Raw genomic sequence first — 41,027 nt, 5'->3', positions numbered from 1 at the left:
AGGCGCAGGTCGGTGGTGACGATGGCTGGCAGGTTCAGCGATACGGTCTGCAGGCCGCCATCGATTTCACGGGTGACGTTCAGCTTGTCGCCAGCGACTTCGACCTTGGAGGCGAAGGTGCCCTGGGCGTAGCCGGTCAGCGCAGCCAGCATCTGGCCAGTCTGGTTGTTGTCGCTGTCGATGGCCTGCTTGCCAAGGATGACCAGCTGCGGCTGCTCTTTGTCGACAACGGCTTTCAGCGCCTTGGCCACGGCCAGCGAATTCAGCTCATCGGCGGCTTCGACCAGGATGGCACGGTCGGCACCCAGGGCCAGCGCAGTACGCAGCTGCTCCTGGGCGGTGGTCGGGCCGACGGAAACGACGACGATCTCGGTCGCAACGCCTTTTTCCTTCAGGCGTACGGCCTCTTCCACGGCGATTTCGCAGAAGGGGTTCATGGACATCTTGACGTTAGCAAGGTCGACGCCGGAGTTGTCCGCCTTGACGCGAACCTTGACGTTGTAGTCGACCACTCGTTTGACAGCTACAAGAACCTTCATGGATTCCTCGTTACTCTCCGGTGAATAGATAGTCGCCTGGGGCTGAGCCCGGCGATGCGCGTGGGTACAAGGGCACCTCTAAAAACGTACCGGAGCGAGCAAACTTCACAGTGACCGAACAGTCTTGTCCGGACTCCTGAGACAAATACTCACGGGTCATTTTCTGTCGTGGCGTGTAAACTCCACTACAAACCGGCCAAAGGCCGCAAAACCCTGCTCCACACCTGGTCTTTAGAGGTGTACCTGCGCCCGGCTGCAAGCCTACGGCGAACGTAAAACCGCTCGTATCTTGACCGTAACACCCCATCCGGTCAATACGGCAAATCGGTCACCCTCCAGCCGCGTTCCTGTGATTTTACTGGCCTGCGGCAAATTCAAACAAACGTTTGTATTGGACCTGCCAAGTGGTGTAGATATAATGCGCGGCCAAGACAAAACGGTGTAGTCCGTCATTTGCGCAGCTACAGTTCCGCTCCCGTGATGAGCCACTGCGCGCAAGCACCCAATAAGACAAAGCAACAGCACGAGCCTTGATGAGTAGGAGAGAACCAGTGGAACGCGAATACATGGAATTCGACGTGGTCATCGTCGGCGCCGGCCCGGCAGGCCTGTCCGCCGCCTGCCGCCTGAAGCAGAAGGCCGCCGAAGCCGGTAGCGAAATCAGCGTCTGCGTGGTGGAAAAAGGCTCTGAAGTCGGCGCCCACATCCTCTCTGGCGCGGTGTTCGAACCCCGCGCCCTGAACGAACTGTTCCCGGACTGGAAAGCACTCGGCGCACCGCTCAATACCGAAGTGAAGCGCGACGACATCTATGTGCTCAAGGATGCCGGCAGCGCCACCAAGGTGCCTGACCTGTTCGTGCCCAAAACCATGCACAACCATGGCAACTACATCATCTCGCTGGGCAACCTGTGCCGCTGGCTGGCCCAGCAGGCCGAGAACCTGGGCGTGGAAATCTACCCGGGCTTCGCCGCCCAGGAAGCGCTGTTCGACGACAACGGCGTAGTCCGCGGCATCGTCACCGGCGACCTGGGTGTCGACCGCGAAGGCAACCCGAAGGACGGCCTGTACACCCCGGGCATGGAACTGCGCGCCAAGTACACCCTGTTTGCCGAAGGCTGCCGCGGCCATATCGGCAAGCAGCTGATCAAGCGCTTCAACCTCGACAGCGAGTCCGACGTCCAGCACTACGGCATCGGCCTGAAGGAAATCTGGGAGATCGACCCGGCCAAACACGAGCAGGGCCTGGTGGTTCACACCGCCGGCTGGCCGCTGGATGTGGTCGCCAAGGACAACACCGGTGGATCGTTCCTCTATCACCTGGAAAACAACCAGGTGGTGGTTGGCCTGATCGTCGACCTGTCCTACGCCAACCCGTACCTGTCGCCATTCGACGAATTCCAGCGCCTCAAGCACCACCCGGTGATCAGCCAGTACCTCGAAGGCGGCAAGCGCATCAGCTACGGTGCCCGTGCCCTGGCCAAGGGCGGTATCAACTCGCTGCCGAAAATGGTCTTCAAGGGTGGCGCACTGATCGGTTGCGACCTGGGCACCATGAACGTGGCCAAGATCAAGGGCAGCCACACCGCCATGAAGTCCGGCATGCTCGCCGCCGAAGCGGTGGCCGACGCCCTGATCGCCGGCAGCGAAGGCGGTGACCAGCTGAACAGCTACGTCAGCGCCTTCAAGGCCAGCTGGCTGCACGAAGAACTGTTCGCCAGCCGCAACTTCGGCCCTGCCATGCACAAGTTCGGCCCGCTGCTGGGCGCCGCGTTCAACTATGTGGACCAGAACTGGTTCGGCGGCAAGCTGCCGTTCACCCTGCACGATACCAAGCCGGACTACGCCTGCCTCAAGCTGGCCGCCGACTCGAAAAAGATCGACTACCCGAAACCGGACGGCAAGCTCAGCTTCGACAAGCTCAGCTCGGTATTCCTCTCCAGCACCAACCACGAAGAGGAACAGCCCTGCCACCTGAAGCTGACCGACCCGAGCATCCCGATCGCCAGCAACCTGCCGCTGTACGACGAGCCGGCCCAGCGCTACTGCCCGGCGGGCGTGTACGAAGTGGTCACCCAGGAAGACGGCAACAAGCGCTTCCAGATCAACGCGCAGAACTGCGTGCACTGCAAGACCTGCGACATCAAGGACCCGGCCCAGAACATCACCTGGGTTACCCCTGAAGGCGCTGGCGGGCCGAACTACCCGAACATGTAAGGCCCTGCCCTTGCCGTAACAAAAAGCCCCCGGTTCTCATGAGCCGGGGGCTTTTTGTTACGTGCCAAAATCAGGCAGTACGCACTTCCTCGAAGAGTTCTGGATGGCGATCCAGCAGCTTGAGCAGTTTCACCAACGCCACGGGTGGTGTGGTCTTGCCGTTTTCATAACGGGAGAACGCGTTGACGCCACCCCCGAAAATTTCCCCCGCTTCACGCTGGTCGAGGTCGAACTTACGGCGGATTGAAGCAATGAAGGAAGGATCCACAACAGCTGCGTTGACTTGACGCTCGAATGCCGTCATCAGGTTACTGACACGCATGGCTTCATCGTGGCTAAGTACACATTCACCACAGGCGCAACAGTAATCGCCACTTACGTCAGGGATGACGGTCGCCTCTCCTTTATAGCTATAGGGCATCCCCTGAACATCAGGTGCAAGCTCCGCACCGCCGCATACTGGACATCTCATGGTTACAACTCCTTGAAAGACACGATGAGCACGTCGTCTACCACGGACACTTTCAGATAAACGTACCCAAATGCTGTAAGCGGACGATAGACGTCCTGCCAAACGCGGTGATCCATATGGCTGGTCATGCTCTTGTAGAAATCACTACGCTCCAAACAGGAGATCACTTCAAGCATGCCCGGATAATCCATTCCCAGGGCTCTGGCGCCTCTCAGTGCAGCGCCTGTAGGGCTGATGCGCCTGGCAGCAGCCAAGACTTTTACCCTTTCCAACGGACAGTGAGGCGTTCTCTTTTCCATGAGAAATTAACCTTCCAGGTTAAATTTGGCCAATAGGTTATTCCAATAACCCCCGCCCGGAAGGATGACTCAAGGCCCCACGCGCGTTACCCGATCATTTGTCACCACACATGATCGCCATCGGCTCTGCCGCAAACGCCAATGGCTCACGGCGCCCGAAATACAGGGCCGTCAGCAACCCAACCATACCCATGATCAGACAAAACCCGACACACACCCACGGGCTCCACGGCATCAGCGCGATCAGCGCCAGCGGCGTGGTACTGGCCCACAGTGCGTAGGCCACGTTGTAGGTGAAGGAAATGCCCGACACCCGGATCTCGGCCGGGAACAGCCCGACCATCACCGACGGCACCACCCCCACCACACCGCAACTCAAACCCGCCAACGCGTAGGCCAGCCAGGTCATGCCCCACTGCCCATTCAGGCTGGCGTACAACGTGCCAATGCCCAGCGGCAGCAGCACGCTGTAGAGCATCAGCGCACGCCAGGCGCCCACGCGGTCAACCAGCAAGCCGGCCAGCACGCAGCCGATATTGAGGAAGACAATCCCCACGCTGCTGAGGGCAAAGGTGTGCCCGGCGCTCATGCCGAAGCGCTGCTGCATCACCGTTGGGGTGATTACCACCAGCACCACCACGGCAGAAGTCAGCACACAGGTCAGCAACGCCGCCGGGATCAGCGCCCGGCGGTGTTCGCCCAGTACCCTTCGCAGCGGGAACTTCACCGGTTGCTCCTGGCGCGCGCGCAGGGCCAGGAACACCGGCGTTTCGCTGAGCCAGCGGCGCAGCCACACGCCAATCACACCAAACACCCCACCGAGCAGGAACGGGTAGCGCCAGGCGTAGTCGAGGATCTCCTGCGGTGTGAACACTTGCGCCAGCAAGGTCGCGGTCAGCGCCCCCAGCAGGTAGCCGAAGGTCAGCCCGGCCTGCAGGAAGCCCAAGGCGTAACCGCGCCGCCCGGTGGGCGCATGTTCGGCGACGAAGGTCCAGGCACTCGGCACTTCGCCCCCCACCGCCGCGCCCTGCAGGATGCGCAAGGCCAGCAGGATCAGCGGCGCGGCATAACCGATGTCGGCATAGGTCGGCATTACCCCGATCAACAGGCATGGCAAGGCCATCATCAGAATACTCAGGCTGAAGACCCGCTTGCGCCCCAGGTGGTCCGCGAAGTGCGCCATCAGGATGCCGCCCAGCGGCCGCGCCAGGTACCCGGTGACGAAGATGCCGAAGCTTTGCAGCAGGCGCAGCCACTCCGGCATTTCGGGCGGGAAGAACAACTGGCTGAGGGTAAGCGCAAAGAACACGAAAATGATGAAGTCGTAGATTTCCAGCGCGCCGCCCAACGCAGCCAGGCCCAAGGTCCGGTGATCGCCGCGGCTGAACCGGGGCGGGCGAGCGGTATCGATGGCAGTCATGGCAGGGTCCGCAAATCGGCAAAGGGCAAGAGGATAACAAATAGCGGCCCCGTTGCCCTGCCCGCTGCGCCGCTAGCGGTTGAACACCGTGTGCGCGAAGTTGGCCCGCGGCCGTGGCCGCACCGTAGCAGCCGGCATGCCACTCGGCAGCGGCAATTTGCCGACCAGCAGTGGCGCGTCGATGATCGCCATGAACGACTCCAGCGCCTCGTTATCTGGCACGTGCGGCAGGCTCAGGCTGACCGCCTGGCGTTCGGTCGCCGGTACTGAAGGCACCCTCAATTGACTGGAGTGGTAAAGCAGGGCGTGCTGGATTTGCGTGCTGACCCGGCAGAAGCGCTCAAGGTCAACCCCTGCATGGTTTGCCAGCTCGATATTGCCCAGCAACAGATGAAAGGGCTGCAAGGCGCAATGCACCAGACGCTGCAGCTCCTCGAAGCTCTCCACGGGGGCTATCCGGTAATAGCCCAGGCCATTGAGCAACCGTTCCAGCTGCAGCCGCTGGCATGGGTGGGCGTCGGCGATGAGGATGCGCAGGGTCTTGTTTGCCATGGTGGGACCTGGGCAGTTGGGTAATGGGTACGCTCCATGACCGTACTGCGCCAGTAACGGCTACTGCCAAGGTCACGCCTGGCAGCGGTCTTCTTTGATAGAAGTCGGTAAACCCGCATAAATCAAGTGATTGACTGACGGAATTTGCATTTGCCTTTAACCCGGCAAGCAGGATTACCACCCGTGCTCCCCCCGGCAAAGCGAGCGGCTAGCGCCCGCCCTAAACCCTGACGTCCGGGCTTCGTATAAAAAAGGCGCATGCCCCAAGGCATTGCCTCTTACATTTTCGGAGTACCCAGATGTTTCGCCCTGCCCTCGCCTTTTTCGCCCTGAGCCTTTCCAGCGTCGCATGGTCCGCCGAGCCCTGCTCCGTGGACATTCGCAGTACCGACCAGATGACCTACGACCTGAAGACGATCACCGTGCCGCAGTCCTGCCAACGCTTCACGGTGAACCTGCAGCACACCGGCACGATGCCCAGGAACATCATGGGCCACAACTGGGTGCTAGCCAAAAAGGAAGACATAAAAGGCGTGACCACCGATGGCGCTGCAGCCGGTGAAGCCGATGACTATATCCAGCCGGGCGACCAGCGCGTGCTCGCCCATACCCGGTTAATCGGTGGCGGCGAAAAGGATTCGGTCACCTTCGACACCCGCGTGCTGCAGGCCGGCCAGGCGTACGCGTTCTTCTGCTCCTACCCTTTCCATTCGACAATGATGAAGGGCGCCCTGACATTCGGTGCACCGTCAGGCAACTGATGCGAACGCAACCCGCGCCGCGCAGCCGCGCGTGCGCTCAGGCCTCGGCCCACTCGCGCATGCGCAGGCGGCAATGTTTCATGGCGTTGACGATGTGTTTTTCCACCGTGGCCCTGGACAAACCCAGCCGCGTGGCGATCTCGCCATGCGACAGGCCTTCGAGCTTGCGGAGCAAAAAGCACTGCCGGCAGGTTTCGCTCAATTCGGCCACCGCACGTTGCAGCAACGCCAGGCGCTCTTCCTGCCGACAGACACCGTGCACGGGCGCGACAAAGAACCGCTCGTCGGTCTCCAGTACTTCCAAAGGCTCGGCGCGGCGGACTTTGCTGCGCCGATGGCCATCGGTGACCAGGTTCAGGGCCGTGCGATAAAGGAAAGCGCGCGGATGGGAGATCTGCGTGTCGTCACACCGCTCGAGTATCCGCAGATAGGCTTCCTGAGCGATATCCTCGGCAGCATGGCGGCTGCCGAGACGCGAACGAAGGTACCCGACCAGTTCACGATAGTATTGCTCGAGCAGTACACCCGAAGACGGCATCGAAGCGCTTTCCCTGTTTTCCGATGATGATATGACTGCAGTGCAGGCCAAGTAATGGCATTGCCGGCGCTTAAACTATAATAATTCTCATCAAGTTTAAAGACGCTGTTACATTTCCCCTGCCCGCAACGGGCGCTTCCCGCTAAATCCGTCCTTGGCGCTTTCGTTTAATCGGCAGCCTCCCTAGCTGCTCCTTGGTGACAGCGGCCCTCTCATGGTCGGAATACTGCATGATCCCTCAACGCCTTACTCGTCGCGCCGTCACACTCGTGCTTTGCCTGATCCCGCTGGCCGCACTCGCAGCCTGGCAATTGTTGCCCGGCGAAGCCGATAAGCGGCCTTTCGTCAGCGTCAGCCGTGGCAACATCGAAGCCAGCGTCACCGCTCTGGGCACCTTGCAACCCCGCCAGTACGTCGATGTCGGCGCGCAGGCCTCCGGCCAGATCCGTACCTTGCATGTCGAGGTAGGAGACACCGTCAAGCAAGGGCAGTTGCTGGTGGAAATCGACCCCGCAACGCAACAGGCCCGGCTGGATGCCGAGCGCTATGCCATCGAAACCCTGAAAGCGCAGGTCAAGGAGCAACGCGCCGAGCATGTCCTGGCCGAGCAGCAGTTGCGGCGTCAGCAGCGGATGGCCAACGACGGCGCCACGCGCGAGGAAGATGTGCAAACCGCCCAGGCGAAAGTGCTGACAACCCAGGCGCGGATTGACATGTACCAGGCACAGATTCTCCAGGCACAGGCCACGTTACGCAGCGCAGAAGCCGAGCTTGGCTATACGCGCATCTATGCTCCAATTGGCGGCACGGTGGTGGCGGTCGATGCACGCGAGGGGCAGACCTTGAACGCACAGCAGCGCACCCCGCTGATCCTGCGGATCGCCAAACTGTCGCCGATGACGGTTTGGGCCGAAGTCTCGGAAGCCGATATCGGCCAGGTCAAGACCGGCATGCAGGCCTACTTCACCACCTTGGGCAGTGGCGGCAGGCGCTGGACCGGCACCGTCAGGCAAATTTTGCCAATCCCGCCCAAGCCGCTGGATCAGCTCAGTCAAGGCGGGGGCAGCCCGGTTGCCGCCAGCGGTACAAGTGCCAACGGGACCGGGCGCGTGGTGCTCTACACCGTGCTGCTGGACGTCGACAACGATGACAATGCGCTGATGGCCGACATGACCGCACAGGTGTTCTTCGTCGCCGGAGCCGCCAAGGACGTATTGACCGTGCCCATCGCCGCACTGCAGGGACGCGGCCAGCGCGAGGGGCTGCAGACTGCCCACGTGCTGACCGGCAAGGGCGAAGTCCAGACGCGCCAGGTACGCACCGGGCTCAGCGACCGCCTGCGCGTGCAGGTACTCGAGGGCCTTGATGAAGGTGACAAGTTGCTGATCGGCCCTGTCGGCAGCGAGGGTTGACATGAACACTCCGCTGATAGAACTGGTCGGCATCCGTAAATCCTACGGTGGCGGTGACAGCCCTCAGGTCGATGTGTTGCGCGGCATTGACCTGAAGATCCATGCCGGAGAATTCATCGCCATCGTCGGCACCTCGGGTTCCGGCAAGTCGACCCTGATGAACATCCTGGGTTGCCTCGATCGCCCGAGCGCCGGAAGCTATCGCTTCGCCGGCCAGGATGTTGCCGGGCTGAACAATGACGAGCTGGCCTGGTTGCGCCGCGAGGCGTTCGGGTTCGTGTTTCAGGGCTACCACCTGATCCCCTCCGCCTCGGCGCAAGAGAACGTGGAGATGCCGGCAATCTACGCCGGGACCACCGCTGCCACGCGCGCCGAAAGGGCCCGGGCCCTGCTGCAACGCCTGGGCCTGGGTGAGCGCACCGGCAATCGCCCGCGCCAGCTTTCAGGTGGCCAGCAACAACGGGTATCCATCGCCCGGGCATTGATGAACGGCGGCCACATCATCCTCGCGGACGAGCCCACCGGTGCGCTGGACAGCCACAGTGGCACCGAGGTCATGCGCCTGCTGGATGAGCTGGCCGAGCAGGGCCATGTGGTGATTCTGATCACCCATGACCGCGATGTGGCCGCTCGTGCGCAGCGCATCATAGAGATCCGCGACGGCGAAGTGATCAGCGACAGTGGCGCCGGTCAGGCGCCGCCACAGGATCGCCAGGGCGCACTGCAGGCAGATGATCTGGCCCATCGCCTGGCCCGGGCCGACACCCAGCGCAGCCCTTGGCTGGGCGAAACCCGCGACGCGCTGCAGGCCGCCTGGCGGGTCATGTGGAGCAACCGTACACGCACCGCGCTGACCCTGCTGGGGATCATCATCGGCGTCGCGTCAGTGGTCGTGATGCTGGCGGTGGGCGAAGGCAGCAAGCGCCAGGTCATGGCCCAGATGGGCGCGTTCGGCTCGAACATCATGTTCATGAACGGCGCCTCTCCCGCTCCGCGCGCCCCACCCGGCGACGTTCGCCTCAGCGACGTACAGGCGCTGGCCGAGCTGCCCCAGGTGAAATCCATCATGCCGGCCATGACGCTGGAAGCGCAGGTGCGCTTCGGCAACCGCGATCTCGAATCGACCATAGGCGGCTATACGCCGGTGTTCCCGACCCTGATGAGCTGGCCCGTCAGCGAGGGCAGTTTCTTTACCGACAACGACCTGGCTACGGCTGCCGCCGTGGCCGTGATCGGCTCAGAAGTGCGCAGAAAGCTGTTCGTGGACGGCCAAGACCCGATCGGCCAATACATCCTCATCGAGAACGTGCCTTTCCAGGTGATCGGCGTGCTGGCCAGCAAAGGCTCCAGCGGCGCCAATCAGCGAAACGACCTGCGCATCGCAGTGCCGTACTCAGCGACTGCCATACGGCTGTCCGGCACACAGCACCCGGAATACGTGATCATCGGCGCCGCCGACAGCACCCAGGTGCATGAAGCCGAACGGGCGATACGCCAGTTGATGCTGAGACTGCACAATGGCATCGAAGATTTTGAGATCGACAACAGCGCGGCGATGATCCAGGCCGAAGCCGCGACGCGCAACGGGTTGTCCCTGATGCTGGGGGCCATTGCCGCCATTTCGCTGCTGGTGGGCGGAATCGGCGTGATGAACGTGATGCTCATGACCGTGCGCGAACGCACCCGCGAGATCGGTATACGGATCGCCACCGGTGCCCGGCAGCGCGACATCCTGCGCCAGTTTCTGACCGAGGCCGTTGTGCTTTCGCTCACCGGTGGCCTTATCGGCGTGTGCCTGGCGCTGCTGATCGGTGTGGTACTCAGCCTGGCCCAGGTGGCCGTGGCGTTTTCCGCCCTGGCGATGGTGGGTGCTTTCGCCTGCTCGGTAGCCACCGGCGTCATCTTCGGCTTCATGCCCGCGCGCAAGGCTGCCGCCCTCGACCCTGTCGCCGCTCTGACCAGTGAATGACCATGACCAGAACCCCGCTTTTTCTGCTGCCGCTGCTGACCCTGCTTGGCGCTTGCAGCCACCCACCCGCCCCCTTGGACAGCGGTATTGTTGCGCCCGCCAGCTGGCAAGGTCCGACTGGGGTCACGGCTGCCTCGGCGCAGTGGTGGACAACCTTCAACAGCGCTCAATTGAGCCAGCTCATCGAGCAGGCGCGCCACGGCAGCCATGACCTGCGCGCCGCCATGGCCAGGGTCAGGCAGGCTCGGGCCGACCTTCGCATTGCCGGTGGCCCTCTGCTGCCGAGCCTGGACGCCAGCGCCGACGCCTATCAGCAGCGCCTGCTGCGAGGCCAAGGGTACAGCGAACAGGACACCTCGAGCAGCAAACGGACTTACCGCTACTTCGACACGGCCCTGACGGCCAGCTACGAGCTGGACTTCTGGGGCGCAAATGCCGCTGCACGGGACAGTGCCCGGCTTGGCCTGCAAGCCACTGCATTTGACCGTGACACCCTCGAGCTGAGCCTGACGAGCAGTGTTGCCGACACCTATCTGCGAGCCCTCGCCGCTCGCGAGCAGACCCACATCGCCACGCTCAACCTGGAAAACGCCGACAAGATCCTCAATGTGGTGCGCACGCGGTTTCAGGCTGGCTCGTCAACTGCCCTGGAGCTGGCCCAACAAGAGAGCCTGGTGGCCAATCAGCAACGACAGTTGCCGCTCTACCAGCAAGAAGCCCGCGATGCGCAGATCACCCTGGCAACCCTGCTCGGTGTGCCGGTGCAGGCACTTGAGCTTGCCGATCAGCCTTTCGATCAACTGCGCGGCCCGAGCATTGCCGCCGGCATTCCCAGCCAGCTGTTGACCCGTCGCCCGGACATTGCCAGCGCAGAGGCGCGCCTGGCAGCGGCTCAGGCGGATGTCAGCGTTGCACGGGCAGCCCTGTTCCCCACGGTAAGCCTGACGGCCAGCCTGGCCACCGGCGACAGAAAGGCCATCGACCTGCTGCACAACCCGGCGTTCAACCTCGGTGCCGGTCTGACGGCCCCCATTTTCAACAATGGCGCCTTGCGCGCTGCGCGTGATCGCGCCATCGCTCGCCAGGACGAGTTGCTCGATGCGTATCGCAGCGTACTGATAACCAGCTTCGGCGAAGTCGAGAAGGCACTGAACAGCGTGGACGGCCTGGACCGCCAGACTCGCTGGCAGAATGAGGCGCTTAGCCAGGCACAGCGCGCGTTCGACCTGGCCGAAAACCGCTATCGGGCCGGGGCCGAAGACCTGCTCAGCGTGCTGGAGGCGCAACGCAGCCTGTTTGCAGCACAGGCCGAGCGGGTACGCCTGCGTGAGGCGCGGCTGCAGGCCAGTGTTGCGCTTTACAAGGCATTGGGCGGGGGGTGGACAGGCACGGATGCGCTGATGACGGTGAGGTAGTTCGTCACGCTATCTTCAGTGCCTGTGAGCCCGCGCTCACAGGCACTGAAGATCCGATGCCGGGCACCCGCGCTACAACCCGTCACGCCGCGGGCCAGGTGCAAGATGGCGAGCATACCAGGGCCGCTGTGGCACCCTGCCAGACAGGCGATCGGCGTCTTCTTCCGGGCTGAAAATGACCTGCAAGGCCAGCTTCATGGTCTCGATGTCCAGTTTCCCGGTGCCGCCTCCATTGCCCAGCCCCCAGGCACCGCAACCGTCACGGGTGGGCCCTAGCCAAGGCTCGGCCACACGCACCCAGCGCCCCGGCGCAAACCACGGAACACCCTCGATCATTCGCGGCTTCACTTCCCCCGGGTGCGCCTGCTGGTGGGCCAGGTACCAGTCGTTCAGACGGTCGTCGATCCAGCCATGAAACGCCCAGAACACCGGGTTCACGTGGGATGAAAACGGATCGCCAAGGAAGTCGTTCTCGGCGCGAAACCAACGTTCGGAAAAATCATAGTTGCGACGCCCGTAGGGCATCGGGTAATCCGAGTTCGGATCGCGCCCCAGGGATGCCCAGCGCATGTGCAACCAATCGTGGACCCCCAACTCGATACGCGACCCCAACTCTCCCAGGCACAAGGTGCTGAGATATTCCGGGTCATGCAGCTGGGCTTCCCACAACTGGAAGTTGGCGTGCAGGCCCTGAGTGCTCTTCACGTAGTACAGCCACTGGCTGAAGGCATCATCGCCGGCCGCCTGCCAATTGGGCGGGACGCTGTAGCCGTCGCGGTTGTCGAGGTAATCGAAAAACGCCTGGGCGCCATGCCCGATCGAAGGACGTGCCGCGGGCAGGCTGGCCCAGGAACGCAGGTCCTGGACCTTACGTACCCCGTGCAGCATATGCCGATGCATGAACAGAAAATCCTCGCCGGAGCCGTTGCGATGGCGATCATGCCCGCGGGCGTTGCGCTCCTTGCCCAATGGGCCGACCTGCCAGCCCAGCGCACGCACCATCTGCCGTCGGGAATCATCGATGCGGTGCCAACGATCGCGGCTGGCATGCCACAGCTGATGATAGTAGCGGCGCTGCGGCGAAATCAGGTCCTCGTGCAGGGCCGCCACAAAAGGCAGCCGCTCACGCGCCAGCACAAACGGTCGACGGACCGCGACAAAACCCGCTTGCACACCGGAATGCCCCGCCTGCGTCCCTGCCAGACGCACTTGCCCACTCAGGGTGGCGCTGCCTCCGCCCTCGCTCCAGTCGCCCCATATCTCATCCAGCACGGCGTCGCAGTCATAGGCTTCGCCAGGGCCGGCAATTATCTTCAGGCGCACCGCTGGCAATCGGTCGGCAGCCAGCGGCCCGTAAACCTGCAAACCCCGGTCGCCATACGGCGCGGTACCCAGGTAGCCACGCAAGGCACGGGCACCCTGCCCGACGTCGAGCAACAGCTGCTGCGGCCCGGCCAGCACAGCCAGCGCCGGGTGATTGCCTGTCAGGCGCCAGTCCCAGATCCCGACCAGGCGTTCACCCAGCAGCGCATTGGGCAGGTCGTCGACCGGCACCGCAGGTTCGTCACTGCTCAGCTCCGCTTCCTGGGCCCGCTGCCATTCCTGCTGTGCGTAATAGCCGGCAGGCAGAGCTACACCGGCAGCCACCAGGCCTGCCAGGATCTTTCGACGTGACACTTTCATCCACTGTACTCATGACGTGACTACTGCTGCAAAAACGAATGGTTGAGGAAGCGATTTAGAGGGTTGCTAAATTCTCTTTGCCCCGGCTCGTTTCACCCAGCAAGTTCGAACGGCATGGGGCCGTCGTGCAGGCGATCGAGTACGCAATGAAGAAACCGGCTTTGTTTTCGCGCAGATGGCCATGGGCATTGGCACTTCTGCTCCTGCTCCTGATGGCCGCAGGCGCCTGGTGGTACTGGGTTTACCTTGCCAAGCACCCCTACAGCCGGGAAATCGAACAGCGAGCCAACGCCCTGCAGGCGCGCATCCCGGCCCTGGATGCGCACCTCGATGTGCCGCTGAGCTATGGCACCGATGGCGAGGAAGCAAACCGCGATGGCCCGACACAGTTCGATCTGGTGAAAGCCGCCAAAGGCCGCCTGAGCGGCGCTTCGATCGCGATCTGGTCATGGCCGGAATTCTGGAGTGGGCCCAACTGGCCACACCGCCCCACCCCAGGCTTCGAGGCCGCAATGGCCAACGAACTGGAAGTGCGCTACCGGATCATCACCAGCATCGCCAAGGATTTCCCTGCACAGGCCGGCATCGCCTACACCCCCGCTGACTTCCGCCGACTGGTCAGTGAAGGCAAGTTCGCCATCATCATCAGCATGCTCAATGCCGCGCCTTTGGGCGACGACATTGACAAACTGGACCACTGGGCCGCACGCGGCATGCGGGTATTCGGACCAGGCTACGTCGGTAACAACAGCTGGGTAGACTCGGCACGGCCCCTGCCTTTCCTGGGCGATTCGGTCGACCCGCTGGGCGGGCTTTCCGCGATTGGTCGGCGCGCCATCACCCGGCTCAACGACCTCGGCGTGGTCATCGACGTGTCGCAGATGTCCAGCCAGGCGCTGACCCAGGTCACCCAGCTTAGCCGAGCGCCGGTCATGGCCTCGCACACCGGCGTACAAGGCCTGATGGACATTCGCCGCAACCTCAGCGATGCCGACCTGGCACACATCAAGGCCACCGATGGGCTGGTCAATATCGTGGCCTACTCCCACTACCTCAAGCCGTTCTCGCGCCCGACCATCGAGAAGATGAACGCTTTGCGTGCCAGGCATGGCTTGCCCGACGTACAAAACCAGACCCAGATGGGCACCACCACCGACCCGGTGTTCTCGATCTGGTCAGAGAAGAAGTTCGGTGAATACCTCACACCGTTCTACGAAATCCTCGGCGCCGAGCCAGAGGCCACCCTGGCCGACTATGTCGACTCGATCGATTACGCGGTGAAGAAGATCGGTATCGACCATGTAGGCATCAGTTCCGATTTCAACGACGGCGGCGGTGTGGTCGGCTGGGAAAATGTCAGCCAGAGCCGCAATGTCACCGCCGAACTGATGCAGCGTGGCTATTCCGATGAAGACATCGCCAAGCTCTGGGGGGCCAACTTCCTGCGTGTTTGGGAAGCCGCCCAGAAAGCTGCCATGCCCACCCCACCTCCCATTGCCCACTACCCGCAAGGAACCCCATGAAACGGCTGACCTCACTGATTGCACTCGGTTGTCTCTCGCTGTCGCTCGATGCCCTCGCTGGCGCCCCGAGTGCACCGGGCAAGGTCTTCAAGGACTGCAAGGATTGCCCGGAAATGGTCGTGCTGCCCGCCGGCAGCTACGTGATGGGCACCCCCGATGACGAACTGGGCAAACAGGACGATGAAGGTCCGCTGCATACCGTAACATTCGCCAAGGCCTTCGCCATGAGTCGCTTCCACGTGACGGCCAGCCAATGGCAAGCCTATGCCAGGGACACCCACACCGTGCTGCCCGACGGCGACGATCGCCCGGGCCGTCTGTGCAAGAACGGCAAGCCCAGTTACCCGCAAGGGCCTACCCAGCCAGCGGTCTGCATGACCTGGGAGGAAGCGCGCGGCTATATTGGCTGGCTGGCGAAGAAAACCGGCAAGCCTTACCGCATGGTCAGCGAGGCCGAACGCGAATACGCAGGTCGCGCTGGCTCCACCGGTCCTTTCCCGTTCCCCTTCGATGAGGAAGGCGAGTATCAGATCAGCAAGCATGCCAACACTTACGGGCCACGGGATGGCTTCACCTACACGGCGCCGGTCGGCAGCTTCCCGGCCAACGCGTTCGGCATGTATGACATGCATGGCAACATCTACGAGTGGGTCGAAGACTGCTGGCACACCGATTATGTCGGTGCGCCCACCGATGGCAGCGCCTGGACCACAGGTGGCACCTGCACGCACCGGCAGATCCGCGGCAACGACTACCTGGAACCGCCCATCTTCTCCCGCTCGGGCAACCGCAACGAGCGCGAACCCGAAGTGCGCGGTGACTGGCTGGGCTTTCGGGTAGCCCGCGACCTCAAGGACGGCGAGCACAACTGACAACCTACAGGGAGAGTGACCATGTCCGCTTTGAGCAGACGCCGTTTCGTAGCGGCAGCCACCTTGACCGGCCTCGTACCCGCCATGCCCGCCTGGGCGGCGGGCGCAGCGGGCGATCCGACGGTGGACGATGACATCATCCGCCTGGACTACAACGAGAGCCCTTACGGCCCCTGCCCCTCGGCGCTCCAGGCAATGAGCCTGGGGATACGCCAGAGCGGGCATTACTTTCCGGAGCATGAATATCGCCTGATCGAGCTGTTCGCGCGGCAGCACAACGTGCCCGAAGACCATGTGGCAGTCTTCTGCGGCTCCCGCTCACCGTTGCAATATGCCCTGGCTCGCCACGCCGACAAGCGGGCCGTGGTCACCGCCGCGCCGACCTATGACTCCGTGGCCAATGGCGCCAGAGCCGTCGGCGCGACCGTGCATGAAGTGCCGCTCGATGCCCGCCACGCCCATGACGTGCGCGGCATGCTTGCCGCCAACCCCCAGCCCGGGGTGTTGTACCTGTGCAATCCGAACAACCCCACCGGCACGCTGACGCCACGCGCCGACATCGAGCACCTGGTCAGCCACAAGCCGGCAGGCAGCCTGGCCATCATCGATGAGGCGTACATCCACTTTTGCGACGCCCCTTCCTGCCTGGATCTGGCGGTCAGCCATGACGATGTCCTGGTGTTGAGGACATTCTCCAAGCTCTATGGCATGGCCGGTGCCCGCCTGGGGCTGGCGATCGGCAAACCGGCGTTGCTGCACGACCTGCAACGCCTGAACGGCTACAACTTCGTGCCGCTTGCCGCCGCCATGGGCGGTATCGCCAGCCTGCAACAAGGCGACCTGGTCAGCGAACGCAAACGCATCAATCGCCACATTCTTCTGACCACTACCGACGCCCTGCAAAAGGCCGGTTACCGCTGCACCGACGCACACGCCAACTGTTTCATGGTGGCCCTTGGCCGACCTGCCAAACCCGTGATCGAAGCACTTGCACAACGCCGGGTCCGGGTTGGACGGGTATTCGAGGCGTGGCCGCAGTGGATGCGCGTCAGTGTCGGCACGGCGGAGCAAATGCAAGCCTTTCTGAAGGCGTTCTTCGACGTCATGCAACGCTAGGCTGCGCTGCGCCTACCCGCATCTACCCTGAGCCACGAACCCCGGCGGGCGCCTGGCGCAGCATGCCTGCGGGGTTTTCGTGCGCCAGCGCGCAGCGTATGCCCCTCCTCGGATCACAACTTCTGCGTCTCTGCGAACACCTGCGTGGGGTGCATGCCCGGCTGGTCGTGACCGGCTAAATCCAGCCTCTGCGGCTTCGTTTAACACCTACTCACCGCTCACCAGCAACAGCAGGAGTCAACGACATGAGCGCCTCAACTCTCCACGACCTGATCGGCGTAGGCTTCGGCCCGTCCAACCTGGCCCTGGCCATCGCCCTGCAGGAGCTTTCCCAGAGCAATGGCAAGCCCATTGACGCCTTGTTCATGGACAAGCAGGAGCACTATCGCTGGCATGGGGATACCTTGTCCTCGCAGAGCGAACTGCAGATCTCGTTCCTCAAGGACCTGGTTTCGCTGCGCAACCCCACCAGCCCCTACAGCTTCGTCAACTACCTCAAGCAGCAGGGCCGCCTGGTCGACTTCGTCAACCTCGGCACCTTTTACCCGTGCCCGCTGGAGTACAACGACTATCTGGGCTGGGTCGCCGAGCAGTTCGCCGAGCAGGCACTGTATGGCGAAGATGTGTTGCGCATCGAGCCCGAACTCGATAATGGGGTCATTCATCACCTCAGGCTGATCTCGCGCAATGCACAAGGCATGCAGCGCACCCGCCGCACGCGTTCGGTGGTGATCAGTACCGGTGGCTCACCGAAGATTCCAGCCATGTTCGCCCCGCTGCGCAACAATGCCCGGGTTTTTCATCATTCCCGCTACCTCACCGGCATGCAGCACCTGGCCTGCAGCGAAGGCAAGCCGATGCGTATCGCGATCATCGGTTCCGGGCAGAGTGCCGCCGAAGCGTTCATCGACCTCAACGACAGCTTTCCTTCGGTGCGGGCTGAAATGATCCTGCGCAGCTCAGCCCTCAAGCCCGCCGACGACTCGCCTTTCGTCAACGAAATTTTCGCCCCTGCGTACACCGACCTGGTTTTCCAGCAAGCACCGCAAGACCGCGAAAAGTTGATCGGCGAATACCATAACACCAACTACTCGGTCGTCGACCTGGGGCTGATCGAGCGCATTTATGCCGTGCTGTACCGGCAGAAGATCACCCGTCAGCCCCGCCACGCGGTGCTCTGCCGTCAACACCTGGAAGCGGCAGTCGATGTCGAAGGGGGCATCGAACTGACCCTGCGCGACCTCGCCACCGGGCAACAGCAGACCCACCGCTACGATGCCGTGATACTGGCCACCGGCTACGAGCGCAACAGCCATCAGCACCTGCTCGAACCGCTTCTGCCTTACCTGCATGGCCTGGAAGTGGACCGTACCTATCGCGCCCTGGCCACCCCACAGCTCCAGGCGCCAGTCTTCCTGCAAGGCTTCTGCGAGGCCACCCACGGCTTGAGCGACACCTTGCTTTCAGTGCTGCCGATGCGCAGCGAAGAGATCGGAAAAGCGCTCTATGGCGCCCTGAACCTTTCCAGCAGCGCACACCAGGCGCAAACCAAACCCCTTGCCAGCGTCGGCTGATCAACTCAGGAGCCCATCATGTCCCAGTCCTCCCGCGGCGCCGTGCAGGATCTCTTCGCCCTGCTCAAGCCGTTCAAATATACCGTCGCGCTGTCCGTCATCCTGGGCATGGTCGGCGGCCTCAGCATCACCTTCCTGCTGGCCACCATCAACCGCGCCCTGCACGACGACAGCGGCCTGACCCAAGGCGTTGTCTGGGGTTTCGCCGGGCTTTGCCTGGTGGCCTTGGCCAGCTCGGTGTTTTCCGACATCGGTAGCAACCGGGTGGGCCAGAACATCATCGCCGCCTTGCGCAAGGAACTGGGCGAGAAGGTCCTGTCTGCCCCCATCGAACAGATCGAGCGCTATCGCAGCCATCGACTGATCCCCGTGCTGACGCACGACGTGGACACCATCAGCGATTTCGCTTTCGCTTTCGCGCCATTGGCGATCGCCCTGACCGTTACCTTGGGCTGCCTTGGCTATCTGGCATTGCTTTCCTGGCCGATGTTCCTGCTGATGCTGGCAGCGATCGCACTCGGTACCGTCGTGCAGTACATCGCCCGATCCAAGGGCATTCGAGGGTTTGTTGCGGCACGGGACGCCGAAGATGAACTGCAACGGCATTACAATGCGATCGCCGCCGGTGCCAAGGAGCTGCGCATCCACCGCGCGCGCCGCCAACGCATGTTCAGCCGCAATATCCAAGGCACAGCTGACCAGATACGCGATATCCAGATCCGCTCCATCAATACCTTCGTCATCGCCAAGACCTTCGGCTCGATGCTGTTCTTCGTGGTTATCGGCCTGGCCCTTGCCCTGCAATCCTTGTGGCCTAGCGGCGACAAGGCAGTAATGAGCGGCTTCGTGCTGGTACTGCTGTACATGAAAGGCCCGCTGGAATATCTGGTAGGCACGTTGCCCATCGTCAGCCGGGCTCAGATCGCCTTCCGCCGGATTGCCGAGTTGTCCGAACAGTTCTCCTCCCCCGAGCCGCACCTGCTGCTCGAAGACAAGGCCAGCCAGCTGCCCGTCTTGCGTACTCTCGAGTTGCATGACGTGCGTTTTGCCTTCCCTCCGGTCGACGGCAATGCGCCGTTTACCCTTGGGCCGGTGAACCTGCAGGTCAGCCAGGGCGATATCGTGTTCATCGTCGGTGAAAACGGCTGTGGCAAGACCACCCTGATCAAGCTGCTGCTAGGTCTGTATCCGCCGCAAAAAGGCGAGATACGCATCAACGACCAACCCATCACCGCGCTCAATCGCGACGATTACCGCCAGCTCTTCACCACTGTCTTTTCTGATTACTACCTGTTCGACGACCCCTTCCTGGGCGCGCAGCAGGTGCCGGAGAGCGCCGAGGTCTATCTCAAGCGGCTGGAAATTGCACACAAGGTCAGCATCCGCGACGGCAGTTTCACCACCACCGACCTCTCGACCGGGCAACGCAAGCGGCTGGCACTGATCAACGCCTGGCTCGAGGAGCGCCCGGTGCTGGTGTTCGACGAATGGGCAGCGGACCAGGACCCGACATTCCGGCGCATCTTCTATACCGAGCTGCTCCCCGAACTGAAGCGCCTGGGCAAGACCATCATCGTCATCAGCCATGATGACCGCTATTTCGATGTCGCCGACCAACTGGTGCGCATGGAGGCCGGTAGGGTGCTGGTCGAAACGTGCGTCGCCTGATGCAACAAAAGCGAAACATTTGCATTCCGGTTTGTCACCCATCGTGCGTCATACCCGTAGTCGACATAAAAACAGATCTGCCCAGCCTGCCCACTCAACATCTACAACGAGCACCGAAATGCCCACCCACCTTCGATTGAATCACTTGACCAGGGCGCTTGGCCTTCGACGCGCTTTCAATGCACAACTGCCAGCGCTGGCCCTCACCCTGGCGCTGCCCCTGGCGGCCCAGGCGCAAGATCAGCAACTGATTTTGAATATCCCGGCACAGCCACTGAGCTCGGCGCTGCAGAAGTTTGCAGAACTGACCGACGTGCAGGTGCTGTACGAGCCCGGTGCCGTGCAGAACCTTCGCTCGGGTGCGTTAAGCGGTCGTCACAGCCTGGATCAATCGGTGCGTATCTTGCTCGGGGAGAGTGGGCTGCGCTATCAGCTGCGCGACAACACATTGACCTTGCAGGCGAGCAACGAGGGTGACAGCGCAATGCTCCTCGATGCCACGAGCATCCAGTCCGCTGCCTTGGGTGCAACTACCGAAAACACAGGCTCATACACCACGGGTGTGACCAGCACGGCCACCAGGCTGGGGCTGTCACCCCGGGAGACGCCCCAATCGGTCAGCGTCGTCACCCGCCAACAGATGGACGACCAGAACATGCAGTCCCTGGAAGACGTGGCCATGGCCGCGACAGGGATCAATACCGTCAAGGGTTTCGGCACCGAGCGTCCACTGTATTACTCGCGAGGGTTCCAGGTGGACGACCTGCAGGTCGATGGCCTGCCGACCAGCGTGACTGAAAGCTTCTCGATGGACGTCATGTCGGTCAATAACATGGCCATGTATGATCGGGTCGAGATCGTGCGCGGCGCCAATGGCCTGCTGCAGGGGGCGGGCAGCCCGTCGGCAGCCATCAACATGGTGCGCAAGCGGCCTACCCGGAGCTATCAGCTCAAGGCCGAGATCGGCGCAGGTTCATGGGATAACTACCGCACCCAGCTGGATGTGGGCGGTCCGTTGAATGCCGAAGGGACACTGCGCGGTCGAACGGTACTGATGTACAACAACCGCAATAGCTACCAGGATTATGCCGGCAAGGAAAACCAGCTGTTCTATGCCATCGGCGAAGCTGACCTGAGTGACTCGACCACCTTGACCCTCGGTGGCTCGCTGCAGCAGGACAACAACAATGGTTACGACTGGGGTGGCCTGCCAACACACCAGGACGGCAGTTTCTACGACTTCTCCCGCTCGACCTCCCTGGCCGGCAAATGGGCCTATCTGGACAAGCTGAACCGCAACGTCTTCGCCGATATCAAGCATTCGTTCAACGAAGACTGGAACCTGACCGTCGCGACCAACCTCATCTGGTCCAATGCGGACTTTTTGGCACAGGTCGGTTATCACACCGGCGAGACCGACTCGTCGATGCAGTACTACCCCAACAGCGCCAGATACGATGACGAGCAGGTCAACCTGGATGCAGCGCTGAATGGCGCGTTCAACCTGATGGGCCAGAAGCATGAAGTGGTCGTGGGCACAAGCATGCGCCGCGATCGCCTGCAGTACGTGACCGGCTCGCCGAGCATCTACCCCAAGGTAGACGTCCTCGACTTCAATGCTTCGCAATTCCCCAAACCGGAAATAGTCGGCAACCTTACGCCAAGCCGCCACGTGCGCAAGGACAAAGGGATCTACGCGGCTACCCGTCTTAATCCTACCGACGACCTCCACGTAATCCTCGGCAGCCGCTTGAGCTGGGTCGATTACGATACCCAAGGACCTTGGGAAACCGATCGCTTCAAGGAAGACCGCAAGGTCATTCCGTATGGGGGCATCGTTTATGACATCACCGATCAGACCTCGGTCTACGCCAGTTACACTGAAATCTACAAACTGCAAAGCAACTACAGTGTCGACAACAAGCTGCTGGCCCCCACCACGGGCAGCAACTACGAGATCGGCCTCAAGAACGAGCTGTTCGACGGCAGGCTCAACACCTCTCTGGCACTGTTCCAGGTCGATCAGACTGGCCTGCCCCAGGTCGTGCCAGAAGCCGGTCGTGTGTGCGGACCGAACCGCGATGCACGTTGCTATACCGAAGGTGCCAAGGTGCGCAACCGCGGTTTCGATGCCGAAGTGTCAGGCGAGCTGATGCCTGGGTGGAATGCTTCGATGGGCTACACCTACAGCCATCCCAAGTACGTTGCCGGGGCCAACAAGGGCGACACCTACGGTACGGAAAACTCGCCCCAGCGACTGTTCAAGGCGGCTACCACCTACCAGCTGCCGGGTGCGCTGGACCAGTGGCGAGTGGGTACCAGCGTCTATCACCAGAGCAAGCTCTACCTGAACAACATCACCCAGAGCGCTTACAACCTGGTCGATCTCAATGCCAACTTTCGGGTCAACCAGAACGTTAGCGTGCAGTTGAACCTCAACAACGTGTTTGACGAGAAATACTACACTGCCATCTTCAGCGAAGACACCGGCAACTACTACGGCGCCCCACGCAATTTCGCGCTTACCCTGCGTTACGAAAACTGATCCCCCCCCTGCGCCAGCCACCGCCGAAGGTGGCTGGCGCCTTTCCCTCCTCTGTTCCTACACCACCTGTCTGCTTGATTCAGCAGGGCCCTGACGCGGGGCTCGCCAGGGCATTGCGCTCAGCGCGACCACAATGCCCTTGGGGCTGGAGGTCTATCGTGCCTTGGCGATAAGCGCAAGCAGACTGTCGACCAATCGCTTGTACACTGTCGAAACTTCTGCAGTCACTGACATCATGCGCAGCAGGTCGTGGGTCATGTCCTGCGCCAGGATGATTTCCACATCCACCCCGGATGCTTGCAATCGCTCAGCGTAGGCTTGCCCTTCATCCAGCAGCGGATCCAGGCCGGCCAGCAGGACGATGGCTGGAGCGACACCGCTCAGGCTTTCTGCGCGCAAGGGAGAGAAACGCCAGTCGTGACGATCCAGGTGTTCGCGTGCATAAAGGTCATAGAACCATTCGAGCGTTTCGTCTTCCAGCAGGTACCCCTCCCCAAACAGGGTGCGCGAGGCGTATTCGCCCCCCGCATCCGTGACCGGGTAACACAACAGTTGCCCGATCGGCCGTACCGCGGCCGCCAGGCCTTGCCTGGCGGCATGCAGGGCCAAGGTGGTGGCCAGGGTCGCGCCCACGCTGTCGCCCGCAAGGACGACGCGTTGCAGGTCCAGCCCCTGTGCCTGGGCGATGGAGGGCAGCGCTTCGAGCACATCCCAACCGTCCTCGAAAGCCGTTGGGAACCGGTGCTCAGGGGCCAGGCGATAGCCTACCGAAACCACCGCGCAGCCTGACCGTGCGCACAGCTCACGGCATACGCCATCATGTGAATCCAGGCTGCCGACGACAAAGCCACCGCCATGGTAATAAACCAGCACCGGCAGGGGCCGGCCATCGGCCTGCGCGGGTTTGTAAACACGCAACGGCAAAGCCGTACCATCGCGTGCGGTGCAGGTCAGCGAACCTAGCGCCAGGTCCTGCGGCGCTTGCCAGCGAAGACGCTGCGTGGCCAACTCGAAACGGGTGCGTGCCTGCACCGGACCCAGCCGATGCAAGGCCTGATCCTGTGGGTTCATTGCAACCATATCGAGAAACGCTTCCAGATCGTTATTCAACTTGATATTCCTTGAAAAAACCGCCTGGCGCTTGCACTCAGGCAGCGCCAGTCACGGAGAGGCAGTGATCAATCAGCAGTTCAAGTTCTTCGCGATAGCTTCCCATCAGGGCGTCGATGGTCTGCGCCCGATAACGACGTTTGCTGTAGACGCATCGCAATGAAAGCGAGCCGTCGTAGACCTGGCCGACGATCTCCAGCCAGTTGGCCAGGCGCGCCCTCGGGCTATAGCAATCGCCTGACCCTTCCGGCGCAGGCTCAAGCAAAGCGTGCTTGTCAAAGCTTTGGTCGAACTGACCGAAATAGTTGAACGTCACCCGCGGTTGAGCTACTGCCGCCAGGCGCTCGCGCATCCGAGGTTCGCCCAGGTAACGCAACACGCCATAACCGACCCCCTTGTCAGGTACCGCCGCCAATTGCCGTTGCGTGGCCAGGATCGACTCACCGACCGCCGCAGCCTCGCCAGGGGCGAGACGTACCGGGAACATGCTGGTAAACCAGCCCACTGTCCGGGACAGATCCACGCCTTCGTAAAGGTCTTCGCGACCATGGCCTTCCAGCTGGATCAATGCGGCATCTTCGCCACTCCAACGGCACAGCACACGTGCCAGCGCCGCCAGTAGGATGTCGTTCACCTGCGTGCGATAGGCGGCAGGCGCCTGTTTGAGCAACTGCGCAGTCTTTTCCCGTGTCAGGTACAGATGGGCGGCCGCCTGCTCGCTGACCTCATTGCGCCCGCGCGGGTTGTCGCAAGGAAACTCGTTCGACAGCGGTTCGAGTTGAGCAAGCCACCAGTCACCTTGCTGCGCGCCAATCGATGCAGCCTCTTTTCGCAGAAGCTCTGCCCAGGCCCTGTAGCTCGTGGTGCGAGCAGGCAATGCCGGCGTGTCACCCTGGGTACAGGCCTGGTAAGCCCGCTGCAGGTCTTCGAGCAGTACCCGCCATGACACACCGTCCATGACCAGGTGATGGATGACCAGCAACAGTCGCGCCTGCCCATCGGCAAGCTGTACGTGCACAGCTCGCCAGACAGGTCCATCGACAAGCCTCAGGCTACGTTGAGCCTGATTCGCCAGCGTCATCAGCGCCTGCTCGTCACAAGCCTGTTCCCGCTGCAGCAGCGGTTGCCTGGCCTCATCAGGTGTCAGGTAGCGTTGCAGCCAACGACCGTTCTCCTGAACGAAGCGCAGCCGCAGGGCGTCATGGTGCGCTTCGATGCAGGCAAGCGCTTGGTCGAGCGCATCCAGGTCCAGCGCGATGCGCGGTTTGAGCATCAGGGCCTGGTTGAAGTGCGCGGGGTCCGCAAGCGCCTCGGCGAACATCCACTCCTGGATGGGCAGCAGATTGAACAGGCCGTCGACCGCCCCGGTGTCGGCCACCTGCACGGGTGCATGGTCGGCCTGCTCCTGTTTGCCGACGATCGCCTCGATCGTCTGATAACGCAGCACATCACGGAGTTTGAGTTCCATGTCCAAGGTCGGGTGATTCCTCACCCGAGACACCACCTGCAGGCTGAGGATGGAGTCGCCGCCAAGCTCGAAGAAGTTGTCCGTAATGCCAATGGGATCGACCTGCAGTACCTCTTCCCAGATCTGCGCCAGCAATCGCTCCTGTTCATTGCGAGGAGCGACATGCCCTGACGACTCGAATACCGGATCCGGCAGGCGCTTGCGGTCTAGCTTGCCGTTCGGCGTGACCGGGAATGAAGGCAACACGATGATCTGCGACGGCACCATGTACTCCGGCAATTGGGCAGCCAGTACGGCTCTCAAAGCCTTCGCCATGCTCGTGTCTTCGCCTACCACATACCCGATCAGTTGCTTGCCCACCGACGTTTCGTGCACGACAACGACGGCGTCCCGCACCCCGTCCTGGGTACGCAGAGCGGCTTCGACTTCACCGAGCTCGATCCGGAACCCCCTGATCTTGACTTGGTTGTCGATACGGCCCACGTAGTCGACCACACCGTCATCCCGTCTACGTACCAGGTCACCGCTGCGGTACAGACGGGCACCCTCCTTACCCAATGGGTCAGGCACGAAGCGCTCCGCAGTCAGGGCCGGGCGGCCATGATAGCCGCGAGCGACGCCGTCGCCGCCGATCATCAATTCGCCCGCGAAGCCCGGAGGCAGCGGGTTGAGCTCGTCATCGAGTACACGAAGGGAGCGCCGACCGACCGCATGGCCGATAGGCGCATAGGCAGCCGCACAATGACCGTCTCCAGGCACCTTCCACAAAAGCGGCGTCACCACCGTTTCGGTAGGGCCGTAGCCATTGGTCATCCAGGTGGGCTTGAGGGTCTTCCTGACCTGCTCGAACGTCTGTTCGGGCACCGCATCGCCACCAAAGCAGTAGATCTGCACCGGTGGCGGCTGATCGCCGCTGGCCTGCACCGACTCTGCCAACTGCTTGAGGTAGGCCGGCGGGAAACAGGCGATGGTGATGCGCTGGCGCCACAAAGCCTGCAGGGTCTGCTCCACTGTCCACACGTCACCGTCGCGTATGACCAGCGTGCCACCGCAGAGCAGGGTACTCAGCCAGCGCTCCTGAGCACCATCGAAGGCGAACGACATGAAATGCAGTTCTCGCGTCGAGGGCCCCATTTCGTATCGCTCCACGATAGCCTGACAATGCCGGCTCAATGGGCCCTGGGCGACAGCTACGCCTTTTGGCTTGCCGGTCGAGCCCGAGGTGTAGATCAGGTAGGCCAGGTTGCCGTCTTCGATGGCCGCAGGAGGCAGCGTCGGCTGGGGGACCCGCTGATCAGCAACAGGCTCGATGACGTGTACACGTTCCAGTGACGGCAGGCGCTGCAGCAGCGAGTGGCGCGTCACCAGCAGCTGCATGCCCGAGTCCTCGATCATCCAGGCCAGGCGATCTGCCGGGTACTCGAGATCCAGAGGTACATAGGCAGCCCCCGTCTTCATGATCGCCAGCAACGTCACGACCAGCTCCAGCGACCGCTCCAGGGCCACGCCGACGATCACTTCGGGCGCGGCACCCTTGAGCCGCAGCACGGTGCACAGATGCTCGGCCTGCCGCTCCAGCTCCGCGTAGGTGAGGCTTCGCTCGGCACACACCAGCGCGACGGCATCCGGTTGGCGCTGAGCTTGCGCTGCAATCGACTGCGCCAGTGTCTGCGTACCATAGACCGTCGCAGGCTCGGCGCCCCATTGCGCTGCCTGCTCCAGTTGGGCAGGCAGCAAGCACTGCAGATTGCCAAGCCTCGCCCGAGGCTGGCTCAACATGGCGTCCAGTGTGGCTTCCATGGTCTGCCGGATGCCTTGTACCGCCGCTTCACTGAAGCTGTTGCGCAGGTACAGGTATTCAATCGACAAGGTGTCGTTGAGATGCACGGCCAAGTCCATGGGAACGTTGGTCACACCCACGCCACTGGATTCGCCAAAGCCCACTTCGGCATCGGACGACTCGCGCATGCTCTCGTCGATCGGGTAGTTCTCGAACACGATAATGCTGTCGAACAGCGTCTGACCTGGGGTACCGGACCACCTCTGGACATCGTTCAGTGGGGTATGTGACCAGTTGCGCAGCTCCAGGTTGTAAGCCTGCAGGTCACGGAGCCAGTCCCCCAGGCAGGCGGTCGGGTCAAGTTCCTGCGATACCGGCAATGTGTTGATGAACAGCCCCAAGGTGCTGTCCGCGCCCGGCAGCGACTCCGGCCGACCAGCGACGGTCGCCCCGAAGGTGACTGCAGATTTGGCCGTGTAGCGCTGCAGCAACAACAGCCAGGCGCCCTGGATTACGGTGTTGGGCGTGACTCTCAGGTTTCGGCAGTAATCCTGCAGGCGCGTCGTCCACGCTTTGTCCCAGCGTGAATAGAGTGCGTTGTGCCCGGTTTCGTTGGCGCTGTGTCGCGGGTGAATCGTCTGGGCCAACAAGGTAGGCTCGACACCTGCCAGACTTTCACGCCAGAAGGCCTCCTGCCGCCCCTTGTCCTGGGCCTGCAGCCACGCGATGAAATCACCATAACGACCGACACTGCCGGACACTGGTTTGCCGGCGTAGTGCTGCATGACCTCGGCAAACAGCCGGGAGGTGCTCCAGCCGTCCATCAAGATGTGGTGGCTGGTCCAGATCATGTGATAGGTGTTCGAGTCCAGCTTCACCAGCAATAGCCTATGCAGAGGTGCCTGGGTCAGGTCGAAACCGTTCAGCCACTCTTCATGGGCAAGCGCCTGCACGGTCGCGTCAGGCGCCTCGCTGCCCTGCAGATCGATTTCCCTTACGGGCATCTGCGCCTGTGTATGGACAACCTGCAGCGGTTCGGCCAGGCCGGCCCAGTGGAAACTGGTACGCAGCACCTCGTGACGCGCGGTCACCGCTGCCCATGCCTGAATGAAAGGTGCGGTCTTCAGGCCGGTCACCGGCAGGCTGACCTGATGGATATACAGCCCTTCACCCTTCTCCTCGATGGAATGGAACAGCATGCCCTGCTGCATCGGCGAGAGCGGGTAGACATCTTCGATGACGTCGGCGGACAGGGGCAACAACGCTCGCTGTTCTTCACTGACGGCGACTCGGGCAATGACTGGCGCTTCGGATACAGGCGCATGGCGCTCCAACGTCGCGGCGAGCTGAGCGATGGTCTGGTGCTCGAATACCCGTTTCGGAGAGACGTCGTAACCTGCAAGCCGCGCCTTGCTGGCGATGCGGATCGACACGATCGAGTCGCCACCAAGCTCGAAGAAGTTGTCGTGAATACCTACCTGTTCCCGCTGCAGGACTTCCTGCCAGATCAGCGCCAGGGCGCTTTCGACTTCGTTGCTCGGGGCGCTGTATTGCTGCACGTTGGCCTTGAGCTCGGGCATCGGCAGGCGCTTGCGGTCCAGCTTGCCGTTGGGTGACAGCGGCATGCTGTCGAGCAGAACGTAATGGTAAGGCACCATGTAATCAGGCAGCCGGCGCGCCAGTACGGCCTTTACATCGTTCAGGTGTTCTTCACGGTCGATGACGACAAACGCCACCAGTTGCTTGCCGGTCGCCAGGTCGATTGCCAGGACAGCGGCTTCCTTCACGGCCGGGTGCTCCAGCAGGCTCGCCTCGATCTCGCCAAGCTCGATACGCAGGCCACGGATCTTCACCTGGTGGTCGATCCGCCCAGCGTACTCGATCACCCCGTCTTCACGCTGGCGCGCCAGGTCACCTGTGCGGTAGAGACGCTCCCCGTCACCGAAGGGGCTGACACAGAAACGCTCGGCCGTCAGCATCGCGCGCTCATGGTAACCGCGGGCCAGGCCGATACCGCCCAGATACAGTTCGCCCGTGACCGGCGCAGGCACCGGGTTGAGCTCATCGTCAAGAATGTAGGTATGCAGGTTGGCAATCGGCCGGCCGATCGGAACGCTGTGACTTTGCTCGTCCACACAGTGCCAATGGGTGACGTCGATAGCCGCTTCGGTAGGCCCGTACAGGTTGTAGAACTGGGTACCCGGCAGCAATGCCATCGCGCTGCGTTGCAGCTCAAGCGGCAGCGCCTCGCCGGAACACATCACCTGCCGTAGCGAAGTACAGGCCGCCTGCGGGCTGTCACCACTGATGAAGGCCTGCAGCATCGATGGCACGAAGTGCAACGTGGTGATGGCTTCGGTCTCGATCAGCCGCATGAGCAGCGCCGGGTCGCGATGTTCGCCCGGTTGGGCGAGCACCAGTCGGGCTCCCGTCATCAACGGCCAGAAAAACTCCCAGACCGATACATCGAAACTGAAAGGGGTTTTCTGCAGGACCTTGTCATCGGTGCGCAACGCGTAGGCGTCCTGCATCCAGAACAGCCTGTTCAGCAGCGCTTCGTGGGTATTGGCGGCACCTTTGGGCTTGCCCGTCGAGCCGGAGGTGTAGATCACATAGGCCAGGTTGCCAGGGTGCCCTGCAAACGCCAGGTTGTCAGCCGGCCACGTCAGGCAGTCATCCAGCTCATCAAGCATCAGGGTGTGGATGTGTGGACAGGCAGGTATCTGGACATTTCGATGGGTCAACAGCAGCTGGATTCGACTGTCTTCGATCATGTACGCCAGACGGTCCTGGGGATATTCAGGGTCGAGAGGGACATAGGCCCCCCCTGCTTTCAGGATTGCCAGCAATCCCACAACCATGTCCACCGAACGTTCCAGGGCAATACCGACCAATACGTCCGGGCCCACGCCGCGCTCGCGCAAGCGGTGCGCCAGGCCATTGGCGCGGACATTGAGCTGCCGGTACGTGAGCTGCTGCCCAGCAAATACCAGGGCGACGGCCTCGGGTCGTTGCAGTACCTGGCCCTCGAACAACTGGTGCACGCAGTGAGCGCCAGGGTAATCGACCGTCGTGTGGTTCCATTCCTCCACGATGCGACGGCATTCATCCACACCCAACATCGGCAGCTCGGAAATAAGGCGCTGCGGCTTCTGGATGATGGCATGCAGCAGGTTGGCGAAGTGCCCGGCGATTTGCTCGATGTCCCGGTCACTGAAGCTCGAACGGTCATAGCTGTAGTGAACGGACAACTGCGCACCCAGGCCAATGGCCAAGGTCAAGGGGTAGTTGGTCTGCTCGTGAATGTGCGTGTCGATGAACCTCAAGCCTGCAGGAGCGCCCTCGCGCAGCGCCTCGGAGACAGGGTAGTTCTCGAACACCAGCAAGGTATCGAACAGCCCATCCGCCGCTACGCCAGCCAGGCGCTGGACGTCATACAGCGCGGTGTGTTCATGCTCGCGCAGTGCCAGGTTCCGCCCCTGCAGTTCGGTGACCCATTGCTCCACGGTGATCGTCGGCTGCAGCCGGTTGATCACCGGCAACGTATTGATGAACAGACCCAGCTGATGCTCCGCACCGGCCACGTCCGCCGGTCGGCCAGCGACCGTGGCGCCCACGGCGACGCATTCCTGGCCAGTATAACGTTGTAGCAGCAACAGCCAGGCCGCTTGCACCAGCGTATTGACGGTAACCCGTCGTTCACGGGCGAACTCACTCAGCGTGGGCTGCCAGTCCAGCACCTGATAATGATCGGCATAACCGCTGTCCTTGTTCGACTTGCCTTGTCGGAACACTTGCGCCAGATGTGTCGGCTCCTGCAGATCCTGAAGCTGCTCTCGCCAGAAGGCTTCGCTGCGATCCTTGCCCTGTCCCTGCAGCCACTGGATGTAGTCACGGTAACGTCCAGGCTTACGCTCGGCCGGCTGCCCCGCGTAGTGCTGCAGCACCTCGCCAAGCAACTGCGAATTGCTCCAGCCATCCATGAGGATGTGGTGGCTGGTATAGATCAGGTGATGGCTATCGGGGCCTGTACGGATCGCGGTTATCCTGAGCAACGGATCATGCTGCAGGTCGAAGCCCTTGCGACGATCGTGCTCGGCCCAGACGCAGAGCTCGCGTTGCAGATCCTTGGACGCCGACCAGTCCAGTTCGGTGCAAGGGATCTGCACCTGCTCACGAATGATCTGCAAGGGCTGCTCGAACAAGGTGATGAAATTGGCACGCAGCACATCATGCTGCGCCGCCATCGCTTGCCAGGCTTGATCGAAGCGCGCAGCGTCCAGGCCCTGAACGTCGACACGCATCTGGTTGATGTAATCTCCGGTCTGCTCATAGGCGCTGTGAAACAGCATCCCCTGCTGCATCGGCGACAACGGGTAGATGTCCTCGATTTCGACGAGGGGCACAGGCAAGGCGTCGAGTTGCGCCTGGTTCAAGTTGCACAGGGGGAAATCCGAAGGCGTCCTGCCGAAGGCACTTTCGGATACGCAGTGATCAATCAGATCCTGCAATTCCCGAGCGTATTCGGCTGCCAGGCGTTCGACCGTCGTGACCTCGAACATGGCTTGGCTGAAGGTCCAGTTCAGGCTCAGCTCGCCTTTGAATATCTGCCCATCGATCGATAACCAGTTGCCCAGCGGCGCTGTCTCGCCCCGGCTTGCGCCACTGTGCTCGGCAGCAGGCATGAGGAAGGCTGCCTGGCCGAGTTCGCCGGCAGGCTCGTCGAAGCTGGCATCGAACTGCCCGAGGTAATTGAAGGTGATCCTGGGTGGTGCCAGTTCCGCCAAGGCCTGGCTGGCCTCTTGGTCGCCCAGATAGCGCAGCGCTCCGAACCCAAGCCCCTTGTTGGGAACCGCACGCAGCTGCTCCTTGATGGTCTTGATCGAGGTGTCCATCGCCTCGGCGGTGCTGAGCCTGACCGGGAACATGCTCGTGAACCAACCAACGGTACGGCTGAGATCGACGTTATCGCACAGTTCCTCACGACCGTGCCCTTCCAGTTGCACGAGCACCTCTTCCTGCTTCGTCCAGCGGGCGATCACGCGGGCCAGGGCCGTCAACAACAGGTCGTTGACCTGAGTGCGATAAGCCCCAGGAGCGTCCTGCAGGAGCTGGCGGGTGTAGCGCTCATCGAGCCGTGTCCGGGCGACAGCTGCATGCCTGGCCTGCAGTGAACCGTCAACGTTGTCGCAAGGGAGCGTGGCATCGACCGCTGACAGTGCCTGCCAATACGGCAGTTCATTGCGCAATACCTCGCTGTTGGCGTACGTCTGCAGCGCCTCGGCCCATGCCTTGACGGAACTGGTCTTGGCTGGCAGGGAAATGGTCTGACCCAGCGCCTCCTGACGGTAGGCGGCCTGCAGGTCTTCGAGCAGAATTCGCCATGAAACGCCATCCACGGCCAGGTGGTGGATCACCAGCAGTAGCCGCTGGTTACCGTCGGGCAGGTCTGCCAGCACGGCTCGCAGCAGTGGCCCTTGCTGCAGATCGAGGCTGCGTTGCGCCTTGTCGCACAGCGCCTGCAGTTCGGACGGGTGCTGAAGTTGCGCTTGCCACAGGCAGGTCGCCTGGGCTGGCTCGCCGATCTGGCGATAGCAGGCCGACCAAGTGCTGCCGTCTTCCTGCTGGAAGCTCACGCGCAACGCATCGTGATGGGCCAGCAGCGCTTGCAGCGCGCGGTCGAGCACGTTGCTGTCCAAGGCCTTTCCGGGCTTGAGCAGAAGGGCCTGGTTCCAGTGGTGACGATCGGCGATGTCTTCGTTGAAGAATGCCTGGTGAATCGGCAAGAGCTGCATGCGCCCCAGCACCGCGCCCTGATCAATCTGCATGGCCGGGGCGTGCCCCTTGGCGACCACTGCCGCCAGCCCCTCGACTGTCTGCAGCTGGAATAGCTGTTTGGGCGTGAACGTCATGCCCTCGCGGCGGGCCCTGCTGACCACCTGGATCGAGATGATCGAGTCGCCGCCCAGTTCGAAGAAGTTGTCGGTGGCCCCTACCCGTTCAAGCTTGAGGACGTCAGCCCAGATCGCGGCGATTCGCGCCTCGAGAGGGGTGCGCGGCGCCACATGGTGTTTCTGCCGCTGACGTACATCCGGGCGTGGCAATGCCTTGCGATCCAGCTTGCCGTTTGGGGTCAGCGGCAGCGCGTCGACGAACAGCAGATGGCTGGGAACCATGTAGTCCGGCAGTGTGGCCTGGAGGTGCCGGCGCAGGTGTTCTTCCAGCTCGCCAGCGTGTACATCGACCACCAGATAGGCGGCCAACTGCTTGCCACCCGGCCCATCGATATCGATTACCACGGCCTCGCGCACGCTGTCGTGCTCCAGGAGCTTGGACTCGATCTCGCCAAGCTCGATGCGCAGGCCGCGAATCTTCACCTGATGGTCGAGGCGGCCAGCGTATTCGATTACGCCGCCCGAGCGGTACCGCGCCAGGTCCCCGGTGCGGTAAAGGCGCGCACCACCCTGCTCGCTCCGATCAAGCGGGTCGGGCACGAACCGCTCCGCCGTAAGCCCCGGACGACGATGATAGCCACGCGCCAGACCCACACCACCCAGGTAGAGCTCGCCTGCCACACCTTGCGGCACCGGCAGCAAGGCACTGCTGAGGACATGGGTCTTGAGGTTGTCGATAGGTGTGCCGATCGGCACACTGCCATTGGCTTGCGCCTGGCAGGTCCAGTGGGTAACGTCGATCGCCGCTTCCGTCGGGCCGTAAAGGTTGAAAAGCCCGACGTGCTTGAGCCTGGCCAGGACCTGCTCTGAAAGGTCAGCAGGCAATGCTTCGCCACTGCACACCACGCGCTTGAGGGTTTCGCACCGCTCCACGTGCTCGCTGGTCATGAAGGCCTGAAGCATGGACGGAACAAAATGCAGGGTCGTGACCCTGTGTTGCCTGATCGCCTCCACCAGGCGTTCGGGGTCCCGGTGATCGCCAGGGCGAGCCACTGCCAGCCGCGCACCGGTGAACAGTGGCCAGAAGAATTCCCACACCGATACGTCAAAGCTGAAGGGCGTCTTCTGCAGCACGGTATCGCCGTGATCCAGACCGTAGGCCTTCTGCATCCACCAGAGCCGGTTGACCAGCGCCTGGTGCGTGTTGCCGGCGCCCTTGGGCCTGCCGGTCGAGCCCGACGTGTAGATCACGTAGGCCAGATCGGCCGGCACGTTGAGGTTGACAGGGTCGACGTCGCTATAGGCAGCCAGCCATTCATCTGCGTCATCAAGCACAATGCAGGCCATGCTGGGGGCGATTGGCAACTGGTCGCGCAGGGTAGTCTGGGTCAGCAGCAGACGAATGCCGCTGTCCTCCATCATGTAGGCCAGGCGCTCGGCCGGGTAGTCGGGATCGAACGGCACATAGGCGCCCCCGGCCTTCAGAACGGCGAGCAGCCCGACCACCATCTCGAGCGAACGCTCCACCGCTATCCCTACCAGCACGTCCGGGCCCACGCCTTTGTCGCGCAACGCGTGAGCGAGCCGGTTGGCGCGCTGGTTCAGTTGACGGTAGGTCAACACATCCTCGCCGAACAGCACCGCAGGGGCCTGGGGCGTCGCACGGGCTTGCGCTTCGATCAGCTGATGCATGCCCTGGTCGGCAGGGTAGGACGCTTGAGTGCTGTTCCACTGCTCCACAATCTGGCGATGCTCTTGCTGCCCGAGCATCGGCAACTCGGCGACAAGCTGCCAAGGCCGCTCGGCGATTGCCTCCAACAAGTGGGTCAAATGCGAAGCCATGCGCGCGACCGTCGATGCTTCAAACAGCGCAGTCGCGTAGTTGAGCTCTACCGCAATCCCATGCTCATGCTCGACCGTGTTCAGCGTGAGGTCGAACTGCGCGGTCTGTCGCTCCCAGGCGATGCCTTCGACCTGCAGACCCTGCAGGCGCCGGGCATTTCCCCTGGCTTGCGCCTGGTGGTTGTACATGACCTGGAACAACGGGCTGTGACTCAGGCTTCGTTCCGGGTGCAGCGCTTCTACCAGTTGCTCGAAAGGCAGGTCCTGATGCGCCTGGGCGGCCAGCGTGGTCTTGTGCATCTGGCTGAGCAAGCCCGTGAATGTCAGCGAGCTATCGAACTGCGCCTTGAGTACCTGGGTGTTGACGAAGAAACCGATCAGCCGCTCGGTTTCGACCCGGTTACGATTGGCGATGGGAATCCCGACACGCACTTCATCCTGACCAGAATACCGGTGCAGCAGGGTCTGGAAGCTGGCCAGCAGCAGTGTGAAAAACGTCACCCCCTGCTGTTGCGCCTGTTGCTTGAGCGCGTCGGCCAGTGCTGATTCGAGCTCGAACTTCAGGCTCGCGCCTTCGAAGCGCTGCGTCGCCGGACGCGGCCGGTCGCTGGGCAGTTCCAGCACCGGGTGTTCATCCCCCAGGTGGGCCCGCCAATACGCCAGCTGACGCTCCTGCTCGCCTGCCTCCATCCAGTGCCGCTGCCAGATGGCATAGTCGGCATACTGAATGGGCAGCGGAGCAAGGTCCACGGCCTCGCCGGTACATGCGTGGGCGTAATGCCCGATGAGCTCGTCGACCAGCACCTGCATTGACCAGCCATCGGTAGCGATATGGTGCAGGGTGATGATCAACACATGGTCATGCGCGTGCAAACGCAGCAACCTGACCCTGGTCGGCCACTGGCGCTCCAGGTCAAAGGGCGTGCGAGCCTCAGATTCGACCCATGCCTTGATCTGTAAGTCGGTTTCCGGCGCCGCCCCGACGTCGACGGGTTGCGCGTCGATTTCGAACGATTCTGGCGGGTGAATGACCTGAACGAGCTGTTCGTCATCAAGCGAGAACGTGGTGCGCAAGGTCTGGTGCCGTACGATCAAGGCCTGGAAGGCGCCACGCAGGGCGTCGATATCCAGTGCGCCCTGCAGTCTCAGCGCAATAGCCAGGTTGTAGGCCGTGCTCTGCGGATCCATCTGCCACAGGAACCATTGACGCTGCTGGGCGAACGATACCGGAACGCGGTCGAACAGCGACTGGGTGCAAGGCACTGGCAAGTTAGCCGGAGAAATGTTCTCGGCGTGCATCTTCTGCAGATACAGCTTGCGCTTGGCCAGCGGCAGCGTGACAAAACGCGTGGCGATATTCAGCGCGGCATCGTTACTCATTCATTCACCTCGAACTCTTCAAAAAGCCTATCCAGACGCTGCAGTTTTTCGTCGAAAGCCGACGCATCGCCGATGGATTCGATGTATCTGGCAAAATCGCCAAGGACCGGGTGCTGGAAGAGAACGGCCGGTTCCACGGTCAATCCCAGCGAAAGTTGCAAGCGCGAGAGCACTGATAGCGCCAACAGCGAGTGCCCTCCCAACTCGAAGAAATTGTCATTGAGGCCGACCTTCTCGACATTCAGCAGCTGCGCCCAGACGGCAGCGATCTGCTGCTCCACCTCGCTCTGCGGCGCGACATGGCCTTGCTGCGATACGCCAGGATCAGGCTGGGGCAACGCTTTGCGGTCGAGCTTGCCGTTGGGTGTCAGCGGCAGCGCATCGAGCCAGGTGAGGTACGCGGGGACCATGTAATCCGGCAAGGTCGCGCGCAGCTGTTCGCGCAGATGGCGACGCAGGGCGCTGCGCTGTTCCTCCGTCACGACCGCTGCTTCGCCGCTCGAGACCAGGTAGCCGGCCAGTTGCTTGCCACCAGGGCCATCGATGTCGATGACCACCGCCTCGCGCACAGCAGGATCATCGATCAGCCTTGCCTCGATCTCGCCCAGTTCGATGCGATAGCCACGCACCTTTACCTGGTGGTCGATGCGGCCCACGTACTCGAGCACCCCATCGCTGCGATAGCTGGCCAGGTCACCGGTACGGTAAAGCCGGCCACCACCCTGCCCGCTGCGATCGTATGGGTCCGGGACGAAGCGCTCGGCCGTCAATGCCGCGCGGCGCTGATAACCCCGCGCCAGGCCATCGCCACCGATCATCAGTTCCCCGGCCATGCCGATCGCGGCAGTCGACAGATCGTGCGCCATGACCTGCAAGGTCGTGTTGGCGATCGGCTTGCCCAGCAACGGCAAGGGATGTTGGTTGTCCAGGCAGTACGCCGCCGACCAGATCGTCGTCTCGGTTGGCCCGTACAGGTTCCAGATGCGCCCGCACAGCGCCAGCAACTGCTCGGCGAGGTCGACAGGCAGCGCCTCACCGCCACTGATGACCTTGCAACCGCGCAGGGTCTGCGCAGGCAGCGCCTGCAGCAGCATGCGCCAGGTCGAAGGTGTGGCCTGGAGGGTGGTGATGGCGTGGCGCTCGATCACAGCCTGCAGCGCCGACGGATCCTTGTTCTGGCGCTCGCCGATCAGCACCACCGAAGCCCCGGCCAGCAACGGCAGGTACAGCTCCAGGCCGGCAATGTCGAACGACAGCGAGGTCAGCGCCAGGACCCGATCGCCGGCGTCGATCCCAGGCTCGACCGCCATGCTGGCAAGGAAGTTGACCAGTGCCTGGTGGCGCACCTCGACCCCCTTGGGCCGACCGGTGGAACCGGAGGTGTAGATGCAATAGGCAAGGTGCTCGGGATGCTGCTCGATACCGAGGTTCTCGCCATCGAAGGCCGCCACCTGATGCCAGTCGCTGTCCAGGCACCAGGTCTGCACGCTGTGGGTGGGCAGCTGCGGCAGCAGATGGCTGAGGGTCAGCAGCAGATGCGCCCCGCTCTGCTCCATCATGTACCCCAGGCGCTCGCGCGGATACTCCGGGTCCAATGGCACATAGGCGCCACCGGCCTTGAGGATCGCCAGCAGGCCAACGACCATTTCCACCGATCGCTCGACGGCAATCGCGACCAGCACATCCGGCCCGACGCCCATTGTGCGCAGCTTGCCCGCCAGGCGGTTGGCGCGCTGATTGAGCTCGCCATAGCTCAAGGTCTGCTCGGCAAACAACAGTGCCGGGGCCTCAGGGGTGCGCGCGACCTGCATTTCGAACAGCTCGGGCAGGCTGCACTCATGCGGGTACTGCATCTGGGTACGGTTCCAGTCGTGGACGATGCGCTGTCGCTCTTCGTCATCGAGCATCTGCAGTTCACCGACCGGGGTATCGGCGTGCTGCACCAGGGCGTTCAGCAGATTGGCAAAGTGCCGGGCGATCTGCTCGACGCCGGTGTCGCCGAGGTGACTGCGGTCGTAGTGGTAGTGGATCGTCAGGGCATTGCCCGACTCGATCATCAGCGTCAGCGGATAGTTGGTCCGCTCGCGATTCTGCGTGCCTGAAAACGCCAGGCCTGCGCTGGAGCCCTGCTGCAGGACTTCCCCGACCGGGTAGTTCTCGAACACCAGCAGCGTGTCGAACAACGGCTCACCGGCCGAGCCCGCCCAACGCTGAATGTCGTAGAGCGGCGTGTGTTCATGTTCGCGCATGCTCAGGTTCTGTGCCTGCAGACGTTCGACCCACTCCCCCACCCGCAGGTCAGGCTGCAGCCTGGCTGCCACTGGTAGCGTGTTGATGAACAGGCCCAGCTGGTGCTCGACGCCACGCAGGTCCGCCGGCCGGCCGGCAACCGTGGCACCGAATGCCACGCCTTCCTGGCCGGTATAGCGGTGCAACAGCAGCAGCCAGGCTGCCTGCAGCAAGGTATTGACCGTCACCCGTCGTTGCCTTGCAAACGCGCTCAACGCCTGGGCGCAGGCTGCGTCGAGCGTCTGATGATGTTCGCCATGGCCGGTGTCCGCGCGGCTTCTATCCAGGCGCAGCGCCTGGGCCAGTCGCGTGGGCTCGCTGAGGTGCAGCAATTGCTGGCGCCAGAACGTCTCGCTCTGCTCGGCATCCTGGCGCTGCAGCCATTCGATATAGTCGCGGTAGCGCCCGGCCGGTCGCGCCAAAGCAACGCCCGCGTAGCGCTGCAACACCTCGCCCAGCAGCTGCGCATTGCTCCAGCCATCCATCAGGATATGGTGACTGGTGAAGACCAGGTGATGCTGCGCACTGTCTGTCTGGATGACTGTCAGTCGCAACAAGGGTGCCGCCTGCAGGTCGAAGCCACGCCGACGATCGGCCTCGGCCCAGGCATCCAGCCGCCCCTCGATGTCCTCCTGCGCGGTCCAGTCCAGCACGTCGAACGGCAGCTCGACGTGTTTGCGGATCACCTGCACCGGGCGTTCAAGGTTGGCGACGAATGCGGCGCGCAACACGTCGTGTCGGTCCAGCATTGCCTGCCAGGCACGCTTGAACCGCTCGATATCCAGGCCCGAAACGTTGACGCGCATCTGATTGACATACTCGCCCTGGCCTTGCTCGAAGACCGTGTGAAACAGCATGCCCTGCTGCATGGGCGAAAGCGGATAGATGTCCTCGATGGCACCTGCCGGAATCGGCAAGGCATCCAGCTGGGCCTGATCCAGCGCAGCCAGCGGGACATCGGACGGTGTCAGGGCGACTACGTCCTGATCGACGCAATGGTCGATCAGCGCCTGAAGCTCGCTGACATAGTCGTCGGCCACGGCCTGTACCGTGGCGCGGTCGAACATGTCCTGGCTGAACGTCCAGGCCAGGCTCAGCTCGCCAGCGTAGACCTGCCCGTTGATGGACAGCAGGTTTTCCAGCAAGGCCTCGGCAGACTGGCTAGCCCCGCTGCTCTCGCTGGCCGGCTGCAGGAATCGCTCCGTGGCTGTGCCTGGGCTTTCGGCAAAGGTGCTGTCAAGCTGCCCCAGGTAATTGAATGTGATGGGGGGCACTGGCAGGCGAGCCAGCACATCCCGTGCGTGCGAATCCCCCAGATAACGCAGCGCGCCATAACCGATGCCCTTGTCGGGGATCGCGCGGAGTTGTTCCTTGATCTGCTTGATCGAGGCATCGAGGCTCGGCGCCGCTGTCAGCTTCACCGGGAACAGGCTGGTCAACCAGCCGACAGTACGGGTCAGGTCGACCGCATCGAACAGGTCTTCACGGCCATGCCCTTCCAGTTGCACCAGCACCTCATCGCGCTGCGTCCAACGGGCGATCACACGGGCCAGGGCGGTCAGCAGCAAGTCGTTGACCTGGGTGCGGTAGGCGGCTGGCGCCTGTTGTAACAGCCGCGACGTTTGCTGCCGGTCCAGGCGCGCATGCACCGTCGCGGTGTGGCGGCCATGCAGCGATCCATCAGCCCTGTCCTGGGGCAGTTGCGCGTCGACCCCTTGCAACTGCGACTGCCAGTAACCGAGCTCTGCCTGCACTGCATCGCTCTGCGCGTAGGCCTGCAGCCGTTCGGCCCAGGCTTTGGTCGAGGTGGTCCTGGCGGGCAGCACGGCAGGTTGGCCTGCCACGTGGCGGTCATAGGCGTTCTGCAGGTCCTCCAGGAGAATGCGCCAGGACACCCCGTCCACCGCCAGGTGATGAATCACCAGGAGCAGGCGCTGGCTGCCATCGGGCAAGGTCGCCAGTACAGCGCGCAACAGCGGACCCTGTTGCAGGTTCAGGCTGCGCTGCGCTCGCTCGCACAGGGCTTGTAGCGCGTTCGCGTCGGTCAGGGTCTCTGCCCACAGCAGCCCGGCCTCAACGTCGCCCGGGGCGCAATGGGCGGCGAGCCATGCGCCTGCGTCCTGTTGTGGCGTGAAGCGCAGGCGCAACGCATCGTGATGCTCGACCAGCGTGTGCAAGGCCTTTTCCAGCGCGGCGCCATCGATAAGCCTCGTCGAGGCAAGCAGGACCGCCTGGTTCCAGTGATGAGGCTCGGCGATCGACTGTTCGAAAAACGCCTGCTGGATAGGCAGCAAGCGTGTCTCGCCGACCACCGGGGCCTGGTCGATCTGCGGGCCGCTGCCTTCCATGCGCGTGGCCACCGAGGCCAGGTCTTGTACGGTCTGATGCTGGAACAGCGCTTTGGGTGTGAAGTGGATCCCGGCCTGTCTCGCCCGGCTGACCACCTGGATCGAGATGATCGAATCCCCGCCCAGTTCGAAGAAGTTGTCCGTCACGCCGACCCGATCGAGCTTCAGGACCTCGGCCCAGATTGCCGCGATCTGTTGCTCCAGCTCGCTGCGCGGGGCCACGTAGCTGTCCTGCAGCACGCTTGCGTCGGGTTTGGGCAGGGCCTTGCGGTCCAGCTTGCCGTTGGCCGTTACCGGCAGGCGCTCAAGGAACAGCAGGTGGGTCGGGACCATGTAGTCGGC

General features: G+C 62.5%; 21 protein-coding genes. 11 read left to right on the top strand and 10 right to left on the bottom strand.

The window, feature by feature from the left end; all coding sequences use genetic code 11:
• Positions 1 to 539 (bottom strand): electron transfer flavoprotein subunit beta/FixA family protein (locus tag LU684_RS28740; protein WP_102689653.1); only part of this gene is annotated, 539 nt, incomplete at its 3' end.
• A gap of 533 nt (positions 540 to 1,072) precedes the next feature.
• On the opposite strand from LU684_RS28740, the gene LU684_RS28735 reads away from it, so the two are divergent.
• On the top strand, positions 1,073 to 2,755 hold the full coding sequence (locus LU684_RS28735; RefSeq protein ID WP_080641073.1) for an electron transfer flavoprotein-ubiquinone oxidoreductase: 1,683 nt from the start codon (positions 1,073 to 1,075) through the stop codon (positions 2,753 to 2,755).
• Positions 2,756 to 2,825: 70 nt separating this feature from the next.
• Here the strand turns inward: LU684_RS28735 and LU684_RS28730 are convergent, their stop codons facing one another.
• From LU684_RS28730 to LU684_RS28715, 4 genes are all read right to left on the bottom strand, one after another.
• Positions 2,826 to 3,227, bottom strand: a complete 402-nt coding sequence (locus LU684_RS28730; RefSeq protein ID WP_024717924.1) for a type II TA system antitoxin MqsA family protein — start codon at positions 3,225 to 3,227, stop codon at positions 2,826 to 2,828.
• A gap of 2 nt (positions 3,228 to 3,229) precedes the next feature.
• On the bottom strand, positions 3,230 to 3,526 hold the full coding sequence (locus LU684_RS28725) for a type II toxin-antitoxin system MqsR family toxin (RefSeq protein WP_024717923.1): 297 nt from the start codon (positions 3,524 to 3,526) through the stop codon (positions 3,230 to 3,232).
• Between the two features lie 94 nt (positions 3,527 to 3,620).
• The gene (locus LU684_RS28720; protein ID WP_016488294.1) at positions 3,621 to 4,946 is read right to left on the bottom strand and encodes an MFS transporter; all 1,326 of its coding nucleotides are present in this window, start codon (positions 4,944 to 4,946) and stop codon (positions 3,621 to 3,623) included.
• Positions 4,947 to 5,018: 72 nt separating this feature from the next.
• Entirely contained in the window at positions 5,019 to 5,498 is a 480-nt protein-coding gene (locus tag LU684_RS28715; protein WP_023048065.1) for a hypothetical protein, read from the bottom strand.
• A 299-nt stretch (positions 5,499 to 5,797) separates the two neighbouring features.
• Here LU684_RS28715 and azu point away from each other — a divergent pair, with 299 nt between their 5' ends.
• Positions 5,798 to 6,259: an azurin gene (azu, locus tag LU684_RS28710; protein ID WP_023048064.1), complete on the top strand. Its 462-nt coding sequence runs from the start codon at positions 5,798 to 5,800 to the stop codon at positions 6,257 to 6,259.
• A 37-nt stretch (positions 6,260 to 6,296) separates the two neighbouring features.
• Here azu and LU684_RS28705 read toward each other — a convergent pair whose 3' ends face one another.
• A complete protein-coding gene (locus LU684_RS28705) occupies positions 6,297 to 6,797 on the bottom strand; it encodes a sigma-70 family RNA polymerase sigma factor (RefSeq protein WP_016488297.1) in 501 nt (166 codons plus the stop codon).
• Between the two features lie 230 nt (positions 6,798 to 7,027).
• Here LU684_RS28705 and LU684_RS28700 point away from each other — a divergent pair, with 230 nt between their 5' ends.
• The 3 genes from LU684_RS28700 to LU684_RS28690 are packed head-to-tail and all read left to right on the top strand — an operon-like array spanning position 7,028 to position 11,593.
• Positions 7,028 to 8,209 carry an efflux RND transporter periplasmic adaptor subunit gene (locus tag LU684_RS28700; RefSeq protein ID WP_031312009.1) on the top strand — a complete coding sequence of 394 codons (1,182 nt, stop codon included), beginning with the start codon at positions 7,028 to 7,030 and terminating at the stop codon, positions 8,207 to 8,209.
• 1 nt (position 8,210) lies between these two features.
• Positions 8,211 to 10,178: a MacB family efflux pump subunit gene (locus tag LU684_RS28695; RefSeq protein WP_016488299.1), complete on the top strand. Its 1,968-nt coding sequence runs from the start codon at positions 8,211 to 8,213 to the stop codon at positions 10,176 to 10,178.
• Entirely contained in the window at positions 10,175 to 11,593 is a 1,419-nt protein-coding gene (locus tag LU684_RS28690; RefSeq protein ID WP_016488300.1) for an efflux transporter outer membrane subunit, read from the top strand. Before LU684_RS28695 ends, LU684_RS28690 begins: the two co-directional genes overlap by 4 nt.
• 72 nt (positions 11,594 to 11,665) lie before the next feature.
• Here the strand turns inward: LU684_RS28690 and pvdP are convergent, their stop codons facing one another.
• Positions 11,666 to 13,276, bottom strand: a complete 1,611-nt coding sequence (gene pvdP, locus LU684_RS28685; protein ID WP_023048635.1) for a pyoverdine maturation tyrosinase PvdP — start codon at positions 13,274 to 13,276, stop codon at positions 11,666 to 11,668.
• A 146-nt stretch (positions 13,277 to 13,422) separates the two neighbouring features.
• Between pvdP and LU684_RS28680 the strand changes: the two genes are divergently transcribed.
• The 6 genes from LU684_RS28680 to LU684_RS28655 all read left to right on the top strand — a co-directional run bounded on the left by LU684_RS28680 (position 13,423) and on the right by LU684_RS28655 (position 22,574).
• On the top strand, positions 13,423 to 14,799 hold the full coding sequence (locus tag LU684_RS28680; RefSeq protein ID WP_172901752.1) for a dipeptidase: 1,377 nt from the start codon (positions 13,423 to 13,425) through the stop codon (positions 14,797 to 14,799).
• Entirely contained in the window at positions 14,796 to 15,671 is an 876-nt protein-coding gene (pvdO, locus tag LU684_RS28675) for a dihydropyoverdine dehydrogenase (RefSeq protein ID WP_016488303.1), read from the top strand. Before LU684_RS28680 ends, pvdO begins: the two co-directional genes overlap by 4 nt.
• 21 nt (positions 15,672 to 15,692) lie before the next feature.
• Positions 15,693 to 16,787: a pyoverdine biosynthesis transaminase PtaA gene (ptaA, locus tag LU684_RS28670; protein WP_060519872.1), complete on the top strand. Its 1,095-nt coding sequence runs from the start codon at positions 15,693 to 15,695 to the stop codon at positions 16,785 to 16,787.
• A 245-nt stretch (positions 16,788 to 17,032) separates the two neighbouring features.
• Positions 17,033 to 18,361 (top strand): lysine N(6)-hydroxylase/L-ornithine N(5)-oxygenase family protein, encoded by a 1,329-nt coding sequence (locus LU684_RS28665; protein WP_232895299.1) that lies wholly within the window; start codon positions 17,033 to 17,035, stop codon positions 18,359 to 18,361.
• 18 nt (positions 18,362 to 18,379) lie between these two features.
• A complete protein-coding gene (locus LU684_RS28660; RefSeq protein WP_016488306.1) occupies positions 18,380 to 20,029 on the top strand; it encodes a cyclic peptide export ABC transporter in 1,650 nt (549 codons plus the stop codon).
• 118 nt (positions 20,030 to 20,147) lie between these two features.
• The gene (locus LU684_RS28655; RefSeq protein ID WP_232895298.1) at positions 20,148 to 22,574 is read left to right on the top strand and encodes a TonB-dependent siderophore receptor; all 2,427 of its coding nucleotides are present in this window, start codon (positions 20,148 to 20,150) and stop codon (positions 22,572 to 22,574) included.
• A gap of 153 nt (positions 22,575 to 22,727) precedes the next feature.
• Here LU684_RS28655 and LU684_RS28650 read toward each other — a convergent pair whose 3' ends face one another.
• From LU684_RS28650 to LU684_RS28640, 3 genes are all read right to left on the bottom strand, one after another.
• Positions 22,728 to 23,690, bottom strand: coding sequence for an alpha/beta hydrolase (locus LU684_RS28650; RefSeq protein ID WP_024717920.1), 963 nt, complete (start codon positions 23,688 to 23,690; stop codon positions 22,728 to 22,730).
• Between the two features lie 31 nt (positions 23,691 to 23,721).
• On the bottom strand, positions 23,722 to 36,048 hold the full coding sequence (locus LU684_RS28645; RefSeq protein WP_232895297.1) for a non-ribosomal peptide synthase/polyketide synthase: 12,327 nt from the start codon (positions 36,046 to 36,048) through the stop codon (positions 23,722 to 23,724).
• Positions 36,045 to 41,027: non-ribosomal peptide synthetase (locus tag LU684_RS28640; RefSeq protein WP_232895296.1), on the bottom strand; the 4,983-nt coding region annotated here is incomplete at its 5' end. The genes LU684_RS28645 and LU684_RS28640, both read right to left, overlap by 4 nt.

The organism is Pseudomonas sp. NMI542_15, assembly GCF_021283425.1.
Taxonomy (GTDB): domain Bacteria; phylum Pseudomonadota; class Gammaproteobacteria; order Pseudomonadales; family Pseudomonadaceae; genus Aquipseudomonas; species Aquipseudomonas fortuita.
The sequence above is the reverse complement of the archived record's forward strand: the minus strand, read 5'-3'. Positions and strand labels throughout refer to the sequence as shown.

What these genes read in the sequence shown, in the direction of transcription:
- LU684_RS28695 (WP_016488299.1), top strand. Translation starts at nt 8,211, where the DNA reads ATGAACACTCCGCTGATAGAACTGGTCGGCATCCGTAAATCCTACGGT.
- LU684_RS28645 (WP_232895297.1), bottom strand. Translation starts at nt 36,048, where the DNA reads ATGAGTAACGATGCCGCGCTGAATATCGCCACGCGTTTTGTCACGCTG.
- LU684_RS28725 (WP_024717923.1), bottom strand. Translation starts at nt 3,526, where the DNA reads ATGGAAAAGAGAACGCCTCACTGTCCGTTGGAAAGGGTAAAAGTCTTG.
- LU684_RS28655 (WP_232895298.1), top strand. Translation starts at nt 20,148, where the DNA reads ATGCCCACCCACCTTCGATTGAATCACTTGACCAGGGCGCTTGGCCTT.
- LU684_RS28690 (WP_016488300.1), top strand. Translation starts at nt 10,175, where the DNA reads ATGACCATGACCAGAACCCCGCTTTTTCTGCTGCCGCTGCTGACCCTG.
- LU684_RS28735 (WP_080641073.1), top strand. Translation starts at nt 1,073, where the DNA reads ATGAGTAGGAGAGAACCAGTGGAACGCGAATACATGGAATTCGACGTG.
- LU684_RS28665 (WP_232895299.1), top strand. Translation starts at nt 17,033, where the DNA reads ATGAGCGCCTCAACTCTCCACGACCTGATCGGCGTAGGCTTCGGCCCG.
- LU684_RS28730 (WP_024717924.1), bottom strand. Translation starts at nt 3,227, where the DNA reads ATGAGATGTCCAGTATGCGGCGGTGCGGAGCTTGCACCTGATGTTCAG.
- pvdP (WP_023048635.1), bottom strand. Translation starts at nt 13,276, where the DNA reads ATGAAAGTGTCACGTCGAAAGATCCTGGCAGGCCTGGTGGCTGCCGGT.
- LU684_RS28720 (WP_016488294.1), bottom strand. Translation starts at nt 4,946, where the DNA reads ATGACTGCCATCGATACCGCTCGCCCGCCCCGGTTCAGCCGCGGCGAT.
- ptaA (WP_060519872.1), top strand. Translation starts at nt 15,693, where the DNA reads ATGTCCGCTTTGAGCAGACGCCGTTTCGTAGCGGCAGCCACCTTGACC.
- LU684_RS28700 (WP_031312009.1), top strand. Translation starts at nt 7,028, where the DNA reads ATGATCCCTCAACGCCTTACTCGTCGCGCCGTCACACTCGTGCTTTGC.
- azu (WP_023048064.1), top strand. Translation starts at nt 5,798, where the DNA reads ATGTTTCGCCCTGCCCTCGCCTTTTTCGCCCTGAGCCTTTCCAGCGTC.
- LU684_RS28660 (WP_016488306.1), top strand. Translation starts at nt 18,380, where the DNA reads ATGTCCCAGTCCTCCCGCGGCGCCGTGCAGGATCTCTTCGCCCTGCTC.
- LU684_RS28705 (WP_016488297.1), bottom strand. Translation starts at nt 6,797, where the DNA reads ATGCCGTCTTCGGGTGTACTGCTCGAGCAATACTATCGTGAACTGGTC.
- LU684_RS28715 (WP_023048065.1), bottom strand. Translation starts at nt 5,498, where the DNA reads ATGGCAAACAAGACCCTGCGCATCCTCATCGCCGACGCCCACCCATGC.
- LU684_RS28680 (WP_172901752.1), top strand. Translation starts at nt 13,423, where the DNA reads ATGAAGAAACCGGCTTTGTTTTCGCGCAGATGGCCATGGGCATTGGCA.
- pvdO (WP_016488303.1), top strand. Translation starts at nt 14,796, where the DNA reads ATGAAACGGCTGACCTCACTGATTGCACTCGGTTGTCTCTCGCTGTCG.